The organism is Streptomyces sp. NPDC051555 (assembly GCF_044454405.1).
Taxonomy (GTDB): Bacteria; Actinomycetota; Actinomycetes; order Streptomycetales; family Streptomycetaceae; genus Streptomyces.
The window spans coordinates 605,150-661,188 of the sequence record NZ_JBITDP010000001.1 but is presented as its reverse complement, the minus strand read 5'-3'; the positions used below and the strand labels follow the sequence as shown (position 1 = coordinate 661,188).

Sequence of the window (56,039 nt, the reverse complement as noted above, 5' to 3'; positions counted from 1 at the left end):
CCGGCCAGGGCGAGCAGCGCCGCGTCCTCGGCCGCGGCGTCGGGCAGCAGGAGCCGCGCGACGCGGTGGAGCACCCAGGACAACGGGCGGGCCGCGAGGTCGGGTTCGTCCAGGACCCGGTCGGGGAGTCCGGTCTCGGCGGCCGTGGCGAAGAGGAAGAGCAGGCCGGTCCAGCCGGTGTCCACGCCCGCAGCGGGACAGGGCGGCCGCGCGGGCGTCCCGGACCGGGGCGGTACGGTCCCCCTCGCGCGGGAGCCGTCGGCTCCGGGCGGGACCGGGACCCGGGGCGCGACGGGATCGGCCGGGGCGACGGGCGGCCGCGCGGCGGCCACGGGCGCGGGGACCCCGGCGCCCCGCACGGCACCGGCCGGCGCGGCGGCGGGCCCGGTGGGGGCGGGGACCGGGGCTGCGGCGGGCGACGGGACGGGCTCCGGCGCGGGGCGGACGCCCGGGTCCGGCGGCGCGAGGTCCGCGCCGTGCTCCGCGGGCGCACCGGCCGGGCCGCACAACCGCTCGGCGAGCTCCCTCGCCAGGCCGGCCGGCGGGGGGCGCAGGAGCAGGGCCGGGGCGGTGTCCGCGACGACCAGCACGGCCCACGCGGCCCGTACCGACGCGGTGGGGCGCAGCCGGGAGGACCTGATCAGCTCCGCCAGCGGCGAGGCGGCGACCAGGGCGGTCGCGAGCGTGGCCGTGCGGGCGCGGGCCGCCCGGTCCGGCGCTCCGGTGGGGGTCACCCTTACCCCGGCGGCGGGCGCGGTCCAGGCGGCGTCCGGGGTGAGCCGCGCGGCCAGCAGCTGCCAGCCGGCTCGACCCAGGGACCGGTCCAGTGCGGCGAGCCCGGCCCGCTCGGCGGCGCGCAGCAGGGCGGCGGGGGTCTGTCGGGGGTGCCGGTCCAGGGCGGCCAGGATCGCGGGGCCGGGCGAGGCCAGCGGATCCGGGTCCCCGGCGCGCAGGATGCCGGTCTGTCGCCAGGCCCACAGCCGGGCGGTGCGGCCGGTCGCGAGCCCGGCGATCGCGTCGACCAGCGCTTCCCCGTCGTGCCGGTAGTGGACGAAGGTGCCCGGGCGGCCCTCCCGGACGGTCTCTTCGATCGCGGCCGCGACCGCCTCGGACCAGGACCGGGCGAGCGCGGGGTCGGGGCGGGCCAGGTCGAGGGGAACGGTCAGGTCGAGGCGGGGCAGGCACCAGCGGCCGGGCGGCAGGTCCAGGGCCCGCAGGGCCGCTTCCAGGCCGCCCCCGAGGGCGTGCCTCAGGGGGCCGCGCAGCCGTCCGGGATCGGCCGCCCCCGTGTCGGCGGCCGGTCGCAGGATGACCGAGAGCCGGTCGACGACGAGGACGGGACGCGCGGCGTCCCCCGGTGCCTCGGACACCGCCGTGCCCCGACGGCCCGCATGCTCGGGGGTGCGGGAGTCGGCGGTGACGCCCGGCCCGGACGGAGTGGCGGGGGTGGGCGGGGTGGCGGGGGTGGGGCTCATCCGACCCTCACCGCCCCGGCGATGGAGGTTTCGCCGACGCGCGCGCCGACGGCGGGTACGCCGACGATGCCGTCGTCGCCGATCCGGACGCTGCCGACGACGGCGGGCCCCCAGGCGGCTCCGGGGCCCACGACGGAGGTCAGTCCGAGGTGGAGCGTACGGCCGATCCGCATCCCCGCGCCCAGCGGGCAGATGTCGACCAGGGTGTGCGCGGGCTTGTGGGCCTCGACGACGGCCCGGACCACCTCCAGCTGTTCCGCGCCGAGGTCGGCGGGGATCAGCACGCTGAACCGGTGTGCGGTCGCCGTGTATCCGTCTTCGCCGGGTCGGGTGCCGCCGACGGTGAAGCGGCCCAGCGCACCCGAGGTGCTCGCGGCGCCGCCGACCGCGGGGGCTGGGGGCCCGCCGGGTCCGGCGCCGAGCACGGCCCCGCCGAGTCCGCGCAGCCGCCAGCTCTCCACGACGCTGATGGGCAGCGGGAGGAAGAGGCGCAGGATCCGTTCGAGGCAGGCCACGGTGCCCCGGATGCGGAAGAGGTCGTAGGCCTGGGCGACCAACGCGCGCCGGGCGGCGACGGGCCAGCGCCGGTCGAGGGCGAGGCCCAACAGCCCGGCCAACCAGCCGAGGGCCTCTTGCGGGGTGGCGTCCGGGTCGAGCAGCAGGGTGCGTTCGGCGGCCCGACCGTCCAGCTCGTGCAGGAGCCCTTCGGCGGGGGCGAGGAACCGCTGGAGGAAGTCCGCGTCGCCCTCGTCCCGGCTCCAGGCCCGTGGGAGCCGGCCGGGCAGCCGGTGGCCGGGCCGCTCCACCCGTAGCCCCCGCACGCGCGGGGTGAGCCGGAGGGTTCCGGTCAGCTGGAGCACGATCCACAGGTACCGGCCGGGCGGGGCCGTCACGGGGGCCTCGTACGTGTCGTACCCGTCGTCGGGGGCGATCTGTGCCCAGGGCCATTCGCGCCCGGTCGGGCGGCGGAAGAGCGGCGCGGGGTCGGGGAGATGGGCGGCGACCTGGTCCGCGGAGGGCAGCGGCGGGGTGAGCTCGGGGTGGCGCACGACCCGCCCGCCCCGGACCGGAGGCGTCCGGGGCAGCGGGTCGGGGACGGTGTCCTCGTCGCTGGTGAGGCAGCTGATCCGGACGTCGGTGCCGGGCGGGATGCACGCGTCGAGGAACACCCGCCCCCAGCGGGTGCGGTACTCGGCGGCGTCCAGCCGGTAGCAGACCACCCGGCCCGCGGGGGTGTAGCGGGCGGCGGGTCCCGCCGTACGGGCGGTGCCGTCGGCGGTGGTGAAGGCGATCCGGCCGTCGGGGGCCACGGTCACGGCTCCGCCGTCGTAACCGCGGGCGCGCAGGGGTTCGATCTCGGCCCAGGAGGCTCCGTCGGGGCGGAAGAGGCGCAGCGGCCGGCCCGGGCCGCGGGCCACCACCAGGGTGCCCTCGGCGGTGAAGTCGAGGTCACCGGCATCGGGCACGACGAGCGGTCGGGAGCCGTCCGCCCGGGCGACCACGGCGCGGCCGCCGCCCGGTCCGGTCCACAGGACGTGCACCTGCCCGGCGTGGTCGGCGATCCGGGTGGGCCGCAGGCCCGCGGCCCCTGCCGGTGGGCGCAGCACGGGCCCGGGCCGCGGGTCACGGCGCCCGCGCAGGACGACGAGGCCGGCCGGCCGGGTGAGCAGGGCGACGACGGCGCCGCAGTGGGCGGTGAGGTCGAGCGGCCGCCGGTGCGGTCGGGCGGCGTCGCGGACCGGGACGCGGCGCAGCGGCCGTTCGGCCCAGAGGTCGACCACCTGGACGGCGCCCGCGCCGGATTCGGCGATGTAGAGGCGTTGTGCCGTGTCGACGGCGAGTCCGCGCGGTACGCGCAGGGTGCCGGGCGGCTGGTGCGGAGCGCCGGCGGCGGACCCGGTGCACGCGGCGGGCAGGACTTCGACCCGGCCGGTCCTCGGGTGCGACCGGTAGGCGCGGCCCCAGCGGTCGAAGGCCAGCCCGGCGGGCCCGTGCCCGGCCGGTGGGGGGCCTCGTTCCGGCTCGGGCTCCCAGGCGAGGCAGACCCCGCCCTCGTCCAGGAGCGCCGTCGATTCGTGGGCGCAGCGCGCCCATTGATCCGCGTCGGCGAGCAGGCCGAGCGTCCGGTCCGCGTACATCAGCACACCTCCGGGGGCAGGGGGACGACGACGGGGTCGCCCGGGGAGGGCGGCGGGGTGCCGTAGCCGGCGCCGACGGGCAGCGGGGTGCCGGTGACCACGGTGATCGCGGAGAGCCGGGGGACCTCCCACGGCCGTAGGGGGACGAGCGGCATCGGCGTCCACACCGGGCCGGCCGCCCCTGCCTGCGATTGCGTTCCCGTCCCCGCACCCGCACCCGTCGTCGCGGACGGTGTGGCACGGCGGGCCAGCAGCAGTTCGTCCTCGATGTATTCGAGGCCCTCCACCTGGACGGCCACGGCCTCCAGTTCCGCACGCCGCACCGCCCGGCCCAGCGGCCAGCCGCCGCCCTCCGGCCCGTACGGCGGGAGCGGGGCGAGGTACTGGCGCAGGATCAGCTCCACCCAGCGGCGCACCGCGTCGCTCTGGTAACCCTCTCGGGTCCGGATGCCGACGGAGACCGCGATGTCCACGTACGTGGGCGGGATGACGTACAGCTCGGTGGTGACCAGTCGGCGCGGATCGAGGTACGCCGCGACCTGGCGCAGCAGTGCGAGGTCGGGCAGGGGCGCGCCCGGGTCGCGCAGGTCCTCCGTCGGGAAGACGAGCACGCTGATCACGCCCGCCGCGGGCTGGGTCGGTGTGTCGGGGTGCAGCAGCGGCAGTGCTTCGGCGCGCCGGATCCCGGGCACTTCGAGGGCCAGCGCCCGGAAGTCCTCGGCGGTGACGGCCCGGTCGCGGCGGTGCACCTCGGCGGGCAGGGCGTCCAGGGCATCGGCGAGGGACGCGGGATCGGCTCCCCCGGTCGCGGGGAGCGGGTTGGTGACCTTCACCCCGGCGACCCCGGTGAAGGAGCCGATCGCCCCGGCCGCCACGTTCCCTGCGGAGCCGCCGCCGTACCGGTAGGAGAGCACCCGGATCCGCTCGCCGATCCGGGGGAGTCGGCCGCGCGTACCGAAGCGGACCACGCCCGCTTCGGCGTCCAGCGTGTAGTGCCGGTCGAGGGGGCCGCTGGTGGCGAAGGACTCGACTTCGGTCCAGGGCAGCCAGCCGTCGGCCTCCTCCACCTCCAGGCAGATGCTGCCCGCGACCACGGGGCGCTGGGTGAGGCGGAAGGCCTGGCCCGCGTCGGCCGTGCCGGTGCCGAGGAGTTCGGGCGTGGCGGTACGGGCCTGTAGGGCGCCCACCGCATTGATCCCGACCCAGCGGATGCGGTGGATGGCGTCGTTCTCCCCGGCCGGACGGCGCACCCGGAGCCAGCACAGGACCCGTGCGGCCGCCTTCTCGTCGTCGAGCGGGGGCGGGCTGTCCGCGCCCGCGCTGCCCAGGGCGCCCCGGGCGTGGGTGGGGAACGCGGATGGCAGAGCGAGGGAGACCACGCCGCGCGCGGTCAGTCCGCGGGTGGTGTCCGCGAGGACGTCGAGCGGGGTGAAGGCGGACGGGCGGGCGGGGCCGTTCCACAACTCCCAGAGGAAACCTGGCGGCGCCGAGAGCAGGTCCGACGCGCGCAGCCGGGTCGGGTCCCCGGGGGTGTGGGGCACCAGGTCGTAGGGGCGCGGCAGTTCCTCGTCGGGCAGGACGCCCAGGAAGATGCTCCGGCCGCGCAACTCGCGCGGGTCGGCGGAGTCCTTGGCCAGCAGCGCGATCCACAGGCACTGGTCGAGGGTGGCGGACACGTCGAGCGGTGGGGCGGCCCCGCCCAGGGGGTCGCCGGGCACGGCGGTGGTGACGTAGAAGGACACGGGTGCGCCGGCGCAGGCCCGGTCGCGCTCGGCCGGCGGCAGCGCCTCCACCGCGTTCTGCCGGCGCCGCTTCTCGGTGGCCGCGCGCGCGGGGTCGTCGGCGGACGGGGCCGGGGCGGCGGTCTTCCCGACCGCCAGGACCTCCAGCGGCCAGGCCACCACCTCACCGTCGGTCTCGAAGGGGACGGCGCCCGCGCGGGCTTCGGTGCCGCGCAGGACCTGGACGCCCGCGGGCCGTTCGGTGTCGAGGACCAACAGGGTGCGGGCGATCAGGGCGGGCCGGGGGCGGACGCCCAGCAGCCGCAGGAACGCGACCTTGGTGGTGTCGGGGATCTGGTTGAAGCGGAAGAGCAGCGACTCGCCGAGGTGTGCGAAGAGTTCGAGCAGGGCGATGCCGGGATCGCCCGCGTTGTGGTCGGTCCACTCGGGGGCGTAGACGGGGATCCGCTTGACCAGCTCGTCCCTGAGCTGCTCGAAGGTGCGGTCGTCGAGGATGGGGCCGATCAGTGGCATGCGCGCTCCCTCCCTCCGCTACCGCAGGTAGAAGGGGTAGACGAGATTGTCGGGGCGCAGGTCCAGGAGGTGGACGTAGGCGATGTCGATCCACACCATGGTCGGCTCCTCCCCCGGGGTCACGGCGACCTCGGTGACCCTGATCCGCGGCTCCCAGCGGGTGAGCGCCTCGCTGATCTCCGCGCTGATGGCGCCGCGGGTGGCCGGGGTGTTCGGTGCCATCAGGTGGCGGCGCAGTCCGCAGCCGAAGGTGGGCCGCATGACGCGCTCGCCGGGCTCGGTGTCGAGGATCGTCTCGATCGACTGCCGGACCACGGCGGGCCCGCTCAGCCAGGCGGGGGCTCCGGGGCGGTCCCCGGCCGCCGGTCCGCTTCCTGCTGTGCCCGCCGCCGAGGGGCGCAGCGGGAAGCGGATCCCGGTCCCGGTCCAGGTCTCGCCTGCGGATGGTGCTCCCGGTCCGTAGCCGCCGGGGGCGGAGGTGAGGGCGTCGATTGCTGCCATGCCCTCCATGCTCCGCACGGACCGTCACCGCAACGTTTCCGACGGGCCCCTAGGGGTCCTGCCGGTGAGGGCCTCATCCCCGACGTTTGGCGAGGATCTTCGCGATCTGCCCCAGCAGCAGCGCCTTCGCCTCGTGGTACCACTTGATGGCCTCGTTGATGCGCTCCGGCCTGTACCACTTGCGGGCTCCGGCCCACTGGGGCCAGGGCACTTCCTGGCGGGAGTAGTTGGGGCTCTTCTCCTGCATGCGCAGGTTGCCCTCGTGGTGCACCAGCTCCAGCCGCTCCTTGTGGTGCAGCCGTGCGACGTCGGGGATCTCGGCGAACTCCTTCTTCGCCACCACGTGGTCCACACTCCAGGATCCGCGCGGGACGGGGTTCTCGCCGTACTCGTCCTTGCCACCGGCCCGCTGGTAGGTCACGGTGCGGTGCGCCGCGGGCACGTTGGTGTCCTTCAGCGTGTCGTAGATCGACCGGCCGTCCTGCTCCCGCTTCTTCGCACGGGCGGCGTCGATGATGTCGAGTTTGGCTCCGTTGTCCTTGCGGGCGACCAGCTCCCTGATGTGGACCATGACCATCCCCCGGGTGACCTGGGCGGTGGCCACGTCGGGATACGCGTCCCGAAGGATCGCCCGTTCCACCGGGGTCGTGCCCTGCCCCACCTTCCCGGCTCCTACGGCCTCCATCCTCCGGTTGAGGGCCAGCAGGTGGACGTGTGCTTCCTCGTCGTCCGGGACGGGCACCTCTGCGGCCGGCTTCGCCGTGGTGTCGGCCTCCACGAGCGGGACGTTGTGCGTCGTGGGGTTCATCGAGGCCGTGATCTGCCAGGCGTTGCCGTGGAGTTCGGCCTCCAGCGCGGTGAAGCCGTGCGCCTTCTTGATGCCCGCGAGGGCGTCCCGGAGTTCGACCGCGTCGTACGGGTCGCGGTGGGACTTCGCGGCGACCTCGCCCAGCGCCTTCAGGCCGGTGAGCCAGCGTTCCTGGACGGCGGGCGCGGGCACGACGGGCTCGTCCGCCCCCGCCTTCGCGCCGGCCGGTTTCGTCCCGGCCGCCTTCGCGCCGCTCGGTTTCGTCCCACCCGGTTTCGTCCCGGCCGGTGTCGCGGGGCCCGGTTTCGTCCCGGCCGGGGGTGGGGTGGCCGCGGATTTCTTGGGGGTCGCCGGCGGCGCCGCGGTTCCCGGGTCCGACCAGCTGCCGCGCTTCGGTTCGTCCTTCGCGGTCTTCGCGGGCAGTCGGTCGCCGACCAGGTCCGACAGGAACTTCTCGGGGGCGAAGTCCACCTCACCGAAGGTCACTTCGGGCACCTTCCCCGAACCCACGACGTGCTCCACGTCGGCCCCGATCCCGAACTCGCCCGGCAGCGGGTACTCCCGTTGGAACAGCGGCCAGTCCCACCGGTGGTCGGGGACCGGGGACCACCAGGGGCTGTCCAGTTCCACGAAGAGTGCGCCGCCGAGGCCCAGGAACGGCTGGGCGGCGAGCTCCATGTGACCGGCGAGGAAGAATTCGCCGTGCTTGCCCGCCTTGGGGTCCGCGACCTCGCGGTAGCCGATCCGGGGGGTGGCCTCGACGTAGCCGCGGATGCCCGCGAGCGCGCTGAGCGCGAGGCCCGCCTTGATGTCGTGGCCGACGAGCGTGGCTCCGGCGCCGCCCTCGGCGGTGAGCTTGAGACCGGCGGAGGCGGAGACCTTGAGGGTCGCGGTGAGCCCGAAGTCGCGCAGCACCTCCGGCTTGGTCGACCAGGTCCCGGTCAGTTCGATGTGGTCGAGGGTGGCCGGGCCCAGCACGGCGAGGGCTTCGAGACCGATGTTCGCGAAGAGGAAGACATTGCCGACGAGCGGGACCCCGTAGGCCGCGCGGACCTCGAACCGGGCGAGCTGCTTCTCGTAGCGGCGCTCCGCGAAGAGCGGCTTGTCCATCCTCGGGGCGATCTTGCCGGCCACGGTGACGTCGCCGAGGTGGTCGACGATGACGAGCGCCTCACCGCTGAGCCAGTCCGCGAGCCTGACCTGGAGCGTGCCCCAGCCGGCGACCACCCGGGGTCCCGGCGCGGCGACCGGCTCCGCTGCCGCTACCGGGACCGGTGCGGCGGACGGCGCCGCCGGTTCCGGTGCGGCGCCGGCGGCCAGGGGAGCGGCCGCGGCCTTCGCCCGGTCCGGCAGCTTGCTGTCCGTCAGCTCCTTGGCGGTCTTCGCGTCGGTGGCGACCAGCGTGAGCTCGCCGTCGAACTTCTCGTTCGTGTACCGGACCGTCCCGCGCACGTCGACGGCGCCCGCCCCGAAGGCCGCCGTCAGCTGCCCGGTGAACCCGCGCAGCAGTACGTCGACGCTCGCGCTCCCGGTCAGGGCGCCGTCGGGGCCGCGCCGGACCGGGACCGCCACCGCGCCCAGGCCGGCCACGGCTCCGCGCGCGACCGCGTCGAAGGTGACCACCTCGTTGGCGAGGCCGAAGCCGCCGGTGGCGCTCAGGAAGCCGCCGAGGGTGAAGGACATCCCGCTGACGTTCACCACCAGGGTCGTGCCGCGCAGTTCGTTCTCCACGCCGGGCAGCCGCAGGCCGCCCAGTCCCGCCCAGCCCAGCGCGTCGGGGTGTTGTTCCATGAGGTCGAGCAGGGCCCGGCCGCCGCCGAGCAGTCTGCCCTTGACCACCGCGGAGGCGTGGCCCTCCAGGACTCCGTCGTGGACGCGGAGCGCGAGGACCGGCTCGATTCCCCGGGCGCGCAGCGGGTGCAGCAGGGGGTGCAGGAGCGGGACCGGCTGGAAGGCGTCGCCCGGTCCGGTGACCAGGGCGCCGCCCTCCGTCCGCCGCAGGTTCAGGGTGCCCGTGGCCAGCTGTCCGAGTCGGACCGGGACCGGGCCCCCCGCGGCCCCCAGGGCGTCGAGGTGGGCGGCGATCGCGGGGGTGGCGGTGAGCTCCGCGCCTCCTTGGAGGGCCAGTTCCTCGACGAGCGCCCCACCGACTGTTGCCGGGACCGGAGCGGATCCCGTGGTGGGGACCGGAGCGGGGGCCGGAGCGAGGGCCTTCGCGGGCGCCGGCACCGACACCGGCTCCGGCGCTCGCGCCGGTACGGGTTCCGCGCGGGCGCTCATCCTCCGGCCCCGCACAGCGGATCGGGGGGCGAGGTCTCCGGCTCGGGTCGTGGCACGGGCCCGGGGGGTGGCGGGGTCAGGGCGTCGAGGAGGTCGTCCCCGTCCTCGTCGGCGAATCCGCTGCCGGGGTCCTGGAGCCGGGCGGCGGCGCCGGGGCTGCCCAAAAGGGTGTCCAGGTCGGCCCGTTCGTCGTCGCCCATCGTGGACAGCGTGCCGCCGGCCGCGAAGTAGGCCTTGAGCGCGGCCAGTGCCTCCACGGACGGGGGCAGGCAGAAGCGCAGGGCCAGCAGCCACCAGAGCTGGAAGAGGAACACCACGATCGGCAGGAACATGCTGAAGACGAAGAACGCCACGATCATGAGGATTTCGAGGGCGAAGGTGCAGGTGCGGGCCGTGGTGCCGCCCACGGAGCCGCCGCTCGGGGTGCCGCCGCCGGGATCGAAGGAGAACTGCGAGCCCGGCGGGCTGGTGACGACCACTCCCCCGAGCCCGGGCGGACCGCCCGCGCGGGCGGCGACCGCCCTCAGGTCCGGCAGGGTGAGCGAGGTCGTGCGGTTCTTGGTGCCTTCCGGATCGTAGAAGGCGGCCAGGCGGAAGCTCTCCGTCGGTGCGCTCCACGAGGTCTCCACCGGGCAGTGCTCGTGCCCGGGGCGCGCGGTGCGGCGTACGAAGCAGGTCAGTTCATAGAGGGACTGCGGATCGAACTTGGGGGCGCCGAGGTCATCGTGGTCGCCGGAGGAGACCGGTACCAGGCCGAACCAGAGGGAGCGGGCGGGTGGTGCCGGCCGCTCCGGGCAGTCCCCGGAGCGCGGCGGCAGCCGCCACATCGGGAACTCCTGTTCCTGGTCGGCCGGGCGGCCGGGCGGTGCGCTCCCGCCGAGGGGGCGCCACTGTCCGCCGGCCGGTCCCGTCATCCACGCCTCGGTGTGCTCCTCCAGGCCCACTTGGTCGAGCAGTGCGCGCTGTTCCTCGGCGAAGCGGGTCCGCGCCAGGTCCGCGCGCAGGACGTCCCCGGCCTCCGAGGTCACGAGGCCCGCCGGGGCCCGCTCCGCGCCGAGCAGCTCCGCCGTGAGCCGGCCCGCGAGCCTGCGCAGGACCTGCGGCGGCGCGGTCAGGTCCATCCGGCGGCGGCGCATCACGAACCCCACCTCCAACCCCTCCGCGGACTGCGGGCGGGGCAGCCCGGGGCGGTCGCAGAACAGCTCGACGACGACCGCGTAGAACCGGTCGTGGCTGGGCTGGTAGAGCTTGCGCAGCCCCGTGCGGACCAGTCGGTGGGTGGCGAAGCGGGCCCGGCCCGGCTCCCGGTCGCCGAGCGCGACGGGCACCGGGTAGGACCAGACGTCCTCGGCCGGGTCGAAGCGCAGGGAGGCGCGCGGGTCCGCGAGGAGCCGGGTGACGAAGTCGGCACGGTCGTACTTCTGGAGGGCCGGGGCCAGCGCCCTCGGGTCGAAGCGGTCGAACCCTCCGCGCTCGCAGGCGTACCAGGGGGCGAGCGCGCGGAAGCCGTGCTCGGCGGCGCTCACCAGATGTTCCCGGCGCCGGGCGTGTAGGCGGGGGACACGATCCCCTGGTCGACCATGAGGGTGCCGACCCGGACGATGCCGCTGAAGGCGGAGTAGCCGGCGGTGACGTTGACCACGGGCGCGGTGACGTCGAGGGAGGACACGGCATGGATCTCCACGGCGCCGCCGGTCAGCCGGACCACGCAGCCGCCGCTGTGCCGGATGGTGATCTGCTGCGTGGCGTCGTCGAGGGTCACCTGGTGGCCGGAGGCCATGGTGATCCGGACCTTGGCCGCGCCGGGGGTGTCGTCGAACTGGAGCCTGCTGTCCTGCCGGGAGCGCAGCTGGCGCAGGTCGTTGGACGGCTCCGGTGTGTGGGGTAGGGCCGCGCTGCCGTGCCAGGCGGCGCCGAGGACGTACGGGCGGCGCGGGTTCCCCGCTTCGAAGGCGACGACGACCTGGCTGTCGACCTCGGGCAGCACCAGCAGTCCCTGCTCGTCGTCGGCGTACGGCGAGCACAGGGTGGCCCAGGCGCGGACGTCGCGCTCGCCCTCCTTGCCCATCCAGGGGAAGCGCACCTCGACGCGGCCGAGCCGCTTCTCGTCGACGATGTCGGTGACGAAGGCGGGGTAGACGCCGAAGTATCCGGGGACGGAGCCGTCCGCGGGACCGGGCAGGGTCATCACACCACCTCGTTCAATGAAGGGCGTTCGGCGTCGAAGCGGGTGCGGAAGCCGTGCTCCGGGTCGAAGGTGTGCCGGATCCGGGTGACGTGGTACCCCTCCCCCTCGAAGGGCGCGCCGACGGAGCGGAGGGTGAGCCGGCCGCCGACGACCAGGTCGGGGCTGCCGTGGGTGGTGCCCGCGACGCTGACGAACCGGCGGCCGCGGCGCAGCATTTCGGCGCGGGCCCAGGCCCGGGCCTCCTCGGCGGTGAGGGCGCTCTCGCGGATCCGCAGGCTGGTGGCGGGGCCGAGGGCCTGGGTCAGCAGCCGGGCGCCGGTGCGGCCACCCGTCGTCTCGGCCTCCACGGCCTCGGGGCCGGCCCGCTCGTCGATGCCTTCGCCGCGCTCGGCGTCGTAGCCGGTGACGACGGTCTCGCTGCGCTGGTGGGCGAGGTCGGCCACGAGCCGGACGGAGAGCAGTTCGCTGCCGTAGACCAGGGTCTGGGGGGTGCTGCCGCGGCTGCCGCGGGGGCGGAAGTGCAGGGTGCGTCCGCTCGCCCACAGCTCGGCCTGGATCAGCCGGGCCCGCTCGCGCAGGAAGGCGAGGTCGCTCTGGTTGAGCTGGTGGACCAGGTCGTAGCGGGGGCCGGGAGCGTCGGCTTCGGCGCCGAGGCCGTGCTCGGCGGCGACGGCTTCGGCGAGGGCGGCGTCGGTCACCTCCCGGTAGGTGCGCACCCGGCGGGTCATCCGTAGGCGCATCAGGGCGTCTTCGGCGTGCACGAGGACCTGCGGTGGTTCGCCGTCGCCGAGGATCAGTTCGACGGCGGAGACCACCCCGTCGAAGACGTGGCGCAGCCGGTCCGCGGGGCCGAGCGCGACCTTGAGGGCGCTGCCGAGGCCGATGGTGCTCCCGTCGAGGTGCAGCAGGCGGTCCTGCGGTCCCTTGGCTCCGGCGCCGACGGCGAGGAAGTGCGCCCGCAGGGTGCGCAGGCCCTCGGTCCCTTCCGCGACGTCGAGGTGGACGCAGTCCCGCGCGAGGTCTCTGACCAGCGCACCGCCGACCTCGAAGACGGGTGAGACGGCCGCGACCACCGGCTCAGTCATCGAAGGCCTCCGCGCCGGTCCGGGCCGCGAGCCAGGCGGCGCGCTCGCAGGCCTCGCGGTGGCGGTCGGCGGCGGCGTGCGGATCCGCGGCGCCGCCTGCCGGGGCCGTCGGGCCCTGCCCGGCGGCGGGCACGACGTCGGTGTGCAGTTCTCCGATGTACACGCTCATGGCGGGCCTCCTCGCGGTGTCCATCTCAGGGTGCGGGGGCCCGCGTCACGGCGGCGTTGCTCACAGTCGGCGGCGGCGCGGCCGGGCGGATCGGGCGGGAGCCGCTCCCACGGCGCGGCGCCGGGGTCGGGCGCCGGGACCTCCTGGCGGCGGGCCCGGTCGGCGAGGCTGCGGCCGCCGCCCGCCTCGACCTCGGCGAGGGTGCCGGGATCGGCACGCGCGCGCAGCGGTACGCCCCGGCCGTAGCCGACCGAGCGCCGGTCGGGCGCGGCGGGGCCGGGGGCCGGCGGCGCGGCGGTGGACGGCGAGGTGCCGGGCGGCGCGGTGGGCCGGCCCACGGCCGGCGGCACCTCGAACGACTGCCTGGCCCGGGCGGTGGCGCGGTCCACCGCGGCGCCCGTGACCGCGGCCGCCGCCGCGGCGATGCCGCCGCCGGCCGACAGCGCGAAGCCCGCCGTGAACGGGTCCACGGCTCCGCCGTAGTCCGCGGTCCCGGGACCGGCGACACCCGGGGCGCCGCCCGCCGGGGGGCCGCCCGCGGCGCCGTCCCCCGGCGCGTCGCCGGCACCGGCGCCGATGCCGGCATCGGCGCCGATGCCGAGGGCGCCGGCGAGTCCCGCCACGGAGGTCGCCGCCACCCCACCGCCGAAGGTCGCCGCGAAGGGCCCGGCCCCGGCGAAGGGGACGGTGACCTCGGCGCCGAGCTGTACGGCGGCCCCGGCCGCCAGGGTCAGCGGGCTGTCCAGCCCGTTCATCGCACCGCGCCACCCGGCCGGGTCCAGGCCGAGGCGGGAGAGGACCTGCTGGGCGGATTCCCCCTCCCGCGCCCGCACCACCCGGTTCGGGCGGCCGGTGCCCGAGGTGCCGGGCGCGGCGCCGGTGCGGGGGGCGCCCGGTTCGGTGGCGGCTCGGGCGTCGCGCGTACCGGGTCCCTCGGCGTGGGCCTCGTAGGCGAAGTTCTGCTCGACGAGGGTGACGCCGACCTTGGCGCGCAGCGGGGTGCCGTCGGGGGCGAAGTGGTCGAGCTCTTCGTTGACCTGGGTGACGATGCCGTTGTAGCGGAGGGTGCCCCAGACGAAGCGGACGACGGGTGGTGGGTCGGCGGGCCGGTCGGGTGGCGGTTCGGCGTACTGGCGGACCAGGGCGGTCCAGCGGCGCACGTCGACGTACTGGCCGCCGGAGCGCTGTTCGGTGGTGTCGAACTCCAGGTCGAAGGTGAGGGTGGAGCCTTCCGTCGCGGGATGTTGGCGCTTCTGGGAACGGGTGGTCGCGCCGCCGCGGTCGACGGTGTTGTTACGGCTGATCCGCAGGGAGGTGGGGTTGAACTGGACGGGCACGGCGGGGCCGTCGTCCACGACCAGCGGCGGTTGGTCCTTGGCTCCGGCGCCGCTGCGCGCCAGGCGTTGCAAGGTGGCCTGGGCGAGGGGGGCGCTCACGTGGTGCGCTCCAGCCGCAGGCCCTCGTGGGCGATGTGCAGTTCCTCCATGGCGATCTCCCCCGTCTTCGCGTGCAGCGATGGGCCGATGATCTTCAGTGGCAGTCCGCGGGTGAAGGTCCAACGGGCCACCACCCGCTGCCCGGTGGGGTCGAGCACCTCGATGTCCCCGTCGTAGCGGACGGGGGGCGCGGCGCCGCCGACCGCGTCCTGGAGCCAGTCCCACAGGCCGGTGTCGGCGCTGCCGTCCGGCGTCGCCAGGAACATGCCGCGCCGCAGGACGAGCGGTTGGAGCCGGACCCGGCCGAGCCGGCGCACCGACTCGTCGTTCGCCCCGCCCTGGGCGTACTCGCGGACATCGACCTCCAGGCCGAGCCCGGTGCACTCCTGGAACCCGCCGTCGCCGAGCCGTTCGGGCGCCGGGGCGGCGGGTCCGCGGCCCGCTCCGTTCGCGCCGAGGGCCGCCGCGGGGGCGGCGTGGGTCACGTGCGCGAGGACGGGGGGCGCCAGGTCCGTGCGGCCCGGGGCGGCGCTGCGGGTGAGCCGGACGCGGAAGCGGAAGGTCTGTACGGCTTCGGCCACGGCTCACCCCACCGCCACGGCGCCGTCGCCGTCCTGGGAGATCCGCAGGACGAGGTACTCCAGGGGCTGCGCCGGTGCGACCCCGATCTCGGCGACCAGCCGCCCGAGGCCCTGGGACCAGGCGGGGTTGAGGCGTTCGTCGCAGTGCACGAAGAAGGACTCCTCCTCGCGGTCGCCCGCGAACGCCCCGGAGCGGTGCAGTCCGCGCAGCAACTGCACGACGGCACCCCGCAGTTCGGCGCGGAGCGCCGGCGAGTGGGGTTCGAAGGCCAGTACCTGGGCCTGCCGGTCGAGGGCGAGCCGCAGCATGGTCATCAGGCGGCGCACGCTCAGTTGGCGGTAGTCGGGGTCGCTGGAGAGCGTACGGGCGGAGGCGAGCCGGAAGCCGTCCCGCTCGGCCCGGAAGACGTCGATGCCGAGCAGGTGCAGGGCGTCGTGGTCGGCCTCGGCGAGCCGCTGGGCGGCGGTCACGGCGTCGGCGGCCAGTTCGTTGGCGGGCCCCCAGGGCAGGCCCAGGCGCCGTTCGCGCTCGGCGATGATGCCCGCGGCGAAGCCGCTGGGCGGGACGAGGACGGCGCTGCCCCGGGGGTCCTCCGCCGGCATCACGCCGAGCCACGGGTGGTGGGCGGCGGCGTAGGAGCTGTCGAAGGCGGCGCGCCAGCGTGCGACGGCGCGCACCGGGAGCCGGGGCGGTACGTCGATCAGGGCGACGAAGCGCCGCTGCCGCTCGGCCAGGGCCACGAGCCGCTGCTGGCGGCGCAGGATCTCGGGCAGCTGCGTGACGCCGTCCAGCAGGAACTCCCGCGCGGCGGACCGGGTGGTCAGTGGCGGGGAAGGGGGCGGGCAGGGGGCGAAGACCGCGCCGGGCGGGGTCCGGGTGGGGAGTTCGGTGGTCTCGGGCGCCTCGCCGTACTCCCACAGCAGGTCGGGTACGGCGAGCAGGGCGACCTCGGTGACCAGCGCCATCCGGTCCATGCCGACGGCCGGGGTCGGGCCGCTCCCCGGCGCCGCACCGGGATCCTCGACGACCTCGGCGCCGCCGACGGGCAGCAGGTCGACGGGGCAGGGGCCCTGGAAGCTGTCGGGGCCGATCCCGGCGTAGCGGTCGAGGCCGGGGCGGACGGGCCGGGACAGGGCGGAGCCCAGCCTGCCGTCGGGCGGCAACAAGGGGTCGGGCCAGGTCCCGTCGGGGGTGACGAGGAGGGATTCGGCGGCCAGTACGGCGGCGGCGGGGCGGGGGTGGTCGCCGCCGAGGCCGAGCCCCGCGAACCGCTCCTGACGGGGGCGTGCCGGATCGGGGTCGGTGACGGTGATGGTGACGGTGACGGCCTCGGCTTCCACGGCCAGCGTGACGGTCCGGCCGCCGGGGCCGGTGACGGGCGGCCGGTCCAGGACGGCGGTCCGGCGCCGCGGCCCCCCGGCCGCCGGTCCGGGACCGGGGTCGGTGGCGGACGGCGCGTCGGCGAAGCCGGTGATCCGGAAGAACTCCCCGGTGGTGGGCAGCCCCGCGCCCCGCAGCCGCAGGACGCTTCCGACGGGCGGGATCCGGGCCTCGGGCAGGGCCAGCTCGCGCCCGGTCACGACGGCGGCGAACTGCTCGGATCCGGTGAACTCCCACCGGACCGCGAGCCGCCCGCCCCAGCTGCCTTCGTCGCGGGCCCGCAGGTCCACCTCGGGTCCGCTCCCCGCGCCCGTACCTGCGCCCGTACCTGCGCCGAGCCGGGTCCGGTGCAGCGCGTGGGCCTGTTGGGCGGCGGGGTGCGGGGCCCGCGGGAGGGGGGCCACGCGCAGCACGTGGGCGCGGACCCCGCCCTGCGCGAAGAACGCCCGTACCGCGTAGGGCAGCAGGCCCGGGCCTTCGAATCCGCCGAAGCGGTCCAGGTAGTCCGTCCAGCGGTCGACGGCGACCGGGGTGTCGACGGGGCCGCGCGGGGCCACGCCGACGAAGCCGGCGACGTCCAGGCGCACCGGGCCGAAGGAGGGCGGCGGGCGGCGGGCCTCCCGGTAGACGCCGGGTGCGCCGAGCCGCGGTCCGGCGGGGGTCACGAGGAGAGCGACAGGAAGTCGATGGATTCGGCGACGAGGTGCAGCTCCTCCATGGCGACCTCGCCCCCGCCCTTGCCCTGGAGGGTGGGGCCGACCCACTTCTTGGGCTGGGCCTGGTTCAGCCGCCAGGAACAGACCGGGGCGTGCCCTTCGTCGTGGAGCGTGACCGTGACGGTGAGGGGGAGGTAGATGCCGCTGCGGGTGTCGGCGATCCACTTGAAGAGGCGCAGGTCTCCGATGATGCCCCGCTTGAGGGTGACGTCGTCCGTGGTGTTGGTGTTGGCGATCTTCCGGACGTGGTTGAACTGGTCGTTCCCGTTGCGGTACTCGGAGAACTTCACCTCGTTGCCCGCTCCGCTGAAGTCGGAGAAGCCGCCGCTGATGTCCCCTTCCAGGCCGGCGCTCGTGTTGCCGAGCTGGACGAGGAAGTTGAAGGCTCCGTAGGGGTTGGTGCGCGTGGCCATGGGTCTGTCTCCCGGTCTTCCGGCTGCTTGTGGCGGGGCGCGTCAGGTGCGCTGGGCGTCGGCCGTGAACTGTCCGACGCGGAACACGACGAACTCGGCGGGGTAGGTGGGGGCCACGCCGACCAGGCAGACCAGCCGCCCGTTGTCGAGGTCGTTCTGCGTCATCGTGGTGCGGTCGCAGCGGACGAAGAACGCGTCCTCGGGCTTGCTGCCCAGCAGGGCGCCGGTCTGCCAGGTCGCGATGAGGAAGTCCTCGACCGACTGGCGGACGGAGGCCCAGAGCCGCTCGTTGTTGGGCTCGAACACCGCCCACTGGGTCGACTTGTCGATCGAGTGCTCCAGGTAGATGAAGAGCCTGCGGACGTTCACGTACTTCCACTCGGGGTCGGAACTCATGGTCCGGGCGCCCCAGACGCGGCGGGCGCGTCCCTCGAAGAAGCGCAGGGCGTTGATGCCTTCGGGATTGAGCACGGCCTGGCGGTCGTAGGTGACGTTCGTGGTGAAGTCGTCGATGCCGAGGAGGACCTCGTTGGCCGGGGCCTTGTGGACTCCGCGCTCGATGTCGCTGCGGGCGTAGATCCCGGCGACGTAGCCCGAGGGCGGTACGTCCAGGAGCGCCGCCGGGGCTCCGGGGTCGGCGCGGCGGGCCGGGTCGGTGATCCTGACCCACGGGTAGTAGAGGGCCGCGTACTTGCTGTCGAACTGGGCCCGGAAGCGGCGGACTTCGGAGATCGAGCTGTCCTGGGGCGGGTCGATCACCGCGATGCGGTAGCGGAGCCGCTCGCAGTGGCCGATGAGGAGGTCGACGGCCGCCTTCTGCTCCGCGGCGGCGAGGGTGACGGTGTCCGGGACCGCGACGATGGCGATGTCGTCGATCTCGGCGAGCGCACCGAGGCCGCGGGCGGGGTCGGTCAGGCTGTCCGGGTTGGCGTCCCGGCCGCCGAGGTCCGCCGCCGAGAGCGGGTCCCCGTCGCCGCCGCCGGCGAGGTAGAGGCCCTGCGGTGAGGTGAGGAGCGCGGTGAACCGGGCGCCCGCGGTCACCGGCTGCGCGCCGGTCGCGGGCGGTACGTTCTCCAGCCAGACCAGGGCGAACTCGTCGGCGGGGTCGGTGGCCTGCAGGACGCGGGCCACCGAGCGGGGGTGGGCGTCGTCCAGCTCCAGTTCGTTGTACACGTCGGTGCGTTCGCCGCCGGCGCGCACGGTCACGGCGAGGGTGAGGTGGAAGGCCGCGGTGCCGGCCGCGACGGGCTCGAAGGCGCCCTGCGGTCCGACGTACCCCAGCTCCCCGTCGGCGCGGCGGGCCACGATGCGGACGTTGCCCGGTGTCGGCGCCGTGGTGTCGGGGACGGACGGGGCCTCGCCCCCGGCGAGCGGGAGGACCTCCACCGCGGCTCCGGGCCGCACTCCGGTGAGCCGGGGCAGCGCGCCCGGACGCGGGACGAGGATGTTCTTGCCGCGGCGGAAGGTCACGGCGACGCTGATCCGGGAGCCCGCCGAGCCGGGCCAGCGCGCCCGCCAGCGCACCAACGGGGTCCCCTGCGCGGGCACCTGGGCGGAGGCGAAGTTCCGCGGGACGTCGATGACGGGGGGCGTGCCGGTGGTCCGGGTGAAGACGAAGACCCGCGAGACGTAGAGTCGCCGTCCACCGTTGGCGAAGAACGCGCGCGCGGCGAGCGCGAGCGGGCAGTTGTCGTCGCCGATGGTGAGGCCGCCGAAGGCCCGTTCGTACTCGGTGTAGCTGGTGACCAGTGTCGGCGCGGGCAGGACCGTGGGGCCGCCGTCGGGCAGGGTGTAGGGCACGGGGCCGTACGCGGTGCGCCCCGCCATGGCGAAGGTGCTGGTCGGTACGCCCTCGATGGACCGGGAGCGGAAGCTGGTCTCCTCGACGTAGACGCCGGGGGTCAGGTACTCGGGCATGTACGGCTCTCCTCGGTCACGGGTCAGTCGGTGGTGTGGAGCAGGTCATCGGTGGGGAGCACCCGGCCGACGGTGAGGGTGCGGACGGTGTCCGCGGCGCAGGTGCGGTAGCCGGGCGGCAGGGCGAGGCCGCGCAGCACGTCGTTGTCGAGGTCCTGGGGGCCGGGCGGGGAGGCGCTGCGCCGGACGGTCTCCGCGACCAGGTCGGCGAGCGGGTCGGGCGGTGGGGGCGGGCCGGGGTGCGGGGCCGGGTCCGGGTCCGGGGCGTGGGTGCGCAGGGCGATCGCGACGCGGGGCGGTGACGGGAAGGGCAGGGGCGCGGCGCCGCCGATCAGCAGCAGTGCCTGTCCGTGCTCGTCGCCGTGCGCCCAGCCGAGGAGTGTGCCGCCCGGGCCGAACGCCTCGATCCGGGGCCAGCGCACGGGGTCGGCCGATCCTGGTCCCGGGCGGGTGACGCGCAGCCGCAGCCCCGTCATGCCCTGGGGGACGGGGTAGGCGGGCCCGGGGAGCAACCAGGGCAGCAGCAGCCGTGCGTCGGCGCGGACCCGGGGGCCGGTGGGCGCCGCGGCGTCGGCGTCGGCCAGCTCGGCGCGGGTCCACAGCGCTACGGCGAACCGCCGCGGGATCCAGCGACGGGCGGGGTCGTCGATCCGTACGCGCACGGCGGCGCCGACTTCGCCGGGGGTGCCCGAGGTCCCGTAGCGGAGCACGAATCCGGACGGTTCGTGGCGCTCCAGGGCGCGCACGGGGTCGTCCGGCCCGGGGCGGCGGCCGGGGATCCGGGCGGACTCCCAGCCGACCCGCAACCCGGGACCGGCCGGGCCCCGGGTATGGGCGTCGAGCGGGCGGACGGCGAGGGCGAGCCGGTGCAGTACGACCGCCGCCCCGGGGGCGACGGTGAGGCGCGGCTCGGGCCCCGCGCCCCGCGGGTCCGGGTCCGCGGCGCCGGTCATCGCGGCAGCTCCGAGGTGGCGACGGCCACCGTGGTGACCTCGCCGGGCACGGGGAAGCGGCGGCCGTCGATGCGTACGACCCGGGCGAGGTAGGGCAGGGAGAGCCGGTAGTCGGTGGTCATCGCCTGGAACGCCTCGCTCATCGAATCCATCGCCAGCTCGTCGGGCACGATCTGTACGGTGTCCCCCGGCAACCAGCCGCCGGTCGGGTCCAGGAGCGGTCCGGTGAGGGGTCCCGCGCTCTCCAGGATCCGGACGGCGAGCCCGAGCCATTCCAGCTCGGACTCCACGACCTCGTCCCAGGCCGCGAGCAACAGGTGCATCCGCAGCGGCAGTCGGGGCAGCCCGTCCTGCGCGGCCAGGGCGGCCCACGCCGGCCGGGTGTCGTGGTCGACGCTCAGCCGGTAGCAGTAGACCGTGACGGCCGGGCGGCGGATGAGGGCGTCCGTGGTGCCCACCCGGTCGAAGTCGACGGGCCCCGCGAGGACCGCCTCCGGGCGGCGCGGCCCGTCGGGGATCTCCGCGCGGAAGCCCGCGTTGAGCAGCGTCACGACGCTGCGCCCCACGGCGGCGAGTGCCCGGTATCCAGCCATGCTCCGATGCTGCGGCCCGCCCGTCACGCCGGCGTTGCGGGCCGCGGGCGACGGACCGGTGACACCCTGCGGCCCACACTCGGTGCGCCTGCCCCATCGAGAAGGAGAGCCCTCATGAGCAGCACCTCGCACCCCCGGCCGGCCGGCACCGACTGTGACCTCGGCGCCATCGACGATCTCGCGTGCAGCGCCAAGGGGATCCAGCGCCGCGCCGAGGTCACCCAGGAACACCTGCCGCAGCTGCGTGAGTTCCAGGAGAAGCTGGGCGCCGCGCGCGTGGAGTACGCGAAGGCCCGGCACACCGCCCAGGGCGATCTGGAGGTGGCGGGCGAGGTCCTCGACCGGGTCCGCGAACAGATCCGCTGCCGGATCACGCCCGAGCAGCGGCACTGTCTGCGCGAGGCCGTGGAGGAGGTGTTCGAGGAGATCAGCGAATGCTCGGACGGCTGGGGCTGCTGTGTGGACGACTGCGACTGCGATTTCGACGACGGGGTCGGCGAGGACGACACCGTCGCCACGCTGTCGGCCCGGATCGCCCGCTACACGGCGGAGGTGCTGCGGGACACGGCGTGCTTCGTCTCCTTGGACGGGGAGCTGACGGCGCTGCCGGAGCGGGCCGCCAGGATCCGCACGGACGCGGCGCAGTTGCTCGCCGACGCCGCCGACCCGGTCGTGGGCAAGGACGTCGTCCGGCTGTACGCCCGGTTGCTGGTGCTGCGGCGCCGGATCCACGATGCGTGGCGCGGCTTCGCCACCGTCTCGGCCTACGTGGAGTGCCTGTGCAAGGTGCTGCTGTGCGTGCTCAAGGGGTGGCAGGCCATCGCCGTCCTGGAGGGGGCGCGGGCCGAGTTGATGTGCAAGGAGGAGTCGCGCAAGGCGGCGTGCCTGCGCAAGCGGAACCAGGTGGTGGAGGAGGTCATGGCCGCGTACTCCCGCCTGTGTCCGCCCTGCCCGCCGGGGCACGGGGACGGCTCGGAGGAGGAGCCCTGCGAGGAGTCCGACCCGGCGTGAGGGCTGCGCCCGCGCCCCGACGGGGGCGCGGGCGGGCGGACCCGCGGGAGGTCCGGGCTCAGAAGGCCCCGTAGTTGACCTGCCAGGTGGGCAGCCCCATCCGGCGCCAGATGGCGACCACCCGGTCCCGGTCGTCCAGCGATACGCGGACCGCGAAGCGGTGGCGCACGTGCTGGTCGAAGAGTTCGGCCTTCACCACGTCGTCCTGCCGGTGGTCGCCGGCGGCCCGCATCCACAACTCGTCGTACGGCACGTCGTACCGCGCGAGCCATTCCTCCGTCTGCGGACGGTGTTCCTCGCTGCGCCCCGACAGCAGCACGACGGTGTCGCCGTCGGCCCGGCGGAAGGCGGTGAGGGCGTGCCGGACGGAGGCGTTGAGGAGGTCGGTCCCGCAGCGCGAGAAGTCGTACGGGCCGCGGTCGCCCCGCAGCGCGAGCGTCCCGTCGATGTCGCACATCACGGCGGCCGGCAGGGTCGGGTCGGCGACGTAGGGCTCGACGTCCGGCTGGTCGTTCAGCCAGGCCTCGGTGAGTCGCCAGCCGCCCTTCGTGGCCTTCGCGTGCTTCTCGGCCAGGATCCGGATGATCTCCTCGCCGACGGACCGCTCCCGCTCGGCGTCCCGGCGCACGCACTCCTCGACCGGCACGTCGGTGAAGTCGTGGACGACGAAGGTGGCCCGCCCGGCGACGGCCGCCTTCAGCCGCTTGGGGACGTGCTGCGTCAGGTGGGTGTTGTCGACGACCACGTCGAACCCGCCCTCGACGGCGGTGCGCACGGCGGCGTCCTGGATCGCGAGGACGGTCTGCTCGTGCGCGAAGGACCGCTCCCCCTCCGCGGCGGGGACGTCGAGCATCGACCGCAGGTCATCGAGGTTGACGCGGCGCATCCGGCCCCCGGACTCCGCCTGGAGCGAGCGCGCGGCGGTGGTCTTGCCCGACGCGGGCAGCCCCGTCATGACGTGGACGACAGGCACTGGTCAGTTCTCCTCATCGGTCGTGAACGGGTCGGACGCCCGCGGCCGCACCGCCCGCCAGGTGACGAGGTCGGTCGGCCGTGCGTCGAGCCGCAGGAACATGGCCGCCCGGACGCCCGGGTCGGCCACCGCCCGCGTGGCGCGGGCGAAGGCGCCCCGGTCGTCGCCGAGGTGCGCGATCTCCCGGAAGGCCTCGTCGATGGCGCGTTCGCGGTCGGTCGCGGCGCGTTCCATCCCCGCGATCATCTCTCGGACCCAGCTGTCGAACTCGTCCGGGACCTGTTCGAGGAGCGCGTCGAGCGGTGCGCCGCCGTGGGCGCGGACCTCGGCGAGCGAGCAGCCGAGCCCCTGGGCGACCTGCCGGGCGGGCAGGGCGGCGAACCGCTGGATGCCGTGGCCGCGCCAGATGTCGCGTTCGGTGACGCCGGTCAGGACCTTGTGGAGGCGTACGTATTCGGCGATCTTGGCCTTCACCCGGACACCGGAGGCGTAGCGCAGCACGAAGCCCTCGGCATCGGTGCCGGTCGCCGCGGCGCCGTCCGGCAGCGTGCTGGACTCGGTCCGCGCGATCAGCTCGGCCAGCGGCATCGCGGGCCACGTGGTGACGACGGAACCGATCCCCTGCCAGTCGTGCGCGGCGGACGCCAACGGCGTTTCGGAGCCGTCGCGGTCCATCGCGGCGAGCAGCACCAGGTCCCGGCGGTCGCCGTAGTCGACGACGATCCGGTTCTGCGGGTAGAGGATCTCGGCCAGGTAGGTCACGCCCCGGACGAGCGCGGAGGTGTCCTTGGCGTCGAGGTACCGCTGGGCCCAGGTGGCCTGCTCGCTGATGAACGACCCCTTGGACGCGACCCGCCACGCTCCGGCGTGGTGGAAGACGACGGCGAGGCTCCCGTCGACCTTCTCGTACACCTCGAAGGGCTCGTCGGGCAGGGCGGGCGCGTAGGGCTGACCGGCCGTGTGCTCACCGACGTTGAAGAACTTCGGCAGGGGCAGCGCGACGATCTCGCCGGTCGCGTCGTCGGCGACCAGCCCCCGGCACCGGGTGGTGACCCGGTTCCAGACCCGCTCGTACTGACAGGTCCGCGTGTAGGTGTAGATCGACAGCGGCAGCTCGGGGTGCGACTTGCGCGTGACGTGCCCGGCATCGAGGGCCGCCGCGAGCTCGTCGGGCGGCATCAGTTCTTTGAGAGTCAGGGGCGCCTGGCTCATGGGATTCCTCCTGGTTGCGAGCCTCCAGTCTGCCCCGGGGCCGCTGCCCGCCGGTATCGATTAACGGCGCTTCCACCAGCGCCGAAACGCTGTCGGACCGGCATCGGACCCGTTGTCGGACCCCCCGCCTATGCTGGGCGGACAAGATCGGATGAGGCCATCCGGCAGCGAATCGTGGGAGGTTACGGGTGCACATCGAGCGCCATGCGGTCGGGGAGGCGGCGTTGTCCGCCGCGGTCACGGATTTCGCCGAGCGGATGGCCGGTGACGTGCACCGGATGCAGCACGACGAATCCCCGCAGTACGGCTGGGAGATGATCTGCGAGTCCTTCCTCGACTACGTGGGCGCGCGGTCCGTGGACAATCCGGCGCTCGCCGGGAAGGACTGCAAGCTCGCCTTCGAGTCGGCCGCCGCGGCCGCGCTGGGCTCGTTCGCCCTGACCGCGTGGCCCCAGCGGGTGGGGGACGTGTTCATCGAGTACACGGGTACCGGTGTGGTCTACGACCGGGAGGAGCTCGCCGGCGACGTTCCCGCATACGACTGGCTGGACACCTTCTTCCTCGCGTGCGTGGCCGGGGACACCGACCGCGACGGGGCGCTCTTCCTCAGCGCGGTACCGTCGCGCGGCGGGCAGGAGGACCGGGCCGATGTGGCGCTCGTCCACGCCCTGTCGGCCTTCGTGTACGGGGTGCTCGGGAGCGCGGAAGCCGGCGGCGCGGCGGGTCCGGTCACCGACGAGCAGCGCGCCGCGTTCATCGACGTACTGGTCCGGGAGCTGGGCCCGGGCAGCGACCGGTCCCACGACCGGGCGGCCCTGGCCACCTTGCGGGCCCTGGCGGCGGACGACCGGGAGGGTTTCACGGCGGCGTTGGCCGCGCAGCTGACGCAGTACCGGGAGCGGCAGGCGGCGACGGCGAAGCCGCACCCGCGTTCGCTGCTGCCGCTGGATGCCCTCGCGCTCGCCTCGCTGGCGCAGCGGTGGAAGGGCTGGCAGCCCGGCGTGGACTCCGCGTACCTGCCCGCGGCCGCGCTCGGCGGTTTCGCCCCGCCGGTGCCCCGGGTACGGGCCTTCGGCGCGGACAAGCGGCCGGACGCCCTCGCGGCGCTGGCCGCCGGACCGCTGGTGGTGGACGGGCCGCGCCGGTCGCAGGGCCAGGAGTCGACCGATCCGGCGCGGGCCGAGCAGGCCGAGCGGTACGACCAGTACCTGGCTCGCAGCGCGGCGGAGTTCGCCGATCCCGAGGAGCAACCGGCGCACGTCGCGCGGGAGCTGCCGAGCGTGATGGACGACCAGTTCCGGCTCTTCCAACGGAGCGTGACGGGCGACCCCACCGCGGACGACGGGCGCGGGCACGGGGCACTGGTGCGCGCCGCCGAGGCGGGGACGGCGGCCTTCCGGCTCGCGGCGGCCGAGCCGGGCACCGAGCCGGAGGTGACCGTCGGCGGCGTGACGCGCGCGCTGCCCGCGGGGGGCCGCCCGAACGCGGTGGGCCCGGCGCAGTGGATGCGGGCGACGGCGGCGGCCGTGGTCTCGGGGGAGGACGCCCTGTTGGCCGAGTGCGTCCGGATCGGCCCGGACCCCTTCGGCAGCGGCGGCAGGGCGACGGCGGTCCGTGCCTACGCGACGGCGCTGCACGACCACCTGCGCGGGGTCGACGCGGAGCCCGCGCTGCGCGGGGCGGCGGCGGAGGCGTTCCGGATGCGTCACTTCAACTACCTGCTCCCGCCCGTGGTGTTGCTGTCGCAGCTGGCCGCGGGCGACCGGGAGGGTTTCGCGCTGGCGCTGGCGGACGCGCTGGAGGAGCACCGCGACCACTACGAGGTCGGCGAGAACGCCACCGACCCCGATGCCCTGCTCAACCCGGACGTCCTGGCGCTGGTCTGCCTGGCCCGCCGGGCCGGCTGGGAGGTGCCGGTGCGGTCCCCGTACCTGCCGGCGACCCTGGTGCCGGCGGCATAGGTGCCGTCGGCGTAGGCGGTGGTGGCGTAGGCCGTGGTGGGGCAGCTGGTGGTGGGGCAGCTGGGCCGGGGCCGCCCGGATCGCTCGGGTAGTCTGGTGGTCCATGGATGATCTTCATGGCCTTCCCGCCGCCCCGCTGACCGTCGTCGCGGGCCAGGCCGCCTGCGCCGCGCTGGATGTCGCCGCCAATGCCGCCACCGCGGCCGATCTGGTCCGCCGCGCCGCCGACCGGGGCGGTGACCTGCTGGTCCTGCCGGAGCTCTTCCTCACCGGCTACGAGCTGTCGGGCATCGCCGCCGACCCCGCCCGGCACGTGCCGGTTCCGGGGGACTCCCGGCTGGACGTACTGGCCGCCGCCTGCGCCGCGACCCGTACCGCAGTGGTCGTCGGGGCCCCCGCGCGGGACGCCGGGACCGGGGAGCTGCGCATCTCGACCCTGGTCCTGGGCCGGGACGGTCACCGCGCGGCCCAGTACGACAAGCAGCACGTCACGCCCGGCGAGCGGGCCGCCGGTTTCGGCGCGGGCCCGCGCGGGTGCACGCTCTCGCTGGACGGGTGGCGCCTCGGGCTCGGCATCTGTTGGGACTCCGGCTTCCCGGAGCACGCCCGCGCGGCCGTACGGGGCGGCGCCCACGCGTACCTGGTCGGTGCGATGTTCGGCCGGGGCGACGGCGAGCGCCAGCTCGCCACGGTGTTCCCCGCCCGGGCCCTGGACAACACCAGTTACGTCCTGCTCGCCAACCACTGCCGCCCCAGCGGCCCGTACGACGGCTGCGGCCGCAGCGCGGTCTGGAATCCGGACGGCACCCTGCTCTGCGACGCCGGTACCGATGACCCCGGGCTGGCCGTCGCCCGCCTCGACCCGGCGGTGCTGGCCGGGGCCCGGTCGCAGGACCCCGTCCTGGTCGACCCCTCGCTCGAAGCCCCCGTCCTCCCCCGGAGCGGCGGCGCGCTCTGAGGCGCCACCGGCGAGGCCGTCACTCCCAGGGCGCGCTCCGCGTCCCGTCCGGTTCCAGGCCGTGCGGCCAGTTCACCGTGTGCCATCCCCACAGGATCGCGTCCCTGGCCAGGCCCCGGTCGGCGGCCAGCCGGGCCAGGCGCTCGGCGTCCTGCCATGCGCCGGCTTCCTCCCGGCTCACGACGATCCGGCTCAGGGCGTCGCCGGGTCTGTTCGCCGCTTCGAGGTCGGCCGCGAGGAGGGCGAGGCGCTCGGCCTCCTGGTGCTCGCCCGCCCGCTCCCGCTCCAGCGCGAGCTCCCGCAGCGCTCCGGTGCGGCCTCGGTCGGCGGCCAGGACGGCCAGGCGCTCGGCCTCCTCGGCCTCGCCCGCCCGGGCCCTGTTCGACACCAGGCGGTCGAGGGCCTCGCCGGACCCCCCGTCGCCGGCGGCCAGGACGGCGAACCGTTCGGCCTCCGCCCGGTCCCCGGCGGCTTCCCGCAGCTCCGAGAGCCGGGCCAGTGCACGGGTGACGCCGTGGTCGGCGGCGAGCCGGTAGAGCCCCTCCGCCTCCTCCTCGTATCCGGCCCGCTCGCACATCTTCGCGACGGGGACCAGCGACCACGCATGACCCTGCTCGAAGTCCAGCCAGTAGAGGCGCAGGGCGCGGTCCCAGTCACCGGCCCGCTCGCGCCGCTCCGCGAGATGGCCGAGACCTCCGCTCTCCAGGGCGAGCCGTTCGGCCTCCTCGAACTCTCCGTCCTCCTCCCGCAACGCGACGAGCTTGTAGAAGCCGTGGCCGTCGCCGCGGTCGGCGGCGAGCCGGTAGAGCCGGTCGGCGTCCCCGCGCTCGCCCGCGTCCAGGCGCCGGCCCGCGATGAGGGACAGCACGCGGGGGTTGCCGTGGTGGGCGGCCAACCGGGCGATGCGCTCGGCCTCGTCCCGCTCCCCCGCCTTCTCCCGTCGGTCCGCGAGGCCCATCAGGGCCTCGGGGTGGTGGGCCCGCCGGTCCGCCAGCAGGGCGAGGCGCTCCGCCTCGTCCCGGTCCCCGGCCCCGTCCCGCAGGACCGACAGCCACTGCAGGGCGGTGGGGTGGCTCTGCTCGGACGTCAGCAGCGCCAGGCGCTCGGCCTCGTCCCGGTCCCCCGCCTCCTCCGCCAGCCGGGTCAACCAGGTCGTGGCGCGCGCGGCGCCGTGGTCGGAAGCCAGCCGATAGAGGCGGACGACGTCGGCCCGTGCCCGCGCCTCCTGCGCCTCGTCCTGCACGCCGTTGGCGCAGTACCCGCCCGGTCGGCCGTAGCGCAAGGAGGAGTGGAGGGATGCCCCGCTCCAGCGGAGACCGCCGGGCGTCCCCCGCTCGCGCGGCCGGAACGGCGGGAACACACCGCCCGGTGCGGCTGCCCGGCCGGCGGAACCGGGAGGGGCGGGCCGGACGGCGGAGGGGAGGCGGTACCCGCGTCCGAGGTCCTGCTCCCGCTTCTGGGCCAGCTCGTACAGGCAGAACGCGTCGCCCCGATCGGCGGCCCGCCGGTACAGCCGTTCGGCCTCCGTGCGGTCCCCGGCCGCTTCGTGCTCGGCGGCGAGCTTCGCGAGCGCGTGACCGTGTCCCAGTTCGGCCGCCCGTACGGTGAGGTGGTGCGCCCACCGTGAGCGGCAGCGGTCACCCGCGGCCCCGGCGAGGCGGTAGACGTCCTCGGCCTCGGTGAGGTGGTCGTGGGCCGCCTGCCAGAACGACTCCGGAGGGCATTGCGCGTGGCCCTCGGCGCGCCCGTGCTGTTCGAGGTAGTCCGCGAGCCGGTAGCGGGGCCCGCTCGGCGCCTGCGCCGGGAGCGCCGCGGGGCCGGGCGCACCCGACGGACCGGTCGTGCGTCGAAGGGGGCGCGGCCGGACCCGGCGCAGCGGGGCCAGGTTCCCGTGCACGGGCTCGGCGAGACGGGGATAGGCGTGCTGGTCCCAGCCGTCGGCGAGGGCGTCGTACTCCCCTTCGGTGAGGTAGTCCGCGACGGCATCGGTCAGGAACGCGCCCGGCAGGTGCGGCCCGACGCCGAGCCGTCGGGCGTCCATCGCCGCGCGCAACAGCGCCCGCTCGGCGGGACCCGCGGCCCGGTAGCGGTGCAGGAGTTGGGGAGCCCCGGCCAGCTGCTGCGTCAGGTGCCCGTCGCTCACCAGCGCCAGCGAACGCGCCAGTTGTACGTCGCCCGCCGCGGCCAGGACGGCGGCGGCGTCCAATGCCTCCTGGTCGAACGCGTCGGGCACGACGACGATCCGCCCCTCCAGCAGCTGTCGGACCTGTCCGGAGGGACCCGGGCCGGGCTGCGCACCGGGCAGGGCCGCGTACGCGCGGGCGTAGTCGGGCCACAAGGTGGCCAGGACCAGGACCGGGGCGCGCCGCGGATCGCCGAGCAGGGTCCGCAGCGCGGCGGCCACCCGCTCGCCGGTGGCGCCGTCCGCGCCCAGGTAGTGCTGGGCCTCGTTCAGCCAGACCACCGTGCGCGGCGCCACGCGCTCGATGTCCGCCAGGGCGGCCCCGGCCCGGGACGGGTCGTAGGGGTGCCACAGCCTCCATCCGTGCCGGGCCAGTGGCCGGACCGCTTCCCAACAGGCCCTGGTCTTGCCCGTCGAGGACGATCCCACCAGCACCACCATCGCGCTGGTTCCTCCGGCGGCCGTGTCCACCGCCCGCCGCAACACGGCGTCGTGTTCCCGGCGCACGTACCCCGGCAGGGCGCCCGAGCCCGCCGCTCCCCTGCTGCCGGGACTGCGCAGGCCGACGGGATCGGCACTGGGGTGCACCTCCAGGTCGATCGGATCGCACTGCGCGATCGGCCGCCCCACCCCGACCGGGACGGCGCCGGCGTCCGGTGGTTCCCCCGGCCCGACCCCGACCCCGACCCCGGCCCCGACCCGGGCCCCGGCCCGTCGGCGCAGGTCCAGCAGCGGGTCCACGGGGAGGCGCAGCGGCTTCGCCAGGGCGGCCACGACCCTCCCCGACGGTGGCTCCGCGCCCTTGAACGCCTCGTACAGGGTGGTCCGCCCCAACCCGGCCCGCGCGGCCCACTGCGTCATGCTCAGGCCCGCCTTGTCGCGGCCGTCCAGCAGGCGCGCGCGGAGTTCGGCCAGGGCGGCCGGCCGCCGCTCCTCGTCGTGGTCCTCCAGGGCGGCGCCGTCCTCGTCCCGCGGCTCCACCACGCTCCCCCACCCGGCTGCCGGTGTCCGACGTCGTCCATCTTCGTCCGCCCGGACCCCGCTGGGCACGGGTTCGCGAAAAGTGGCCTCGACCGCACGGGACCCCGGCGGAGTCGACTTCGACGACAGGCCCTGGTCCGGCACCCCCGGCCAGGGCACCGGCGGGCGGCCGTTCAGAGCGCCTTGCTCTCCATCGTCGGGCGCAGCCGCGCCAGCAGGGCGTAGAGGGTCGCGCTCTCGTCCTCGTCGAGGGTGTCGAGCGCGCCGTGCGTGGCCTGCATCTCCTCGCGCACGCGCCGGATGATCTCGCGGCCCGCGTCGGTGGCCACGACGTTCTTGACCCGGCGGTCGGCGGGGTCCGCCTCGCGCCGGACGAGTTCGCGGGCCTCCAGCCGGTCGACGATCCCGGTGACGTTGGATGCGTCACACACCAGCAGGGTGGCGAGCCCGCGCATCGGGACCGGTTCGTCGAGCTGGGCGAGGGCCTTGGCCTGGGTGGAGGTGAGGCCGTGACGGGCCGCCGCGGCGGCGAAGTCCCGCCACTGGGCGGTGGCGATCGCGGCGAGGAGCTCCAGCAGCTGGAGCTTGGCGGGCGAGGGCGGTGCGGTGGCGCTCATGCCTGGAGTGTACTCGGAGTGCTTGATGTCATCAATCATTTACTTGACGTCCTTAACTATCCAGGTCTAACGTCATCCCCCTGACCAATTGCTTGATGCACTCAAACATCTGTGGTCTGAAGCGAATCTGAGTGAAACCCCAGCGTTCTGAAGCCATGAGAAGGTCCTGCCAGCCATGAGCACCCCCGCATCCGCCCCCGCTGCCGCCGGGCAAAGGAACGAGACGGTCATCGTCTTCGCCCTGAGCCTCGCCGCCATGGTCGTGTCGATGATGCAGACCCTGCCCGTCCCGATCCTGGGTCTGATCCGGACCGATCTCGGTACGTCCACCGCCAACGTGAGCTGGGTGACCACCGCCACCCTGCTCTCCGCCGCGGTCTTCACCCCGCTGCTCGGCCGCTTCGGCGACCAGCACGGCAAGAAGCCGACCCTGATCGCCGTCCTCGGCGTCATGGTCGTCGGTTCCGTCATCGCCGCGCTGGCGACCTCGCTCCCGCTGCTGATCCTCGGCCGCGTGCTCCAGGGCGCCGCGACCGCGATCTTCCCGCTGGCCCTGTCGGTGCTGCGCGAGGAGGTCCGCCCGCAGAAGCTCCCCGGTGCGATGGCCCTGGTCAGCGGCACCCTCGCCTTCGGCAGCGGGCTCGCGCTCGTCGCCACCGGCCTGCTCACCTCGGGCAAGGACGCCGACTACCGCAACGCCTTCTGGATGGCGACCGGCTTCGCCGTCCTCGCCCTGCTCGCGGTCCTCTTCCTCGTCCCGGCCACCCGCCACAAGACCGGCGGCCGCACCGACATCCTCGGCGCGCTGACCCTCGGCATCGCGCTGCTGCTGCTCCTGCTGCCGATCTCCCAGGGGCACGAGTGGGGCTGGTCCTCCGGCCGCACGCTGGGCAGCTTCGCCGGCGCCGTGGTCATGGGCGCCGTGTGGGTCTTCACCGAGCTGAAGGTCCGCGAGCCGCTCGTCGACATGCGGATGTTCGTCCACCGCCCGGTCCTCATGGCGAACCTGGCCGGCATCCTGGTCGGCTTCGGGATGTTCGCGAACTTCCTCGGCGTCTCCTACCTCGTGCAGATGCCCGAGGCGCTCACCGGCTACGGCTTCGACGCGTCCATCCTGCGCGCCTCCGTCCAGTTCCTGCTGCCCGGCGCGATCGTCTCGCTGCTCGCCTCCCCGGTCGGCGGCCAGCTGGTCCGCCACCGCGGGCCGCGGATCGCCCTCGCCGTGGCCGCCGCGCTCGGCGCCGTCGGCTTCGGCTGGCTGACCCTGGACCACGAGCACGCCTTCTCCGTGATCGGCGCCGGGATCGTCGTCGGCGCGGCCGTCAGCTTCGGCTACGCGTCCATGCCCGCCGTCATCATGGCGAGCGTCCCGCACCACCAGAGCGGCATCGCCAACGGCATCAACTCCATCTCCCGCTCCACCGGCAGCGCGATCGGCAGCGCCATCGTCACCACGATCCTGGCGTCCAAGACGATCGAGCACCTGCCCGCCGGGGTCCCGCCGCTGCCCGCCGAATCGGGCTTCACCCTGACCTTCGGGATCGGCGCCGTCGCCTTCGCGCTGGTCGCGGTGATCAGCTGGCTGGGCCTGCGCGGCAACACCGGACCGCGCGTGGTCGAGGCGAGCGCGCCGCGGCTGCAGAGCGTGCCGACGAAGACGCCCGAGGGCGCCGACGCCGTCTGACCCCGCCCTACCCCACCGGTGCGAACCGGACCACCGCCGCGCGGCCTTCCGCGCTCAGGTGCAGGACGCCCTGCTCGCCACCCGTCGCGAGCAGGGCGTCGTACGTTCCCAGCCGGACCCGGTCGAGGTGCGGGCCGGCGAGGGTCGCGGCCCCCTCCAGCGCCACCACGAGCAGTACGTCGCGGACCCCGGTCGGGCAGCTCAGGGCGAGGTCGCCGCGCACGACGGCGACCTCCGCCCGCGTGGTGGCCCTGCGGTACATGACGTTGAAGTTCACGACGGGTCCGGCGAGCAGCCGGCAGTCGGTGGCCACGTCCCCCGGGAAACGCTGCGGCGCGAAGCATTCGTCCACCGCCCGGCGCACCCCGTCCACGGTGAGGTCCATCCCGACCCCCTCGACGACGGTGAGCGTCCGGTCGATTCCGGGGAACGCCGAGAAGGGGCCGTCGGCGGCCACCTCCGCGAGGCTGACCCGCCACCCGAAGTCGCCGGGGCCGGGGGCCCCGGCCGCGATCTGCCGGGTGACTCCCCCGCCGTTCTTCCAGGCCTCGGCCGTCCGGTCGGCGGCCCGCAGGATCCGTACGTCACGTTCGCTCGTCATGGTGATCAGCATGCCCTGGGCCGGGGCGCCCGAGCGGACCGGTCCGGCGCGCGCAGCGGCGGCCGCGCCCCCCGGTCACCCCGGTGAGCGCGGCCGCCGTGCGCCGGTCCGTTCAGCCGACCGCGAGATCGTCCCCGTAGACGGCCCCTTGGCCGTACCAGCCGTGCAGGAACACCGTGACCGTGCCGGAGGCCCCGGTGGTGAAGGGGACCGACAGCTTGGTCCAGGCCGCGGAGCTGGTCCACGTACTGGCGCCGGCCCCACCGCGCACGCCCAGGTAGGCGTAGCTGCCCTGGACCCATCCGCTCAGCGTGTACGTGGTGTTCGGGGTCAGCGTGAGGGTCTGCACGCACTCCCCCGTCCGACCGGTGGTCGGCGCCGTCCTCAGGGCGTACGAGCCCCCGTGCGCCGGGGTCGCCACCACCGCGCCCCCGCTCTCGCAGGTCCACGGAGCGAGCGCGCCGCTCTCGAACCCGCCGTTGACCAGGGCTCCGCTGCCGCCGCCCGGGCCGGAGACCGTGAGGGTGAAGGTCGTGGAGTGGCCGAGCTGACCCGCCGTCCCGGTGACGGTGATCGGGTACGTGCCCGGCGCGGCCGAGGCCGCGGCGGTGACGGTGAGCTGCGCGGAGCCGCCCGCCGTGACCGAGCCGGGGGCGAGCGTGGCGCTGACTCCGGCCGGGGCCCCGGTCGCGGTCAGGGTGAGTGTCTTGGCGTTGCCGGAGGTGACGGCCGTGCTCACCGTGGCCGTGGCCGTGCCGCCGGGGGCGACCGACGCCGAGCCGGGGGCGACGGCGAGGGAGAAGTCGTCCGCCACCGGTCCGCCGCCGCCGGTGAAGGGCGCGAAGGTGTGGGTGAAGGACCAGGGGTCCTGGACGATGCCCGAGCAGGTGTCGGAGCCGCCGGTGCCGGGGCAGCCGCCGTTGTCGCGCTGGAGGGCCCAGAAGGAGAGCGTGTTGATGCCCTTGCCGACGGCCCAGTTGTAGACGGCGGTCGCGTCGGCGGTGGTGAAGGTCTCGGCGGCCCCGAAGTCGTCGATGCCGGGCATCTCGGTGACGCCGATCATCCCCCAGAGCTGGGCGGGGGTCTTGGTCGGGTAGAGGGTGGCGAGCTGGTTGTAGAGGCCGGTGGCGGCGGTCCGGGTGTCGGCCGCCATGTCGTGGCTCGCGTTGTCGTAGTAGTCGAAGGTCATCAGGTTCACGACGTCGACCTGCGCGCCCGCGGTCTTCGCGCTCTTGAGGACGGCCAGCCCGCTGCTCGCGAGACCACTGGTGGTGGTGGGCAGGGTGTAGGAGACCTGGAGCGGACGGCCGCTCGCCGCGGCCCAGTCCTGGACCTTCTTGATGGCCTGGTTGCGACGGTCGATGCCGGCCTTGTTGGTCAGCGAGTTGTCCTCGATGTCCATGTCGAGGCGCACCATGTCGTAGGTGGTGATCACCTTTTCGTAGGCGGCCGCGATCGAGTCCACGTTGGTGCAGCTGTCGGCGATCTCGGTGCCGCCGTTGTCGGCGGCGTACCCGCCGAAGGACGGGATGACGTCACCGCCGCGCGAGCGGATGGTGGCGAAGTCGGAGCCGAAGACGGAGGCGGAGATCGGCTGGCCGGTCGAACCGTTCCAGTAGGGGGTGCACGATCCTTTGGCCTCGGTCTGGACGAACGCCATGGTGAGGTACTTCGCGCCGGACTTCTGGGCGAGGTCGGCGGGGCTGTCGTTGGAGTACGCCTCGAAGTAGGGGGCGAAGACGTGCGCCGGCAGCGGGGTCGCGGCGGCGTGCGCCGCCGAGTCGGCCGCGAGGACGAGGCCGGCGGAGGCGGTGAGCGTGCAGAGGGCGGCCAGTAAGGCGCGCAGGGACCTGGGGCGTCTCATCGTTGCTCCCGGTGGGGCGTGAGCGAGCGAATGGGCGGACGCCTCATGATTGGTCTGGACCAACAGCCGGTCAAGGGTCCAGACCACTTCATTCCCAAGGGTTTGCCGATCCGGCCAACTCCGCTCCGCACGGCGCGTCTTGGCGGACGAACCGGGATGCGGGGCCCCTTACCGGGACGGGATCCACACCCCCCGGGAGCCGGGAACAGCCCACCGATGCCGGGCTCGTGGCGGTTCATGACATCCTATGACGTCACAACTCGCCGGGCCGGACCGGTCGATGTCCGGGCAGACAGGGAAGGTCGATGAGGCTCTGCTTTCTGGTGGAGGAGCAGTACCGCCATGACGGCATGCCGAACGAGGTGATCGGGCAGCTGACCTCGTGGGGCCACCACGTGGACGTGGTGCGGTCCGGTGGTTCCCTCCTGCGCATGACCGAGACGGTACGCACGGGCACCCACGACGCGTGGGTGCTCAAGACCGTGTCCGGCGGCCCCGGGCTCACCCTGCTCGAAGCCGCCGCCGGGGCCGGGATGACCACGGTGAACGACGCCCGCGCGATCCGGGGCGTCCGGGACAAGGCCCTCGCCGCGGCCTTGGGCGCCAGCCGCGGGCTGCCGCTGCCGGCGACGTACGCGGTGGCCCGGCCCGAACTCCTGTTGGAGATACCGGACGCGGAGTACCCGCTGGTGGTCAAGCCCGCCGACGGCAGCTCGGGCCGGGCCGTGTACCTGGTGTCCTCGCCGGACCGGCTGGCCGCGATGCTGCCGGAACTCGCGGGCGAGGGCATGCTGATCGCGCAGCCGTACGTGCCCAACGCGGGCACCGACATCAAGGTGTACAGCGTCCGCGGCGAGCTGTACGCGACCGAGCGCCGCTCGCCCCTGCACCCCGACCACGCGGTACGGGAGAGACGCGTGCCGCTCTCCGCCGAAGTGGCCGCGATAGCCGGGCAGGTGGGCGCGGTGTACGGGCTGGACCTGTACGGGGTCGACGTGATCCTCGGTCCGGACGGGCCGGTGGTGGTCGACGTGAACGACTTCCCGAGCTTCCGCCAGGTGCCGGACGCCGCGGCCCGGGTGGCCCGGGCCGTGCTGGAGCTGGCCCGGGCCGGCGCGGCGGGCTCCGCGGGCGCCGGACCACGACCCGTGATCCCGGCGCAGGCGGCCGCGTCGACGGCGCCCCTGACCGCCACGGCCGGCGAGGCGCTGTGAGGATCGGCCTGATCACCCCCGAGCCCGGACATCCCCTGCTGGCCGGGGCCACCGCCCTGCTCGCCCCCGAGCACCGGGTCGAGGCCCTGGACCCGGGCGTCGCGACGCGGCTGCCGGGGCCGCCCGCCGACGTCTACCTGCTCAAGTCCCGCACTCCGCGGGCCCTCGCCCTCGCCCGCGAGGCCGAGGCACTCGGGGCGCCGGTGATCAACTCGGCGGCGGCCACCGAGCTGTGCCAGGACCGTACGGTGATGGCCGGGCTGGCCCGTGGGGCGGGTCTGCCCTTCGCCGCCACCCGGGCCTACGCCACCCTCGCGGAACTGGCCTCGGGTCCGCCGCTCGCGGGACCCGTCGTGGTCAAGAGCCACCACAGCCGCCGGGGCGATCTGGTCGCCCGGGTCGACGACGGGGCGCGGCTGGCCGCGCTGGCCGACCAGTGGCCGGCGGAACCGGTCGTGGTGCAGGAGTTCGCGCCCAACGACGGCTGGGACCACAAGCTGTGGGCGATCGGGGACCGGGTCTTCGCGGCGCTGCGCCGCTCCGAACTCTCCCCCGGCGGGCGGGGCCCGACCCTGCCGCTGCCCCTCGACGAGCTGCCGCCGGGCTGGGTCGAGCTGGTCCGCGCGGTCGGCGAGGTCTTCGCGCTGGACGTCTACGGGGTGGACGTCATCGCCGCCGAGGGGGGCGGGGAACCGCTGGTCGTCGACATCAACGCCTTCCCCGGCATCCGGGGCCAGTCCGGCGCCCCCGAGGCCCTGGCGGCGCTGGCCCTGCACCGCGGCGCGCACCGCACCGCCACCCGCTGATCGCGGCCGGCGAGGCCCCGCGGTCAGTGGGGCCAGCGGGGCCGGGCGTCGGGGCCGGTCAACGGCCCGGGACCGGCGGCTCAGCCGGCAGCCGCCGTACCGCCCCCGACCACGGCGCCACCGCTCGCCCGCCGGCGCAGCCGCTCGCGACCCCGGGCCAGTCGGTCCGCAGGATCGAGTACTGCGCCGAGTCGCGCGGGCTGCCGTCGGCGCCGAGGAAATGGGCCCGGCGCACTCCCTCGAAGGTCGCGCCCAACCCTTCGATCGCCGCGCGCGAGCGGAGGTTGCGGCGGTCGGCCTGCAGGGAGATCCGGTGCACCTTCCAGGTCTCGAAGGCGAGGGTGAGCAGCAGCAGTTTGGACTCGGTGTTGATGCCGGTGCGCTGGGCCCAGGGCGCCGGCCAGGTGGAACCGATCGAACCGGCGTCGGGGATCCCGTCGGGATCGACGTGTCCCGGGCGCGGCGGCCACACGCCCGCGCGCCAGTACTCCAGTTCGCGCAAGCGGGTCGATCCGGCGATCTCGCCGTCCCCGGCCCGCCGCACCGTGTAGGTGGCGGCCAGTCCGGCCGCTCCGTCCAACAGCGCACGGTCGATGTAGCGGTCGACCGCGGCCCGGTCCACCGGGACGTAGGTGTGCCGGAAGGTCGTACGGTCCTCGGTCGCGGCGGCCAGCAGCCCCGCGCGGTGCTCGGGGCCGATCGGCTCCAGCCGTACCAGGCCACCGTGCAGCGGTATGGATTCATGCATGTGCACATGATCCACCGGAGCTAATTCGGATGCGGAGGGGGCCGTCGGGTGTGAGGGTGCGGCCATGAACCGCGAAATGATCTCCCGCATCGCCCACGCCCACCACCCGATCAAGGCCCCGCTCGACGACGCGTCGGTGCGGCGCCTGCTGGAGCACGGCGTCGCCCGTGAGGACGCCCGCCTGCTCGACCTGGGCTGCGGCCCGGCGGAGTGGCTGCTGCGCGCGCTCGCGGCGCATCCGGGGATCCGGGCCGACGGCGTCGACGTATCGCCGGAGGCGCTGGAACAGGCCTCCGCCGCGGCCCGGGAGCGCGGCGTGCAGGACCGGCTGGTCCTGCACCAGCAGCCGGCCGCGGACTTCACCGCGCCGCACTCCTTCGACCTGATCCTCAGCATCGGCTCCACGCACGCCTTCGGCGGCCTGCTGCCCACCCTCGACGCGGCGGCGGAGCGGCTGGCGCCCGGCGGGCGGGTGCTGATCGGCGACGCCTTCTGGGACCGCGAGCCGTCCCCGGAGGCCGTCGAGGTGCTCGGCGAGTACGAGGACCTCGCGACCACCCTGGACCTGATCGGCGCGGCGGGCTGGACGCCGGTGCTCGGGCACGTCAGCACCCGCAGGGAGCTCGACGACTACGAGTGGACCCTCTGGGGCACGCTGGCCGAGTGGGCGCTGGACCACCCGGACGATCCGGACAGCGCCCAGGCCCTGGCCACGGCCGCCGAACGCCGCTCGGAGTGGCTGCGCACCTATCGGGACAGCTTCGGCTTCCTGACCCTGGTGCTGCGCCGGACGGCCGGGTGAAAAGGTGGTGCGACCCCCGCGGGCCCCGCCCTAGAGTCGAGGGATGAGCACTCGCACCTTCCGCATCACCGTCCGCGGCGCCTTCGACGGGCTCACCTCCGAGCAGCACGCCGAGCTGGTCGCCCGCGCGCCCGAGCACGACATGCTGCGGGCGGAGTTCACCGCCGAGGGCCACCTGACCTACGACATCGCCGCCCGGCCGTTCTTCACCTTCCGGTTCCTGGAATCGGGCGAGAAGGAGGAGGACATCCTGGACGCGGGTGCGCGGGCCGAGCTGGCCGCCGAGGCGTGGCTGGCGGAGCGCGGCTACGGCTTCAAGAACATCACGTCCCAGTCCCAGGACCTCTCCCTGGCTCCGCTGGGCAAGCGCGGGCGGCGCGCTGCGGCGGCGGCGCTGTCGACCGGCTGACCGGCGGCCGGCCCGGGGCCGGGCGCCCGAGCAGGATCCCGACCAGGGCCAGCAGGAGCCCGCACAGCTGCCGGGGGGCGAGGCTCTCCCCGGCGACCAGCGTGCCGAGCAGGACGCCCGTCACCGGGTTGAGCAGTCCGACGAGGCCGACGGTGGCGGCGGGCAGCCGGCGCATGCCCGCGAACCAGGCCGCGAAGGCCACCGCCGTCGCCGGCACGGCCGTGTAGCCGAAGCCGAGCAGGGCGGGTCCGTCCACCGCGGGCGGCCCGCCCTCGACGCCGACGGCCAGTGGCAGCAGGAGCAGGCCGCCGCCGACGAGCTGCCAGGCGGTGGAGGCGAGTATCCCGGGCGCCGCCGCCCCGTCCGCCTGGTACCAGCGCTTGGCGAGGACGAAGCCGAGGCAGGACATCACCATCGCCGCCGCCGCGGCGCACGCGCCCAGCGCGTCGACGGCCGTGTCCGCCCCGAGCAGCATCAGGGCGACGCCGGCGACGCCCACGCCGGCCGCCGCCAGGTGGCGCGGGGCGGGGCGCTCCGCGGTGAGCGGCCAGGCGATCAGCATCAGCACCAGGGGCGCCGCCGCCATCACGGTCGAGGCCACGCTGGAGGGCAGGCGCTGGGCCGCGAGGTAGACCAGGGCGAAGAAACCGCCCATGTTGAGGGTGCCGAGCAGCAGCGACTTCCACCACCAGGATCCGCGCGGCAGCGCCCGTGCGACCGCGAGCAGCAGCAGGCCTGCGGGCAGGGCCCGGATCGCCGCGCCGTACAACGGTTGGCCCGCGGGCAGGAACGCCTGGGTGACGTAGTAGTTCGCGCCCCAGGCCACCGGTGCGACCGCGGTCACCAACGACCACCGCAAGGTATCTTCCATGGAAGTCACTTTACCTTCCGAGGAAGGTATCTTGGGAGGGTGCAGCACGAGAATCCCGCGGACCCCGCCGCCGCCCATGCCCCTGGCCCTGCCCCCGCGACCGCGACCGCGACCACGTCCCCGCCGCCGGACCGGATCGCCCGGATCCAGGCCGAGTGGGCCCGCGAACGCCCCGATCTGGACGTCGGGCCGCAGGCGGTGATCGGCCGGCTCCACCGGCTCGCCGCCCTGCTGACCGAACGCCTGTGCCTCGTCTTCCGGCGCTACGGACTGAGCGAGGGCGAGTTCGACGTCCTGGCCGCGCTGCGCCGCGCGGGTGCGCCGTACGAACGCGCGCCCGGCGAGCTGGCCGCGCACACCATGGTGACGACCGGCGCCATGTCGAAGCGGATCGACCGGCTGGAGCGCGACGGCCTCGTCACGCGCCGCCGCTCGGCCGCCGACGGGCGCGGCCGGGTGGTCGCGCTCACCCCGGCGGGCCGGGAGCTGTTCGACCGGGCCTTCACCGAGCACGTACGGGGCGAACGGGCTCTCCTCGACGCCTTGGACCCGGCGCAGGCGCAGCTCCTGGAAGTCCTGCTGACCACCTGGCTGCGCCAGGTCGAGCCGCCTTCGTAGGGGCGTCCCGCCGCCCGCCCCGGGATGCGGGTCTCCCGCCGCGGCGGGAGAGTGGCCGCATGGGAATCGATGATTACGGCGGCGGTACCGGGGCGCAGTCCGCGGTCCTGGTCGTCACGACGAACGACGTGCCGGGCTACCGCGTACAGAAGGTGATCGGCGAGGTCTTCGGCCTCACGGTCCGCTCGCGGCACCTGGGGAGCCAGATCGGCGCCGGCTTGAAGTCGATGATCGGCGGCGAGCTCAAGGGCCTGACCAAGACCCTGGTCCAGACCCGCAACCAGGCCATGGAGCGACTCATCGAGCAGGCGCAGGCCCGCGGCGCGAACGCGGTGCTGATGATGAGGTTCGACGTGACGGACGCCGCCGACGTGGGCACCGAGGTCTGCGCCTACGGAACGGCCGTCGTCATCGCGCCCCAGTAGAGGGACCTCCAGGGAGACGAGCCGTCCACCGCGTCGCCACCTGGTCGTCATGCACGGCTGTCACGCTGCCCGCGGGTCAAGTTGTACAGACAACTTGACCCGCGTGGGCGACAACGCCCCGCGGACGACGTACATGACGACGGGAGCCGTGATGACGGCAACGACGATCCCCCGCCCACCCGCGCTCTGGCTGCGCGACAACTGCCCCTGCACGGACTGCCGCGATCCGCGCAACGGCCAGAAGCTGTTCCAGATCACCGATCTCCCCGCCGACCTCGCGGTCGGCTCCGCCCAAAAGGCCCGTACCCCGCTCGGGGAGCCCGCCCACGAGATCGTCTGGGCACCGGACGGCCACCGCTCGCTCTACCCGCTGGCCTGGTTGGACGCGCACGCCCCGGGACCCGCCACCGAGCGCCCCGGCGACGGGCGGACCGAGGCCGACAAGGAGCTGTGGGCCGCCGCGGACCTGCGCGGGCGGCTCCCCGAGGCCGACTGGGCCGCCTACGCCGGGGACGACGCGGTGCGGGCCGAGGCGCTGGAACGCGTCCAGCGGCTCGGCTTCGTCCTGCTCCGCGGGGTCCCCTGCCGCGACCGGCAGGTCCTCGACGTGGCCCGCACCTTCGGCCACGTCCGCGAGACGAACTACGGCGAGCTCTTCGAGGTGCGCGTCGAGCCGGACCCCAACAACCTGGCCTTCACCGCGGAGTCCATCACCCCGCACACCGACAATCCCTACCGCGACCCGGTGCCCACCCTCCAGCTCCTGCACTGCCTCGCCAACAGCGCGAGCGGCGGGGACTCGGGGCTGGTCGACGGGTTCCACGCCGCCGCCCTGCTGCGCGCCGAGGACCCGGCCGCCTTCGCCGTCCTCACCAGCACCCCCGTCGAGTTCGCCTTCGCCGACGCGCACACCGCACTGCGCGCCCAGCGACCGCTGATCGAGACCGACGCCCTCGGTCGCGTCCGCGAGATCCGCTTCAACAACCGCTCGATCGCGACCCTGCACCACCCGGCCGAGGTCCTCGACGCCTTCTACCGCGCCTACCGGAGCTTCGCGGCGCTCCTGCTGCGGCCGGAACTGCGGCTGGACTTCCGGCTCGCCCCCGGCGACTGCGTCGTCTTCGACAACACCCGGCTGCTGCACGCCCGTACCGCCTTCGCCGAGTCCGGTGCGCGCCACCTCCAGGGGGCCTACGCCGATCTCGACGGGCTCGCCTCCACCCTCGCCGTCCTGCGCCGCGGCGGTGGTGCCCGATGAGGCCACCTGCCGATGCCCCCCTCGACGCGCTCGCCGCGCTCTTCGCGGGCGAGGGCAGCGCCGAGTACCTGGGCGAGGACGTCACCCAGGCCGGGCACATGCTCCAGGCGGGCGCGCTCGCGGAGGCCGCCGGGGCGCCCGGTGCGTTGGTCGCCGCCGCGCTGCTGCACGACGTCGGACACTTCCAAGGGGCCGTCACGGGACGCGACCTGATGGAGGGTCACCAGGACAACCGGCACAGTCACACCGGGGCGGACTGGCTCGGGCAGTGGTTCGGGCCGGAGGTCACCGAGCCGGTGCGGCTGCACGTGGCCGCCAAGCGCTACCTGTGCACCGTCGAACCGGGGTACTTCGCCCTGCTCTCCGAGGCCTCCGTCCACACCCTGCGGATGCAGGGCGGACCGATGACCGCGCCACAGGCGCGCGCCTTCGAGGCGCTGCCGGGGGCGGCCGACGCGGTCGCCGTGCGCCGCTGGGACGACCTCGCGAAGGATCCGCGGCGCGCGACGCCGGACTTCGACCACTTCCGGCCGGTGCTCGCCGCCCTCCTGCTCGCCCCCTGAGCGGCGGCCGGGACTCACCTGGTCCCCGGTCAGGAGCCGAGGCGGCGGCCGAGCGCGCTGGCCGCCGTCGTGTGCACCGTGAAGGCCACCGTCCCCGGCAGGTAGCGGTCCTGCGACCACTCCACCGGGGTCCCCGCCGGGTCGGTGGAGCGCCGCCGCTCGCGCAGCAGCGCCTCCCCGGCCCGGCAGCCCAGCAGCTCCGCGTCGTCGGCGTCGGCCGGCACGAGGTCGATGGTGTGGTGGGCGTCCATGAACAGCACTCCGTGCAGGGCGAGTTGCTCGGAGTACGAGACGGTGTCCAGCGGCATGCCGGCGACGAGGGCGCCGACGGCCCGCGGATAGGTGGTGCGCTCGACCATCACCGGCGCCCCGGCCAGCGTCCGCAGCCGCCGCACCCGGTAGACGGGCTCCCCGACGCCGATCCGCAGGTGTTCGGCCTCTTCGGCATCGGCCGCCACCGGCTCGACCGCGACCGTCCGCCCGCCCGGGTCCCGGCCCAGCGAACGCGCCCACCGGGTGAAGCTGCGCAGTTCGGCGGAGCCCGCGTCGCCCGGTGCGGCCAACACCACGCGTCGGGTGCCCCGGCGCGAGGTGACCAGCCCGTCGGCGCGCAGCGCGGCGAGCGCCTGGCGGACCGTGCCCCGGGACACGCCGTGCCGGCGGGCGAGTTCGTCCTCCGCGGGCAGTCTGGCCCCGGATCCGTACTCGCCCGCCGTGATGGCGGTCCGCAGGTCGGCGGCGACGCGGAGGTACAACGGGGTCCTGTGGGCTGCCTCGTTCACGGTGCCAGCTTGTCATGCCCGCCCGGGCGCACCGCGACGGCACCGGGCCCCGGCCCGCTCAGGCGCACAGCGCGCGCAGCAGGCCCGGGTCCGCGTCGACGAGCGAGCCGAGCAGGGTCAACCCGGGTGCGGGGGCGAGGGGTTCGGTGGAGGGGACCCCGAGCACCCGGCAGCCCGCGGCGAGGGCGGAGGCGACGCCCGTGGGGCTGTCCTCCACCGCGACGCAGCGCTCGGGTGCGGCGCCGAGCGCGAGCGCGGCCGCCAGGTACGGATCCGGTCGGGGCTTGGTGCGTACGGTGTCCTCCGCGCCGAACAGGACGTCGAAGCGGTGCCCGTCCAGGGTGCCCGCGACCTGGTCGACCACGGCCCGCGGCGAGGCGGAGACCAGCGCGGTGGGGACGGACTCGGCGCGCAGCGCGGCCAGCAGCCGCAGGGCGCCGGGGCGCGGGACGGTTCCGGCGGCGAGCCGCGCGGCGAAGCCCCGCCCCAGCTCGGCGGCGAGCTCCGCCTCCCCCGCGTCCAGGTGCCGCGCCAACAGCGCGGCGGCGTCCTCGACGGAGCGCCCGGTCACCGCGGTGCGGCGTACGGGGTCCAGCGCGCGCCCTCGGCGTACGGCGGCGGCCTCGACGACCTCCAGCCAGACGCCCTCGGTGTCGACCAGGGTGCCGTCCATGTCGAAGAGGACCGCTTGCAGGCTCATGCCGGTCCGTCCTGGGGCGCGAGCAGCACGGGACGCGGCTGCGGCCGTACGGCGACGCGCGCGCCCGGCAGCAGGGCGGCCGCCGCGTGCGTGGGGACGTCCGCCTTGACCTCGCTCATCCGGCCCGCGGTGTCGGTCAGCGCGATGCGCACCCGTACGGTCGGGCCGTGGAAGGCGGTGCCGAGAACGCGGCCCGGGCCGTCGTCCTGGGCGGTGACCTCCAGGCCCTCGGGGCGCAGCAGCGCCTCGACCGGGCCGGGGGCCGGCGCCGGGCCGTCGACGGGCAGCCGGACGCCGAGCACGTCGACGGTCCCGTCGGCGGTGGCGTGCGCGGGGACCCGGTTCATCGCGCCGATGAAGTCGGCGACGAATCCGGTGGCGGGGCGGGCGTACAACTCGGTCGGGGTGGCGCACTGTTCGAGGCGACCGCCGCGCATGACCGCGACCCGGTCGGCCATCGAGAGGGCCTCCTCCTGGTCGTGGGTGACGAAGACGGTGGTGATGCCGAGCTCCAGCTGGAGGCGGCGGATCTCCTCGCGCAGGGTGACGCGCACCTGGGCGTCGAGGGCGGAGAGCGGTTCGTCGAGGAGGAGCAGCCGGGGCCGCAGGGCGAGCGCCCGGGCGAGGGCGACGCGCTGCTGCTGGCCGCCGGAGAGCTGGTGCGGGTAGCGGTCGCCGTGGCCGGGCAGGCCGACCAGTTCCAGGAGTTCGGCGGCGCGGGTGCGCCGTTCGGCGGCGGGCGCCCTGCGCATGCGCAGGCCGAAGCCGACGTTGTCGGCGGCGTTCAGGTGCGGGAAGAGGCTGTACGACTGGAACACCATGGCGGTGTCACGGCGGTTGGCCGGGACCGCCGCGATGTCCTTGCCGTCGAGCAGGACCTGCCCGGCGTCGGGCCGTTCGAAGCCGGCGAGCACGCGCAGGGCGGTGGTCTTGCCGCAGCCCGACGGGCCCAGCAGGGCCAGGAGTTCGCCCGGGGCCACGTCCAGGTCGAGCCCGTCGAGGGCCACGGCGGAGCCGAACTCGCGCCGCAGGCCGCGCAGTTCGAGGCTGGCTCCGGTGCGGGTGCCGGGCAGGGCGCCCGTCGGGTGCGGCGCGGTGGTCGCGGTGGTCGCGTTCATCAGGGGGTGACTCCTACGGCCTTCGGGCGGGCGGTGCGGTGGTGGCGCTTGCGGCCGGCCACCGTCAGGACGAGCAGCAGGGCCCAGGTCAGCAACAGGCTCAGCAGGGAGACGGCGACGGACAGTCGGGCATCGGATCCGGAGGCCTGGACGACCCACACGGTGAACGGTTCGAAGCCGAGCAGCTGGGCGACCGTGAACTCGCCCAGGACCAGGGCCAGGGCGAGGAAGGACGCGTTCAGCAGTGCGCCGCGCAGGTTGGGCAGTACGGCGAGGACCAGCGCCCGGGGCCAGGACGCCCCGAGGTCGCGGGCCGCCTCGACGAGGGTCCGCACGTCCACCGCGCGCAGTCCGGCGTCGAGCGCGCGGTAGACGAACGGCAGGGCCATCACGGCGTAGGCCAGGACCAGGACCAGCGGGAAGGAGGGGTTCTGGACGGCCACGAAGGTCTGGTAGAGCGGGGTCGCGGCGAGTTGCTCCGGGCCCCAGCGCAGCACCGTGGTGATGCCGGCGGTCAGCGCGACCGGCGGCACCACCAGCGGCAGGGTGCACACGACCTCCAGCACGGCGCGCAACCGGGGCGCCCCGAGCCGCACGGCCACGGCGGCCGGGACGGTGACCAGCAGCACCAGGGCCACGGTCGCCGCGGCCAGGCCGACGGAGAGGCCCAGGGCGGCGAGGAAGCCGTCGGCGTGCACGATCCGGGTGTAGGCGGAGAGGGTCCAGCCCTGGCCCGGGATGTCGAGGGTGAAGACCGCCGAGGACAGCAGCGGCACGAGGAAGTACGTCGCGGCGAGCAGCAGGACGAGCGTGCGGCCGGGGCGGAGCGTGCGCGGCGCGGCGCTCCCCGCGGCGGCCGGGGTCAGGCGAGCCATCGGGCGCTCCTTCGCTGGAGGGGCAGGTGGACGGCCATCACCAGCAGCGCGACCAGCACCATGTCGAGGCTGAGCGCGAGCGCCACGTTCTCCTGGCCGATCAGCACGTTGCCGGAGAGCGCGTCGGCGATCTGCAGGGTGACGAGGGGGACGGAGCTGCCGACCATCGACGCGGCGGTGGCGTAGGCGGCGAAGGCGCTGCCGAAGAGGAGGACGAACCCGCCGAGCAGGGTCGGCAGCAGGACGGGGATCCCGATGTGCCGCCAGTACCGCCAGGTGGAGGCGCCGCAGTCCTGGGCGGCCTCGCGCCATTGCGGGCGCAGCCCTTCCAGCGCGGGGGCCACGGTGAGCACCATCAGCGGCACCAGGAAGTAGAGGTAGGTCAGCGACAGGCCCCAGAAGCTGTACAGCGACCAGCCGTGGGCGTCGAGGCCGAGGCCGGTCGTGAGGACGCCCGCGTTGCCGAGGGTGGCGACGAAGGCGAAGGCGAGGGGGACACCGCCGAAGTTGGCGAGCACCCCGGAGGCGGTCAGCACGGCCTCGCGCAGCACGCGGCTGCGGGAGCTGACGACGGCCTGGGCGACGAGGAGCCCGAGGAGGGCGCCCGCGGCGGCGGTGAGCGCGGACAGCTTCACGCTGCCGATGAGGGCGGTGCGGTAGGCGCCGTCGACCGAGCGGGCGAGGTTGTCCATGCCGTACGCGGTGGTGCCGGCGACCGGGTCCTTGACGCTGAAGGCGCCGAAGACCATGGCCAGGGCCGGCAGGCCGAAGGCCAGGGCGACCAGCAGGAGCAGCGGCAGGGCGGCGAGCCAGGCCCCGCGGCCGCGGCGCGGGCCGCGCCCGGTCCGGGACCGGAGCCGGTCCCCGGGGGCGGTCGCGGGGCGCTGCCCGGGCAGCGCCGGGCGCGCGGGGGCGGGGGCCGCCGCCGCGCCGGGCGCGGTGCCCGGCTCGGCGGCGGTCGATGCGTGGGGGGTCATCTGCGCGTCAGCCGGCGATCGCCTTGGCCCAGCCGCCGGCCAGGATCTCCTTGGCCTTGGCGGTCTGCTCCTGGCTCGGGAACTTCGGGGTGCCGGTGACCGGGGGCAGCGCGGCGGCAGCGGCCTTGTCGAGGGTGGCGTCGGCCTCCATCACGGGCATCAGCACGGGGCGGGCGTGGCCCTTCAGCCACAGGTTCTGGCCCTCGGCGCTGTAGAGGTACTCCTGCCACAGTCGGGCGGCCGCCGGGTGGGGGGCGTCCTTGTTGATGGCCTGGGAGTAGTACTGGGCGAACTGGCCGTCGGCGGGTACGGCGACCTTCCAGTCGATGCCCTTGGGCTTGAACTGCTCGGCGTAGCCGGCGTTCAGGTAGTCCCAGTCGATGCTGATGGGCGTCTCGCCCTTCTCGACGGTCGCGGGGGTGGACTCGACGGGGTTGTAGTTCCCGTTCTTCTTGAGCTTGCCGAAGAAGTCGAGGCCGGGCTGGATGTCGTCGAAGGAGCCACCGCTGGCGAGCGAGGCGGCGAAGACGCCGGCGTAGGCGGAGCCGGACTTGGTGGGGTTGCCGTTGAGGGCGACCTGGCCCTTGTACTCGGGCTTCAGGAGGTCCGCGAAGGTCTGCGGGCAGACCGCGACCCGCTTGGCGTCGCAGCCGATGGAGACGTAGCCGCCGTAGTCGTTGGCCCAGCGCCCCTGCGGGTCGCGCTGGGCCTCGGGGATCTTGTCGAAGGCGGCCACCTTGTAGGGGGCGAGGAGGTTCTCGGCGGCCGCGGACTGGGCGAAGGCGGCGCCCAGGTCGAGGACGTCGGGGGCGCGGTCCTGGCCCTTGCGGGACTTCACCGCGTTGATCTCGTCCTGGCTGGAACCGTCCGGGTTCTCCACCTTGACCTGGATCCCGTACTTCTTGGTGAAGCCGTCGATCAGGGCACCGTAGTTCGCCCAGTCGCGCGGGATGGCGATGGCGTTGAGGGTGCCTTCCTTCTTCGCCGCGGCGATCAGGGCGTCCATGCCGCCGAGGTCGGCGACGGAGGCCGCGGTGGCCAGGTTCTTGCCGTTCCCGGCAGTGGCGGCCGCCTTGTCGGGGGCGGCGCCACAGGCGGTCAGGGCCAGGGTGGAGAGGACGAGACCGGCGGCGAGGGCGACGGTCCGGGTGTGGGCGGTGATCACGTGGAGGCTCCAAGTTGTATGGACAACTGAGCCCATTACCGGAGTCCCGGATGTCGTCCCGGTGAATGGCGCGCGGCATCCGGACAGCGAGTGGCGGTCGTTTCCGGCCACCCCTCGCCGGTGCGCTCCGTCACCCCATGAGCCGCGCGGCCTGCCGGACGGTGTCGGCGAGCCCGCGCACGTCCGTGTCCTGGGTCATGTCCGCCACCCCCGAAGCCCGCTCGGCGAGCCCGTCGAGCGGGAGCGCGCCGGGTACGGGCTCCCAGCCGCCCCCGCGCTCGCGCAGTGCGGAGGCGAAGTACGCGGCCACGGCGGTGACCTGGAAGCGGGCGTCGGCCTCGGTCCACGTCCGGGCCGTCAGCGCGGCCACCTCGACGGCGGCCGATTCCTCGTGCGGGGCCCGGGTGGTGGGGTCGAGCCAGCGGACGGTGGCCGTCGCCACGTGACCGGCGGCCCCGGGACGGGTGCGGACGGCGTACAGGGCGGTGACGCTGTGGCCGGGGCCGACCTCGCCGCCGTCCACCGCGTCGTTGCGGAAGTCCTGGTCGGCGACGCGCCGGTTCTCGTAGCCGATCAGTCGGAACTTCTCCACGGTCCGCGGGTCGAAGGCGACCTGGGCCTTGGCGTCGCGGGCCCGCAGGTCTATCTGGGCGGGCAGGTCGTCGCAGAAGACCTTCCGTGCCTGCTCGGGGTCGGAGACGTAGGTGGTGTGCCCGTCACCGCGGTCGGCGAGGGTCTCCATCAGCTGGTCGCCGTAGTCGCTGCCGACCCCGACGCCGTAGAGGGTGATGCCGTTGTCCTTGCGGGCCTTCGCGACCCGCTCCAGGATCCCGTCGGCCGAGGTGTCGCCGGAGTTGGCGAGGCCGTCCGAGAGGACCACGACCCGGTTGGTGGCCTCCGCCCGCAGGCCCTTGACCGCTTCGTCGTAGCCGCGGGTCACCCCGGCCTCGACGTTGGTGGAACTGTCGGGCCGCAGCGCGGAGATGACCTCGCGGACGCGGGTGCGCTGACCGCCGAGCCGGGTCATCGGGATCCGGGTCTTCGCCTTGTCGCTGAAGGTCACCAGCGCGATCGAGTCGTCGTCGCGCAGCCGGTCGGTCATCAGCTCCATGGAGGTGCGGACCAGGTCCAGGCGCCCCGGCTCGGCCATGGAACCGGAGATGTCGACGACGAAGGTGAGCGCGGCCGGCTTGCGGACGGAGTCCGGGGCGGGGGCCGCGGTGGTGAGCCCGACCCGCATCAGCGACCACCCGTCGGCGGAGGTCCGGGCGCCGTCGGCGGTGACGGAGAAGCCGTTGCCCTGCGGGCTCCGGTAGTCCTGGCGGAAGCTGTTCACGAACTCCTCGGGCCGGACGGTCTTCGGGTCGGGCAGCCGGCCCGACCCGATCGTGCGACGGGCGAAGCCGTAGCTCGCGGTGTCGACGTCCAGGGCGAAGGTCGAGAGGTAGTCGGCCGGCGGGGCGCTCCGCTCGACCCCGTCGCTCTCTCCCTCCGCCTGGCCGGCCGTCCGGCCCCCGCCGTCGGGGGCGACGTTGCGGGTTCCGGAGCCGCCCGTGCTCTGACCACCCTTGCTCTGGCTGCTCGCGCGGTCGGCCGCACTGCACCCGGTCAGCAGCAGGCCGCCCGCCGCGAGCGCGGCGACCGCTCTCGTGTAATGCCTCGCGCGAAGTCTCATGCCGTACCCCTCCGTTGGCCGTTCTCCGGTGCGCTACTGGAGAATGTGACGCCCCGGCAGGCCTTTCGGACGAGTCGGAGGCGTTGCGAATGCGTCTCGAAGCGACAACGGCAGGCGGAACATCAAGGTCTGGGCTCGATACGGGCACGAACGCCTCACGAAGGGCAACCTCCACGGCGCAGATTTAACGAATTCCCTATGTGCGGCGCCCTCGATATTTCCGCTGCCGCAATCCGGGTCACCGCGAATATCCATGGCAACACCCGGTCGGATCGAATGGAATGGCGCGCCCGACGGCTAGGGTCGATGCATGAACGGTTCGCTTACCGAGCCCCCACCACCAGCTCCACCAGCTCCCGCTCAACCCGCGAGCTTTGTTCAGGAAGTATTACGGGGCATCGCCCAGGTCGATTTCATGCCCAACGCGATCACGGGCATCTTCTTCCTCGCCGCCCTGGCCGCGGCCGGCTGGGAATTCGCGCTCTACGGCCTGCTCGGCAGCGTGGTCGGCACCGCCACCGCTTATGCCTTCGGTATCGACCGCAGCCTCGTCTCGGTCGGCCTGCGCGGATTCAACGGCACTCTCGTCGCCCTGTCCTTCGCCGTGTTCCTCGGCGCCCGTCACCTCTCGACGGTGCTGCTGGCCATCGGCGGCTGCGTCACGGTCGTCGTCGTCACCTCGGCCCTCGCGACCATTCTGGGCACCTGGAACATCCCCACCTTCACGATGCCCTTCTGCATCATGGCGAGCGTCATGACGGTCGCGGCGCCCAGCTTCTCCCGCGTCTGGCACACCGGCCCCGGCCTCGCCGCACTGCCCGAGCCCGCCGCGGACACGACCTCGTTGGGCTGGGAGCAGCTCTGGCACGGCTTCTTCGCCAATGTGGGCCAGATCTTCTTCATGCCGCAGTGGTACGTGGGCCTGATCTTCCTCGCCGGGATCACCGTCGCGAGCCGGCTCGCCGGGGCGATGGCCTGCGTCGGCAGCGCCGTGGCCCTCTTCGTCGCCTGGAGCATGGGTTCGCCCGCCCAGGGCGTCTCCGAGGGTCTGATGGGCTACAACAGCGTGCTCGTGGCCATGGCCCTGTGCGGGGTGTTCCTCGTGGCCGGGAGCTGGAGCTTCGGCTACGCCGTGCTCGGCGCCGCCGCCGCGACGGGTCTGACGGCCGCCATGACCTCCTTCTTCGCGCCCTTCGGCGGTCACACCTTCACCTGGCCGTTCGTGCTGACCGCGCTCGTGTTCGTCGCCGCGGTACCGGCGATCCCCCGGCTGCGCCGCACCTGAACTCCTCCGGCGTCGCGGCACCCGAGCACGGCCGCCACCGGAACCGCCCCCGCCCGAAAGTGAGTGACCGATGAATCTCGCGCCCCGTGAGATGGACAAGCTCTGGATCTACGTCGTCGCCGACCTCGCGCGCAAGCGGCGCGACCGGGGCGTCAAGCTCAACTACAGCGAGGCCTGCGCCCTCATCAGCGAGGGCATCCTGGAGGGCGCCCGGGACGGCAGGACCGTCGCGGAGTGCATGGAACTCGGCAAGCAGGTCGTCGCCGCGGGCGACGTGATGGCCGGTGTGCGGGAGATGCTGCCCCTGCTCCAGGTCGAGGCCGCCTTCGTCGACGGCACCAAGCTGGTCTCCTGCCACGACCCCGTCGGGGCCTGAGCGTGAGCGCGGCCGCGGCCGAGCGGACCGGGCCGACCGAACGGACCCGGCCCGCCCCCGCCGGCAGCCCGCCCGCCGCGGTGGTCCTGGGCGCGGGGCACGAGGGCGGCGCCTCCCTCGGCGCGGTGCCGGCCGGACGGCCGCTGGCCGAGGCGGTCACCGCAGCGCTCGCCGCCTCGAGCGGGCCGGTGTGCGTGGTCCCCATGACCTTGGGCCGCGACCCGAAGCTGATCGCCGACTGCGCCCGTGCGCTGCGCTGGCTCGCTCGCACCGAGGAGCCGGGCCGACTCGTACTGGCACCGCCCTTCGCCACCGCCGACCACCTCACCGCCTGGCTGCGCACGGCCGCGCAGCGGGCGGTGCGCTCGGCTCCGCAGACCTCCGCGGTACTGGTCACCGCGCCCGCCGCCGGTCCCTTCGAGGACGCCGACCTCTTCCGGGTGGCCCGGCTGGTGCGGCAGTACGGCGCGCACCGCTGGGTCGAGGTCGCCTTCGACGGGGGCGACCCGGACCTCACCGAGGGCGTGGACCGGTGCCGCCGCCTCGGCGCCCGCCACGTCGCGCTCGTCCGTGCGGCGTTCACGCTCCCCCCGGGCGACGCGACCGAGGTGACCGGCGGGCCCCCGGCCGCACGGGACGCGGACGTCGTCGACACCGGGCCACTGCTCGGCGCGGCCGCGATCGAGGAGGTCCTGCGGTCCCGGGTCGCGCACGCCCTGCACGGCCTGGCCCACGGGGACGACGGCACCGGCGCCGGGCTGGACGCGGAACACGGCCACGGCTACGCGCACGCGCACGGCCCGGACGGCGGTCACGACCACGCGCACGGCCACGCACACCACCACCACTGAAGGGAAGTCCCACCATGTCCGGTGGCGCCACCTACCTCTACGGCGAAGGCACCGTGGAGATCAACGCAGGCCGCCGCAAGGCGACGGTCTCCGTGTCCAACACCGGTGACCGCGCGATCCAGGTCGGTTCGCACTACCACTTCTTCGAGGCGAACCGGGCCCTGGACTTCGACCGCAACGCCGCCTACGGCATGCACCTGGACCTGCCCGCGGGCACCGCGGTGCGCTTCGAGCCGGGCGACACCCGCGAGGTGGAGCTGACGGCCTTCGCCGGCCACGGCCGCCTCATCGGCTTCAGCTCGCTGGTCGACGGGGGCCTCGGGTCCACCGACACCCGCAACCGCGCGCTGCGCCGGGCGGTCGAACTCGGCTTCCTGGGCGCCCGGATCGAGGAACCGGAGCGCCCCGCGCACGACGGGGACGGGGACGGGGCGGGAACCGACGGAGCCGGAGCCGACGGCGGTCACGACGGCAGTCACGACGCCGGTCGCAAGAAGAAGAACAAGAGCCACAAGAAGGGCGAGAACTGATGGCCGTCCTGAGCCGCAAGCAGTACACCGACCTGTTCGGGCCGACCGTCGGCGACCGCTTCCACCTGGCCGACACCAATCTGGTCGTCGAGGTCGAGAAGGACCACAACGAGGGGCACTACGGCGACGAGGCCGTCTACGGCGGCGGCAAGGGCATCCGCGACGGCATGGCCCAGGACCCGCAGGCCACCAACCTCCAGGGCGCCCTCGACCTCGTGATCACCAACGTGGTGGTGCTGGACGCGGTCCTCGGCGTGGTCAAGGGGGACCTCGGCGTCAAGGACGGGATGATCGCGGGCCTGGGCAAGGCGGGCAACCCGCACACCCAGTCCGGGGTGCACCCCCGGCTGGTGATCGGGCCCGGCACCGAGGTGATCTCCGGCGAGCACCTGATCGCCACGGCGGGCGGGATCGACACCCACATCCACTTCATCGCCCCGCAGCAGGCCGAGCACGGCCTCTCCAACGGCATCACCACCCTCATCGGCGGCGGCACCGGTCCCTCCGACGGCACCAACGGCACCACCTGCACCCCCGGTCCCTGGAACATCGGCCGGATGTACCAGGCGGTCGAGGACATGCCGGTCAACGTCGGTCTGCTGGGCAAGGGCAACGGCTCGCTACCGGAGGCGCTGGTCGAGCAGGTCGAGGCGGGCGTCTGCGGGCTGAAGGTGCACGAGGACTGGGGCACCACCCCGGCCGCGCTCAGCAAGGCCCTCGACGTCGCCGACGACTACGACGTCCAGGTCGCCGTGCACACCGACACCCTCAACGAGTCCGGCTTCTTCGAGGACACCCGCTCCGCCATCGACGGCCGCACCATCCACACCTTCCACACCGAGGGCGCGGGCGGCGGCCACGCCCCCGACATCATGCGGATCGCGGGCGAGCCCAACGTCCTGCCCTCCTCCACCAACCCGACGCTGCCCTACACGGTCAACTCGGTGGACGAGCTGCTGGACATGGTGATGGTCTGCCACCACCTCTCCCACGACATCCCCGAGGACGTCTCCTTCGCCGACTCCCGCGTGCGGGCCGAGACGATCGCGGCCGAGACCGTCCTGCACGACGAGGGCGTCATCTCGATCTTCTCCTCCGATTCCCAGGCCATGGGCCGGATCGGCGAGTCCTGGACGCGGGCCTTCCAGACCGCGCACCACTGCAAGGACCAGCGCGGCAAGCTGGCCGGGGACACCGAGCGCAACGACAACTTCCGGGTGCTGCGCTACCTGGCCAAGATGACCATCAACCCGGCCCTCGCCACCGGCACCGCCGAGTACATCGGCTCGCTGGAGACGGGCAAGCTCGCCGACATCGTGCTGTGGCCGATCCACTCCTTCGCGGCGAAGCCCAAGATGGTCATCAAGGGCGGGCTGATCAACTGGGCGCTGATGGGCGACCCGAACGCCTCGCTGCCGACCCCGCAACCGGTGTACTACCGGCCGATGTTCGGGGCGTACGGCAAGGCGAAGCAGAGCACCCGGGTCTCCTTCATGTCGCAGGCCGCGATCGCGCTCGGCGTGCCGGAGCGGCTGGGCCTGGACAGCAGGGTGCTGCCGGTGCGGCACTGCCGGACCGTCGGCAAGCAGCACATGCTCCACAACGACGCGCTGCCGGAGATCACCGTCGACCCGGAGACCTACAAGGTCAGCCTGGACGGGGTCCCGGCCACCATCGAGCCGGCCCGCGAACTGCCGCTGAACCACCTGTTCTTCCTGGCATGAGCGGACTGCCGGGCGCGAACGCCGACCCCGCCGCCGCCGCAGCCGCAGCCGACGACGAGGGCATCGGCACCGCGGCCCTCCTGGTCAGCCTCCAGCTGACCGACTCCTCCTTCCCCAGCGGCTTCTACACGCTCTCGCACGGCCTGGAGGGCTACACCCAGGCGAAGGCCGTGACCCCGCAGGGCGTGCCGGGACTGCTGGCCGACCTGCTGCGGCACTCGGTGGGACCCTCCGACGCCACCGCGCTGGCGCTGGCCCACCGGGCCGCGTCGGCCGGTGACTGGGCGGGGCTCGGCGAGATCGACCGCAGACTGTGCGCGGCCAAGCTGGGCGAGGGGTTGCGCCGCGCGGCCACCCGGACCGGGCGCCAGTTGCTGGACATCGCCCGCGAGTGTGTCGGCGGCGAAGCCCTGGAGCGCTACGCCGAGCTGGTGGCCGCCAAACGGGCGCCCGGCACGCAGGCGGTGGCCGCCGGGGTCGCGTACGCCGCGGCGGGCGTCCCGGTGCGGGCGGCCGTCGTCAGCGACCTGTTCGCGTTCTCGGCGAGCTTCACCGGCGCCGCGCTGCGGCTGCGGCTCACGGACCACCGCCGGGCCCAGGTCGTGCTCCGCGACACCGCCCCCGTCATCGAAGAGGTGGCGCGGGCGGCCCTGCGGCGCGAGCTCGCCGACCTCGGCGGGTGCGTACCCCTGGCCGATGTGATGTCGGCCCGGCACGAGCGGGCCGAGGCCCGCCTGTTCGCCACCTGATCCGTCCCCCCTGCGAAAGGCGAGAGCGACACATGAGAGACGACCACGTCCTGCGGGTCGGCATCGGCGGCCCCGTCGGCTCCGGCAAGACCGCGCTGATCGAGGCGCTGGTGCCGGTGCTCATCGAACGCGGTCACCGACCCGCCGTGATCACCAACGACATCTACACCCAGGAGGACGCCCAGCACGTGCGCCGCACCCTGGCCGGGGTACTGGACCCCGAGCGGGTGGTCGGCGTGGAGACCGGGGCCTGTCCGCACACGGCGGTGCGCGACGACCCGACCATGAACCTGGCCGCGGGCGCCGAAATGCTGGAGCGCTTCCCCGATGTGGACACGCTCCTGTACGAGTCGGGCGGGGACAACCTCACGCTGACCTTCAGCCCGGTCCTGGTGGACCTGTTCCTGTTCGTCCTGGACACCGCGGAGGGCGAGAAGATGCCCCGCAAGCGGGGGCCGGGCATCACCGAATCCGATCTGCTGGTCATCAACAAGATCGACATCGCCCAGTACGTCCGCGCCGACCTCGGCGTGATGGAGCGCGACGCCCACCACGTCCGCGAGGGGCGCCCGGTGGTGCTGACCA

General features: G+C 74.6%; 50 protein-coding genes (2 of these 50 running past the window's edge). 19 read left to right on the top strand and 31 right to left on the bottom strand.

Features of this window, described 5'->3' with window-relative positions:
• The 16 genes from ACIBEA_RS02785 to ACIBEA_RS02710 all read right to left on the bottom strand — a co-directional run.
• On the bottom strand, window positions 1–1,475 hold the 5' portion of the coding sequence (locus tag ACIBEA_RS02785) for a hypothetical protein (protein WP_399257178.1). It extends 328 nt beyond the left edge of the window; only the first 1,475 of its 1,803 coding nucleotides appear in the window; it begins with the start codon at window positions 1,473–1,475; its stop codon lies beyond the left edge, outside the window.
• Complete coding sequence (locus ACIBEA_RS02780; protein WP_399257176.1) at window positions 1,472–3,613, bottom strand: phage tail protein; 2,142 nt, start codon at window positions 3,611–3,613, stop codon at window positions 1,472–1,474. Before ACIBEA_RS02780 ends, ACIBEA_RS02785 begins: the two co-directional genes overlap by 4 nt.
• Window positions 3,613–5,868: a putative baseplate assembly protein gene (locus ACIBEA_RS02775; protein WP_399257175.1), complete on the bottom strand. Its 2,256-nt coding sequence runs from the start codon at window positions 5,866–5,868 to the stop codon at window positions 3,613–3,615. The genes ACIBEA_RS02780 and ACIBEA_RS02775 overlap by 1 nt, the downstream gene beginning before the upstream one ends.
• Before the next feature lie 18 nt (window positions 5,869–5,886).
• Window positions 5,887–6,369, bottom strand: a complete 483-nt coding sequence (locus ACIBEA_RS02770; protein ID WP_399257173.1) for a GPW/gp25 family protein — start codon at window positions 6,367–6,369, stop codon at window positions 5,887–5,889.
• A 73-nt stretch (window positions 6,370–6,442) separates the two neighbouring features.
• Complete coding sequence (locus tag ACIBEA_RS02765) at window positions 6,443–9,457, bottom strand: hypothetical protein (RefSeq protein ID WP_399257170.1); 3,015 nt, start codon at window positions 9,455–9,457, stop codon at window positions 6,443–6,445.
• Window positions 9,454–10,983, bottom strand: coding sequence for a hypothetical protein (locus ACIBEA_RS02760; protein ID WP_399257168.1), 1,530 nt, complete (start codon window positions 10,981–10,983; stop codon window positions 9,454–9,456). Before ACIBEA_RS02760 ends, ACIBEA_RS02765 begins: the two co-directional genes overlap by 4 nt.
• Entirely contained in the window at window positions 10,980–11,645 is a 666-nt protein-coding gene (locus ACIBEA_RS02755; protein WP_399257166.1) for a phage baseplate assembly protein V, read from the bottom strand. Before ACIBEA_RS02755 ends, ACIBEA_RS02760 begins: the two co-directional genes overlap by 4 nt.
• A complete protein-coding gene (locus ACIBEA_RS02750) occupies window positions 11,645–12,730 on the bottom strand; it encodes a phage late control D family protein (RefSeq protein ID WP_399257164.1) in 1,086 nt (361 codons plus the stop codon). Before ACIBEA_RS02750 ends, ACIBEA_RS02755 begins: the two co-directional genes overlap by 1 nt.
• Complete coding sequence (locus tag ACIBEA_RS02745; RefSeq protein WP_399257162.1) at window positions 12,723–12,899, bottom strand: hypothetical protein; 177 nt, start codon at window positions 12,897–12,899, stop codon at window positions 12,723–12,725. The genes ACIBEA_RS02750 and ACIBEA_RS02745 overlap by 8 nt, the downstream gene beginning before the upstream one ends.
• Complete coding sequence (locus ACIBEA_RS02740; RefSeq protein ID WP_399257160.1) at window positions 12,896–14,335, bottom strand: hypothetical protein; 1,440 nt, start codon at window positions 14,333–14,335, stop codon at window positions 12,896–12,898. The genes ACIBEA_RS02745 and ACIBEA_RS02740 overlap by 4 nt, the downstream gene beginning before the upstream one ends.
• Entirely contained in the window at window positions 14,332–14,916 is a 585-nt protein-coding gene (locus ACIBEA_RS02735) for a phage tail protein (RefSeq protein WP_399257158.1), read from the bottom strand. Before ACIBEA_RS02735 ends, ACIBEA_RS02740 begins: the two co-directional genes overlap by 4 nt.
• Window positions 14,917–14,919: 3 nt before the next feature.
• A complete protein-coding gene (locus ACIBEA_RS02730; protein WP_399257156.1) occupies window positions 14,920–16,962 on the bottom strand; it encodes a phage tail sheath C-terminal domain-containing protein in 2,043 nt (680 codons plus the stop codon).
• Entirely contained in the window at window positions 16,959–17,426 is a 468-nt protein-coding gene (locus ACIBEA_RS02725; RefSeq protein WP_399257154.1) for a phage tail protein, read from the bottom strand. Before ACIBEA_RS02725 ends, ACIBEA_RS02730 begins: the two co-directional genes overlap by 4 nt.
• A 42-nt stretch (window positions 17,427–17,468) precedes the next feature.
• Window positions 17,469–19,343, bottom strand: coding sequence for a phage tail sheath family protein (locus tag ACIBEA_RS02720; RefSeq protein WP_399257152.1), 1,875 nt, complete (start codon window positions 19,341–19,343; stop codon window positions 17,469–17,471).
• Between the two features lie 23 nt (window positions 19,344–19,366).
• Complete coding sequence (locus tag ACIBEA_RS02715) at window positions 19,367–20,296, bottom strand: hypothetical protein (protein ID WP_399257150.1); 930 nt, start codon at window positions 20,294–20,296, stop codon at window positions 19,367–19,369.
• Window positions 20,293–20,889, bottom strand: coding sequence for a Pvc16 family protein (locus ACIBEA_RS02710; RefSeq protein WP_399257148.1), 597 nt, complete (start codon window positions 20,887–20,889; stop codon window positions 20,293–20,295). The genes ACIBEA_RS02715 and ACIBEA_RS02710 overlap by 4 nt, the downstream gene beginning before the upstream one ends.
• A gap of 114 nt (window positions 20,890–21,003) precedes the next feature.
• Here ACIBEA_RS02710 and ACIBEA_RS02705 point away from each other — a divergent pair, with 114 nt between their 5' ends.
• Window positions 21,004–21,900, top strand: a complete 897-nt coding sequence (locus tag ACIBEA_RS02705; protein ID WP_399257146.1) for a hypothetical protein — start codon at window positions 21,004–21,006, stop codon at window positions 21,898–21,900.
• 58 nt (window positions 21,901–21,958) lie between these two features.
• On the opposite strand, the gene ACIBEA_RS02700 is transcribed toward ACIBEA_RS02705, so the two are convergent.
• Window positions 21,959–22,873, bottom strand: a complete 915-nt coding sequence (locus tag ACIBEA_RS02700) for an AAA family ATPase (RefSeq protein ID WP_399257144.1) — start codon at window positions 22,871–22,873, stop codon at window positions 21,959–21,961.
• Between the two features lie 3 nt (window positions 22,874–22,876).
• The gene (locus tag ACIBEA_RS02695) at window positions 22,877–24,085 is read right to left on the bottom strand and encodes an RNA ligase (RefSeq protein WP_399257142.1); all 1,209 of its coding nucleotides are present in this window, start codon (window positions 24,083–24,085) and stop codon (window positions 22,877–22,879) included.
• 188 nt (window positions 24,086–24,273) lie between these two features.
• On the opposite strand from ACIBEA_RS02695, the gene ACIBEA_RS02690 reads away from it, so the two are divergent.
• Window positions 24,274–26,046: an Imm49 family immunity protein gene (locus ACIBEA_RS02690; RefSeq protein ID WP_399257140.1), complete on the top strand. Its 1,773-nt coding sequence runs from the start codon at window positions 24,274–24,276 to the stop codon at window positions 26,044–26,046.
• Window positions 26,047–26,149: 103 nt separating this feature from the next.
• Entirely contained in the window at window positions 26,150–27,004 is an 855-nt protein-coding gene (locus ACIBEA_RS02685) for a carbon-nitrogen hydrolase family protein (RefSeq protein WP_399257138.1), read from the top strand.
• 19 nt (window positions 27,005–27,023) lie between these two features.
• Here the strand turns inward: ACIBEA_RS02685 and ACIBEA_RS02680 are convergent, their stop codons facing one another.
• Both ACIBEA_RS02680 and ACIBEA_RS02675 read right to left on the bottom strand, forming a co-directional pair.
• Window positions 27,024–30,170 (bottom strand): helix-turn-helix domain-containing protein, encoded by a 3,147-nt coding sequence (locus ACIBEA_RS02680; protein WP_399257136.1) that lies wholly within the window; start codon window positions 30,168–30,170, stop codon window positions 27,024–27,026.
• A 170-nt stretch (window positions 30,171–30,340) separates the two neighbouring features.
• Window positions 30,341–30,784, bottom strand: a complete 444-nt coding sequence (locus ACIBEA_RS02675) for a MarR family winged helix-turn-helix transcriptional regulator (RefSeq protein ID WP_399257134.1) — start codon at window positions 30,782–30,784, stop codon at window positions 30,341–30,343.
• Between the two features lie 175 nt (window positions 30,785–30,959).
• On the opposite strand from ACIBEA_RS02675, the gene ACIBEA_RS02670 reads away from it, so the two are divergent.
• A complete protein-coding gene (locus tag ACIBEA_RS02670) occupies window positions 30,960–32,468 on the top strand; it encodes an MFS transporter (RefSeq protein WP_399257132.1) in 1,509 nt (502 codons plus the stop codon).
• 7 nt (window positions 32,469–32,475) lie between these two features.
• Here the strand turns inward: ACIBEA_RS02670 and ACIBEA_RS02665 are convergent, their stop codons facing one another.
• Together ACIBEA_RS02665 and ACIBEA_RS02660 are read right to left on the bottom strand one after the other, a co-directional pair.
• A complete protein-coding gene (locus ACIBEA_RS02665; protein WP_399257130.1) occupies window positions 32,476–33,069 on the bottom strand; it encodes a HutD family protein in 594 nt (197 codons plus the stop codon).
• A 112-nt stretch (window positions 33,070–33,181) separates the two neighbouring features.
• The gene (locus ACIBEA_RS02660) at window positions 33,182–34,933 is read right to left on the bottom strand and encodes a carbohydrate binding domain-containing protein (RefSeq protein WP_399257128.1); all 1,752 of its coding nucleotides are present in this window, start codon (window positions 34,931–34,933) and stop codon (window positions 33,182–33,184) included.
• Between the two features lie 305 nt (window positions 34,934–35,238).
• Here ACIBEA_RS02660 and ACIBEA_RS02655 point away from each other — a divergent pair, with 305 nt between their 5' ends.
• Entirely contained in the window at window positions 35,239–36,147 is a 909-nt protein-coding gene (locus ACIBEA_RS02655; protein ID WP_399257126.1) for a RimK family alpha-L-glutamate ligase, read from the top strand.
• Window positions 36,144–36,953 carry a RimK family alpha-L-glutamate ligase gene (locus ACIBEA_RS02650; protein WP_399257124.1) on the top strand — a complete coding sequence of 270 codons (810 nt, stop codon included), beginning with the start codon at window positions 36,144–36,146 and terminating at the stop codon, window positions 36,951–36,953. The genes ACIBEA_RS02655 and ACIBEA_RS02650 overlap by 4 nt, the downstream gene beginning before the upstream one ends.
• Window positions 36,954–37,011: 58 nt before the next feature.
• On the opposite strand, the gene ACIBEA_RS02645 is transcribed toward ACIBEA_RS02650, so the two are convergent.
• On the bottom strand, window positions 37,012–37,701 hold the full coding sequence (locus tag ACIBEA_RS02645) for a GNAT family N-acetyltransferase (RefSeq protein ID WP_399257122.1): 690 nt from the start codon (window positions 37,699–37,701) through the stop codon (window positions 37,012–37,014).
• A gap of 64 nt (window positions 37,702–37,765) precedes the next feature.
• Here ACIBEA_RS02645 and ACIBEA_RS02640 point away from each other — a divergent pair, with 64 nt between their 5' ends.
• On the top strand, window positions 37,766–38,503 hold the full coding sequence (locus ACIBEA_RS02640) for an SAM-dependent methyltransferase (protein ID WP_399257120.1): 738 nt from the start codon (window positions 37,766–37,768) through the stop codon (window positions 38,501–38,503).
• Between the two features lie 43 nt (window positions 38,504–38,546).
• On the top strand, window positions 38,547–38,912 hold the full coding sequence (locus tag ACIBEA_RS02635; protein WP_399257118.1) for a DUF6204 family protein: 366 nt from the start codon (window positions 38,547–38,549) through the stop codon (window positions 38,910–38,912).
• On the opposite strand, the gene ACIBEA_RS02630 is transcribed toward ACIBEA_RS02635, so the two are convergent.
• Window positions 38,827–39,783 (bottom strand): DMT family transporter, encoded by a 957-nt coding sequence (locus ACIBEA_RS02630; RefSeq protein WP_399257116.1) that lies wholly within the window; start codon window positions 39,781–39,783, stop codon window positions 38,827–38,829. The genes ACIBEA_RS02635 and ACIBEA_RS02630 overlap by 86 nt on opposite strands.
• A gap of 135 nt (window positions 39,784–39,918) precedes the next feature.
• Between ACIBEA_RS02630 and ACIBEA_RS02625 the strand changes: the two genes are divergently transcribed.
• From ACIBEA_RS02625 to ACIBEA_RS02610, 4 genes are all read left to right on the top strand, one after another.
• Complete coding sequence (locus tag ACIBEA_RS02625) at window positions 39,919–40,401, top strand: MarR family winged helix-turn-helix transcriptional regulator (RefSeq protein ID WP_399257909.1); 483 nt, start codon at window positions 39,919–39,921, stop codon at window positions 40,399–40,401.
• Between the two features lie 59 nt (window positions 40,402–40,460).
• A complete protein-coding gene (locus tag ACIBEA_RS02620) occupies window positions 40,461–40,826 on the top strand; it encodes a YbjQ family protein (protein ID WP_385772570.1) in 366 nt (121 codons plus the stop codon).
• Between the two features lie 103 nt (window positions 40,827–40,929).
• On the top strand, window positions 40,930–42,084 hold the full coding sequence (locus tag ACIBEA_RS02615; protein ID WP_399257114.1) for a TauD/TfdA family dioxygenase: 1,155 nt from the start codon (window positions 40,930–40,932) through the stop codon (window positions 42,082–42,084).
• Entirely contained in the window at window positions 42,081–42,647 is a 567-nt protein-coding gene (locus ACIBEA_RS02610) for a phosphonate degradation HD-domain oxygenase (protein WP_399257112.1), read from the top strand. The genes ACIBEA_RS02615 and ACIBEA_RS02610 overlap by 4 nt, the downstream gene beginning before the upstream one ends.
• Before the next feature lie 29 nt (window positions 42,648–42,676).
• Here ACIBEA_RS02610 and ACIBEA_RS02605 read toward each other — a convergent pair whose 3' ends face one another.
• From ACIBEA_RS02605 to ACIBEA_RS02575, 7 genes are all read right to left on the bottom strand, one after another.
• Complete coding sequence (locus tag ACIBEA_RS02605; RefSeq protein ID WP_399257110.1) at window positions 42,677–43,429, bottom strand: GntR family transcriptional regulator; 753 nt, start codon at window positions 43,427–43,429, stop codon at window positions 42,677–42,679.
• Window positions 43,430–43,487: 58 nt separating this feature from the next.
• On the bottom strand, window positions 43,488–44,129 hold the full coding sequence (locus tag ACIBEA_RS02600; RefSeq protein ID WP_399257108.1) for an HAD family hydrolase: 642 nt from the start codon (window positions 44,127–44,129) through the stop codon (window positions 43,488–43,490).
• A complete protein-coding gene (locus ACIBEA_RS02595; RefSeq protein WP_399257106.1) occupies window positions 44,126–45,247 on the bottom strand; it encodes an ABC transporter ATP-binding protein in 1,122 nt (373 codons plus the stop codon). Before ACIBEA_RS02595 ends, ACIBEA_RS02600 begins: the two co-directional genes overlap by 4 nt.
• Entirely contained in the window at window positions 45,247–46,122 is an 876-nt protein-coding gene (locus ACIBEA_RS02590; RefSeq protein ID WP_399257104.1) for an ABC transporter permease, read from the bottom strand. Before ACIBEA_RS02590 ends, ACIBEA_RS02595 begins: the two co-directional genes overlap by 1 nt.
• Window positions 46,110–47,099 carry an ABC transporter permease gene (locus tag ACIBEA_RS02585; protein WP_399257102.1) on the bottom strand — a complete coding sequence of 330 codons (990 nt, stop codon included), beginning with the start codon at window positions 47,097–47,099 and terminating at the stop codon, window positions 46,110–46,112. Before ACIBEA_RS02585 ends, ACIBEA_RS02590 begins: the two co-directional genes overlap by 13 nt.
• A gap of 7 nt (window positions 47,100–47,106) precedes the next feature.
• A complete protein-coding gene (locus ACIBEA_RS02580; protein WP_399257100.1) occupies window positions 47,107–48,264 on the bottom strand; it encodes an ABC transporter substrate-binding protein in 1,158 nt (385 codons plus the stop codon).
• 130 nt (window positions 48,265–48,394) lie between these two features.
• Window positions 48,395–49,939: a von Willebrand factor type A domain-containing protein gene (locus tag ACIBEA_RS02575; protein ID WP_399257098.1), complete on the bottom strand. Its 1,545-nt coding sequence runs from the start codon at window positions 49,937–49,939 to the stop codon at window positions 48,395–48,397.
• A 310-nt stretch (window positions 49,940–50,249) separates the two neighbouring features.
• Here ACIBEA_RS02575 and ACIBEA_RS02570 point away from each other — a divergent pair, with 310 nt between their 5' ends.
• From ACIBEA_RS02570 to ureG, 7 genes are all read left to right on the top strand, one after another.
• Window positions 50,250–51,224 carry an urea transporter gene (locus tag ACIBEA_RS02570; protein ID WP_399257096.1) on the top strand — a complete coding sequence of 325 codons (975 nt, stop codon included), beginning with the start codon at window positions 50,250–50,252 and terminating at the stop codon, window positions 51,222–51,224.
• Window positions 51,225–51,294: 70 nt separating this feature from the next.
• Window positions 51,295–51,600 (top strand): urease subunit gamma, encoded by a 306-nt coding sequence (locus ACIBEA_RS02565; RefSeq protein ID WP_399257094.1) that lies wholly within the window; start codon window positions 51,295–51,297, stop codon window positions 51,598–51,600.
• 2 nt (window positions 51,601–51,602) lie between these two features.
• Window positions 51,603–52,451: a sirohydrochlorin chelatase gene (locus tag ACIBEA_RS02560; protein WP_399257092.1), complete on the top strand. Its 849-nt coding sequence runs from the start codon at window positions 51,603–51,605 to the stop codon at window positions 52,449–52,451.
• A gap of 14 nt (window positions 52,452–52,465) precedes the next feature.
• On the top strand, window positions 52,466–52,981 hold the full coding sequence (locus ACIBEA_RS02555; protein WP_399257090.1) for an urease subunit beta: 516 nt from the start codon (window positions 52,466–52,468) through the stop codon (window positions 52,979–52,981).
• The gene (ureC, locus tag ACIBEA_RS02550) at window positions 52,981–54,705 is read left to right on the top strand and encodes an urease subunit alpha (protein ID WP_399257088.1); all 1,725 of its coding nucleotides are present in this window, start codon (window positions 52,981–52,983) and stop codon (window positions 54,703–54,705) included. Before ACIBEA_RS02555 ends, ureC begins: the two co-directional genes overlap by 1 nt.
• Window positions 54,702–55,454, top strand: a complete 753-nt coding sequence (locus ACIBEA_RS02545) for an urease accessory protein UreF (RefSeq protein WP_399257085.1) — start codon at window positions 54,702–54,704, stop codon at window positions 55,452–55,454. Before ureC ends, ACIBEA_RS02545 begins: the two co-directional genes overlap by 4 nt.
• Before the next feature lie 32 nt (window positions 55,455–55,486).
• On the top strand, window positions 55,487–56,039 hold the 5' portion of the coding sequence (ureG, locus tag ACIBEA_RS02540; protein ID WP_385784049.1) for an urease accessory protein UreG. The gene runs 71 nt beyond the window's last position; only the first 553 of its 624 coding nucleotides appear in the window; the start codon lies at window positions 55,487–55,489; its stop codon lies beyond the right edge, outside the window.

What these genes read in the sequence shown, in the direction of transcription:
- ACIBEA_RS02780 (WP_399257176.1), bottom strand. Translation starts at nt 3,613, where the DNA reads ATGTACGCGGACCGGACGCTCGGCCTGCTCGCCGACGCGGATCAATGG.
- ACIBEA_RS02775 (WP_399257175.1), bottom strand. Translation starts at nt 5,868, where the DNA reads ATGCCACTGATCGGCCCCATCCTCGACGACCGCACCTTCGAGCAGCTC.
- ACIBEA_RS02770 (WP_399257173.1), bottom strand. Translation starts at nt 6,369, where the DNA reads ATGGCAGCAATCGACGCCCTCACCTCCGCCCCCGGCGGCTACGGACCG.
- ACIBEA_RS02765 (WP_399257170.1), bottom strand. Translation starts at nt 9,457, where the DNA reads ATGAGCGCCCGCGCGGAACCCGTACCGGCGCGAGCGCCGGAGCCGGTG.
- ACIBEA_RS02755 (WP_399257166.1), bottom strand. Translation starts at nt 11,645, where the DNA reads ATGACCCTGCCCGGTCCCGCGGACGGCTCCGTCCCCGGATACTTCGGC.
- ACIBEA_RS02750 (WP_399257164.1), bottom strand. Translation starts at nt 12,730, where the DNA reads ATGACTGAGCCGGTGGTCGCGGCCGTCTCACCCGTCTTCGAGGTCGGC.
- ACIBEA_RS02745 (WP_399257162.1), bottom strand. Translation starts at nt 12,899, where the DNA reads ATGAGCGTGTACATCGGAGAACTGCACACCGACGTCGTGCCCGCCGCC.
- ACIBEA_RS02725 (WP_399257154.1), bottom strand. Translation starts at nt 17,426, where the DNA reads ATGGCCACGCGCACCAACCCCTACGGAGCCTTCAACTTCCTCGTCCAG.
- ACIBEA_RS02720 (WP_399257152.1), bottom strand. Translation starts at nt 19,343, where the DNA reads ATGCCCGAGTACCTGACCCCCGGCGTCTACGTCGAGGAGACCAGCTTC.
- ACIBEA_RS02715 (WP_399257150.1), bottom strand. Translation starts at nt 20,296, where the DNA reads ATGACCGGCGCCGCGGACCCGGACCCGCGGGGCGCGGGGCCCGAGCCG.
- ACIBEA_RS02710 (WP_399257148.1), bottom strand. Translation starts at nt 20,889, where the DNA reads ATGGCTGGATACCGGGCACTCGCCGCCGTGGGGCGCAGCGTCGTGACG.
- ACIBEA_RS02705 (WP_399257146.1), top strand. Translation starts at nt 21,004, where the DNA reads ATGAGCAGCACCTCGCACCCCCGGCCGGCCGGCACCGACTGTGACCTC.
- ACIBEA_RS02695 (WP_399257142.1), bottom strand. Translation starts at nt 24,085, where the DNA reads ATGAGCCAGGCGCCCCTGACTCTCAAAGAACTGATGCCGCCCGACGAG.
- ACIBEA_RS02685 (WP_399257138.1), top strand. Translation starts at nt 26,150, where the DNA reads ATGGATGATCTTCATGGCCTTCCCGCCGCCCCGCTGACCGTCGTCGCG.
- ACIBEA_RS02675 (WP_399257134.1), bottom strand. Translation starts at nt 30,784, where the DNA reads ATGAGCGCCACCGCACCGCCCTCGCCCGCCAAGCTCCAGCTGCTGGAG.
- ACIBEA_RS02670 (WP_399257132.1), top strand. Translation starts at nt 30,960, where the DNA reads ATGAGCACCCCCGCATCCGCCCCCGCTGCCGCCGGGCAAAGGAACGAG.
- ACIBEA_RS02665 (WP_399257130.1), bottom strand. Translation starts at nt 33,069, where the DNA reads ATGACGAGCGAACGTGACGTACGGATCCTGCGGGCCGCCGACCGGACG.
- ACIBEA_RS02660 (WP_399257128.1), bottom strand. Translation starts at nt 34,933, where the DNA reads ATGAGACGCCCCAGGTCCCTGCGCGCCTTACTGGCCGCCCTCTGCACG.
- ACIBEA_RS02655 (WP_399257126.1), top strand. Translation starts at nt 35,239, where the DNA reads ATGAGGCTCTGCTTTCTGGTGGAGGAGCAGTACCGCCATGACGGCATG.
- ACIBEA_RS02645 (WP_399257122.1), bottom strand. Translation starts at nt 37,701, where the DNA reads ATGCATGAATCCATACCGCTGCACGGTGGCCTGGTACGGCTGGAGCCG.
- ACIBEA_RS02640 (WP_399257120.1), top strand. Translation starts at nt 37,766, where the DNA reads ATGAACCGCGAAATGATCTCCCGCATCGCCCACGCCCACCACCCGATC.
- ACIBEA_RS02635 (WP_399257118.1), top strand. Translation starts at nt 38,547, where the DNA reads ATGAGCACTCGCACCTTCCGCATCACCGTCCGCGGCGCCTTCGACGGG.
- ACIBEA_RS02630 (WP_399257116.1), bottom strand. Translation starts at nt 39,783, where the DNA reads ATGGAAGATACCTTGCGGTGGTCGTTGGTGACCGCGGTCGCACCGGTG.
- ACIBEA_RS02620 (WP_385772570.1), top strand. Translation starts at nt 40,461, where the DNA reads ATGGGAATCGATGATTACGGCGGCGGTACCGGGGCGCAGTCCGCGGTC.
- ACIBEA_RS02610 (WP_399257112.1), top strand. Translation starts at nt 42,081, where the DNA reads ATGAGGCCACCTGCCGATGCCCCCCTCGACGCGCTCGCCGCGCTCTTC.
- ACIBEA_RS02600 (WP_399257108.1), bottom strand. Translation starts at nt 44,129, where the DNA reads ATGAGCCTGCAAGCGGTCCTCTTCGACATGGACGGCACCCTGGTCGAC.
- ACIBEA_RS02595 (WP_399257106.1), bottom strand. Translation starts at nt 45,247, where the DNA reads ATGAACGCGACCACCGCGACCACCGCGCCGCACCCGACGGGCGCCCTG.
- ACIBEA_RS02590 (WP_399257104.1), bottom strand. Translation starts at nt 46,122, where the DNA reads ATGGCTCGCCTGACCCCGGCCGCCGCGGGGAGCGCCGCGCCGCGCACG.
- ACIBEA_RS02585 (WP_399257102.1), bottom strand. Translation starts at nt 47,099, where the DNA reads ATGACCCCCCACGCATCGACCGCCGCCGAGCCGGGCACCGCGCCCGGC.
- ACIBEA_RS02575 (WP_399257098.1), bottom strand. Translation starts at nt 49,939, where the DNA reads ATGAGACTTCGCGCGAGGCATTACACGAGAGCGGTCGCCGCGCTCGCG.
- ACIBEA_RS02570 (WP_399257096.1), top strand. Translation starts at nt 50,250, where the DNA reads ATGAACGGTTCGCTTACCGAGCCCCCACCACCAGCTCCACCAGCTCCC.
- ACIBEA_RS02565 (WP_399257094.1), top strand. Translation starts at nt 51,295, where the DNA reads ATGAATCTCGCGCCCCGTGAGATGGACAAGCTCTGGATCTACGTCGTC.
- ACIBEA_RS02555 (WP_399257090.1), top strand. Translation starts at nt 52,466, where the DNA reads ATGTCCGGTGGCGCCACCTACCTCTACGGCGAAGGCACCGTGGAGATC.
- ureC (WP_399257088.1), top strand. Translation starts at nt 52,981, where the DNA reads ATGGCCGTCCTGAGCCGCAAGCAGTACACCGACCTGTTCGGGCCGACC.
- ACIBEA_RS02545 (WP_399257085.1), top strand. Translation starts at nt 54,702, where the DNA reads ATGAGCGGACTGCCGGGCGCGAACGCCGACCCCGCCGCCGCCGCAGCC.